Consider the following 45762-nt stretch of genomic DNA (forward strand, 5'->3'; position numbering starts at 1 on the left):
GTCCGAGGGCATCGACAGGACGAACCCGCCGGTCGCCGCGAGCAGTGCAGCGATGAGGAGAAGCAGGCGAGGTGATGCGCTGGTCATAGCAGTCGGGCCCCTCCCGCATAGCCGGACATGGCGTCGACGGCGTCCAGGCGTACGACTGCGCCGGGGCGAGGAGCGTTGACCATCACACCGCCGCCCACGTAGATCCCGACGTGGTAGATCGTCGAGTCCCGGCCCGGCGCGTAGGCGTAGAACACGAGGTCACCGGGCCGGAGGGCGCCCTTGCCGAGTCCTACGGGAATGCGGGAACCGACACCGGCCTGGGCGGCCGCGGTGCGCGGTAGCCGGATCCTGGCCCTCGCGTACGCGTAGGTGGTCAACCCGGAGCAGTCGAAGCCTTTGATGGCGGCACCGCTCTTCCCGCTGGGGGAGCAGCAGATCCCGTACGACGCTCCGCCTGCGTTGCCGCCGCCCCACGAGTAGGGAGCACCGCGCTGGGAGAGCGCCGCGTCGATGACGTCCTTGGTTTTCCCGGTGACGTGGCCCAGGTCCGGGGTTTTGGCGGCGGCCGTGTACTGGTCGATCCAGCCCAGCACGTTCGCCACATAGGCGTCCGAGTGGTTGTACTGCCAGATCGCGGCTTTCAGCTGGGAGCGCTGAGCCAGGTCGCGGCCGTTCCCGCACAGGTAGACAGCGGCGCCGAGCGCGGCGTCATCCGCGTTGTGCGGATCGGCTCTCCCATCCCCGTTCGCGTCCTTCCCGATCACCTCCCAGGTGGAGGGCAGGAACTGGAACGGGCCGACCGCCCGTTCGCCCGTCGCGGTGCCGTCCCAGCGGCCGTCGTCGGTGTCGGGGAGGGCCGTGGTGTTGCCGCCCGCCCCGGAGCCGTTGAGGAGCACTCCGTAGATCTTCGGTCGGATGTTGCCGCCCGCGGTGATGCTGCGGCCCACGGCGTGGTTGGATTCGACCTTCGCGATCCCGGCGAGGATCGGCCAGCGCATGCCGCGGCACGTCGGCACGTGCTTGCTGACCTGCTGGACCGCTCTCTTGTAGGCGGTGAACAGGCGCGGCGGGATGTCGGCGGAGGTACCGCCCTCAGCGATCCCGCCGTCGCCGGCAGCGCTCTGCAGTGCCAGGACCGCGCCGATCGCGCTCGAGACGGGTGCGGCGCAGCACACGGCGGCGAACATCAGCAGTGCAACCACGCATCCCCACTGGCGAAGCCGGCGCACGGGCGGCCTCACTCGTCCCCGTCCCTAGGCTGGCGACGGGCCTGCTCCTGCTCCCGCTTCAGGCGAATCCGTTCGGCCTCGGGCGCGGTGCGCCGCATCAGCTCCTGCATCCGCATCCGTGCCTCCTCGCGCGTGGCGCTGCGCGCGCTGCCGACCCCAGGAAGAGCTGAGCCTTGTGGCCGGCTGCTCGCTGGCGGCTGCGCTGACGGCACCGGAGCAGATGCCACAGCGGCTGCAGCCGTATCGCGTACTCGCGGGGAGTCGGGTCCGCTGGTAGCGGCGCTCGTCACTGTGCGGCTCGCCGGGGTGCTCGTCGTAGCCGGTGATGCTGTGGTCGGCAGGCGGCGGCTGATGAACGGACCGCTTCCGCCGCTGTCGTCGGTGCGCTCCCGCAGGATGTGGGAGACGTGCCGTCCTGTGTCGCCCCAGGCTCGGCCGTCCTCGCGGACGGTGTTGCCCCATACCCGTACCTGCTGGCGTGCGTCGTGCGCGTACTGTGCCCTTCCCGCCCTGGCTCGACGGACATGGGCCGGCAGCCCCACCGTCGCCCCGTACGCGACCCGCCCGCCCCGGTTTAGGATGCGGTAGCCGCGAAAGCGCACCAGCCGGTTGTGGGCGCGAGTCGCCAGCAGGCTGCGGTCGCGGCCCTGGTCGTGCAGCACCTTGCCGGAGTTGCGGTTGATGACCTGCCCTCCGTCATTGCGGTACCGGTCCGCAGGGCCCGAGGGCCGGCGAGGCCCGACGCCACCGGGACGACCGCCCGACAGGTCCGGCCCACCCTCGCCCGGGTCACCGCCTGCGGCGGGCTTGCGCCACTTGGCGAGCTGCTCGCGGTCCGGGCGGCGGCCGATCAGCAGCCAGTGCGCGCTCCTGGCGCCCACCCGCACCCCCATACCGCCCACGGCTGCCGCCGCGGTGAGAGGCGCGAGACCGCGTCCGGCCTCGGCCGTGGCCTCGCCAAGGATGCGGCCCGGGTCCACCGGCATGCCGGTGCCGTCGAGCAGCGAGGACAGCGCGCCCATGAGCCGGTGACGGGTACCGAGCATCCCGAACCGTCCGCCTCCGCCACCGGTCACAGAACGCAGGCCACCGCCGTAGCTGCTGCCTCCTGGCTGCGCGTGCATGGCGAGCGCGGCACCCAGCTCCGAGGTGTCGCCGGGCATGTGGGTGCCACCGACCTTGGCGTAGCGCATCCGCATCGCCATCCGCCGCCCGAAGGACGTGATGCCGGCCAGCAGCCTGCGGTGGCCGGCCGCGCCGGCGATGGCCAGCACGTCGATCAGCAGAATCCGCTCCACCAACAGGTCGGGCCCGTCGGTGATGGTGGCGTCCACAGCGATCCCGAAGAACGGCACGAACGCGCACACTCCGACCATGGCGAGGACACTGATGCCCCACAGGGACAGCCACTTCCACACCGACTGGCGCGCCGGGCCCGGCAGCATGCCGGCGACGAACGTCACGCCTCCGACGGCCGCGGCCGCCGCGCACGCGGCCTGTGTTGCCAGCATCACGATCGCGGAGGAGAGCAGCATGCCGCAGATGAACAGCGCGGCGACCAGGAGCAGGGCTGCGCCACAGACCCGCCACCAGGTGGGCTTTTGTGCGTAGCCGGCGCAGGACTTTCCCACCGGGCCGGCCTTCTTCAGGTCGGCGAGGAACGCGGCGAACTCCTGGTCCTCCTCACTGACCACGGGCGAGGCGGTGTCCAGGAGCTGCCCGCCCGGGGTGAACTCGGGAAGTGAATCGCTCGCGGACTGCCCTGCGTGCTCGCGCTGGCACCACTTCTTCGCCGGGCCCTTGAGGAGCCCGCACGGATCGTCCTTGCCGTCCTGGACCGCACCGGCCTTGTAGCCGCCAGTGATCCACTTCAGATGGACGGCGTAGGCCCTGCGATCGGATGCCTTCGCCGGATCGAGGATCCGCCCGTACTGCAGCAGCATGTACGGCTTGACGATCAGCGCGTTCGAGATCGAGTCCTGGATCGGACGGGCCACCTCTCCAGCCGACACCGGTCCTTCGCCCTCATGCTTCAAGCACGTGATCTCCGCGTTGCCGGCCATGCCGTCGCACGGGCCGCGGCCGGCAAGCTTGCCGCCCCAGTCGTAGGAATTGACGGATCGCTGCGCGACCTGCGCAGCCACCTGCTGGCCCTGCCCGAGCGGCCCGTCCTGCGCGAGCAGGTAGTCAGGGCGCACAAACGTCGAGGCCGCGAACGCCGCGATCAGCAGCGTCAGAAGGATCTCGCCCAGCCCCCGGCCGACCTTTCCCCGCACGATCATGAAACCGGCGAACACGAACGCCCACGCCAGCACCAGCCCCTTCAAGCCGAGCGTGTCGACGACCACCGCGTTGTAGGTGTCCGCGACCTTCTGCGCGGGACGGGTCAAGATCTTCAGCAGCGGAAACCGGAAAGCCAACTCGACGGCCCACCCGGCCAGCCCGACCAGCAGCCGAATCAGCGTGAACAGCCCCGACAGGGCGAAGGCCAGCGCCTGTGACTTGAACGCCACGATGGACCCGCCCGAAGCGTTCAGCTCATACCCGTTGATCGGCACCCCCTCGGAGGAGGCGATGTTCAACGGGGCCAGCAGGTCACCGCTCTCACCACCGCTACTGCTCGCCGCGTACACGACCTGGCTGTTCACCACGACGAACACGATGCTGAGCAGCACGACGAATCCCGCGGAGCGCAGGGCGCCGCGGTCGGGACGCAGCATGTCAGCGCCGTCCCTGACCGGAGGCCGCCGCAGCGTCCGTCGACGGTGCCACGCCCGGGCGCCCCGGCGTGGTGGTGATGGACGCGGTGATGCGGTCGATGCGGGGGATGACGGCCTTGACCCGGCCCGTGTTCTGCCGAGGACAGGTCAGCAGGAACTCGCCCTCCCGGCCGCGCTGCCCGACGGGGGAGAGTCCGGTGGTCACCAGCCGCAGCAGCTCCGTGTCGTCCGGGTCCAGGCCCACGAACTCCAGTCCCCGGCGGGCGCGTTCACGGTCCGCAGTGCGGGCCAGTGCCCGGTAGGCCATGAGGCCACGGTCGGGTCCGAGCTCCTTGGCATCGTGGGATCCGGCGAGCAGGCCCGCGCCGTGCTTGCGGCCGTCGTGGAGGATCTCGTGGACCAGCGCGGTGCCCTCGGCGGACGAGGTCAGCCAGTACAGCTCGTCCAGGACCACGGCGGTGAACCGGCCAGGGTCCTCGAACGCGGTCTGACGGGCGATCGCCGCGATCAGATACAGCACCGCGCGACCGATCAAAGCCTCCAGTGGCTGCTGATGCAGCACTTCGGGCTTGTCGAAAGCGGCCTTGGGCGGCAGCGTCAGCCCCGCCGTCGTGATGACGATCATGTCGGAGGCACTGGAGGCATCCAGTCGCACCGGCGGCAAGCTCGGATCGAACACCATCCTGGCCAGGGAGTTGGTCGCCACCACGCGGATGAGGCCGGCCAGGGTGGCAGCCGCATCCTGCCGTCTTCCCGCCTCACGCGCGGCCATGGTCTCGAGCACCTCCAGGACACGGTGCATAGAGGGCGCGTCGCTTACGGCGGCCTGCTCCACGGCGTGGTGCAGGACCTCCCCACTGGTGCTCATCGGCCCGATACCGAGCTGCAGGGTGAGATAGGACAGGGCGTAGTGGCGGCCCTCAGGGCCCGCGAACATCCGCAGCGGGTCGATGGAGACTTCAGCCTGGGCGGCGTCGATGATCTGGACGCGTCCGTTGGCCGCACTGCGGGCGAAAGCCGCCCATTCACGGACGGGCGTGCGGTCGATGCAGATCGCGCAGCCACCCCGCGCCCACACCGACTCCGCGATCAGCTTCTGCAGGACACTCTTGCCCGCGCCGAGATCACCGACGACACCCATGGACGCGGACGCGTCCTGCTTCGGCGCATCCGCCACATTGATCATGACGGGACGGGTCGTGCCGCAGTCCAAATCGATGCCCAGGAACATGCCGTTCGGGTCACCGACCTCCGCCGTGGTGAAGGCACCCCCCAACGCCCAGTCCTCGCTGACCTGGTGCTGAGTGAACTCCCGCACCACACGCGGCCGCACCGTACCGGGCAGACCCAGCGCGAACAGTGCCTCCTGCAGGCCGGCCGGCCGCACCGCGCGGTAGTCCGCGCCGCCGAGCAGCGCCGCCAGCGCACGGGCCCGAGCATCACAGACGGCCGCCGTCGGCCCCCACACGGTCAGCACGGTCACGGACTGCACCTCGACCTCGACCGACGTCCGCGACAGCCGGGCATCCAGTTCACCCAGATCACGGGCGGCATCGGCCAAAGAAGAAGGCATGCCGGTGGGCCGTGCATCGTACTGGGCGGCTTGATCGATGAGTTCGTTCTTCTTACGCCGCACCTGATCCCGCGCCTTCTCCGCCCCCACCAGCGTGAGGTCGACGGTGTAGTCGACGGGAAAGTCGAGCATCTCCAGCTGCGCGAACAGATCCGCTGAATCCTGGCCGATGACGGGAGGGCATTCCGCCAGCGCCAACTGCGCCTGGTAGCCGCAGCCCACCTCGGACTCGACCTGAAGCCAGCGCCGCCGCAGCGGCGAGCCGGTGTTCAGCCGCCACCACGCGCCCCGACCCGACCGCGAGATCCGCCCCACGCCCGTCAGGTCCTCGACGTCGTCGACCGCCGGATCGACGCCGCCTTCCTGCAGCCGCACCTGCCCGAGGTCCGCGTAGCTGGGGGAGCGCAGGACACCGCCACGGACCTGACCGCCGAACAGCGAACTCGTCTCAGCCTGCGTGAGCAGCGGCTCCGGCAGCCCACGGTGAACCGCGTGCTGAAGCATCCACACGATCTCTGCGGGACGAGCCCGCCGGAACGCGATACCGCCGGCGAGCGCGGCCTCCACCCGGGACGCCTGCTCGCGGTAAGCGATCACCTCGCGCCTCGCCACCGCAACGGGCCGCACCCCCAGCATGAGGGACAACTCCGCCCACAGCGCACCCATGGACGCCGACACCGACAGGCCGGCCGACCCGGTCGGGAGCGGCACGGCCAGCCACAAGGTCCGGTGATGCATCTCCTGCTCGCCGAGCAGGTCCAGAGCAGCTTCAACGTTCTCCACCCACGGATGCGGACCGTCGCCCTGCACGGCCCCGGCAGGTGCAATGCCCTCGATCATGCGCAGGGCAACCTCACCCGCATCGACCTGCGCACACAACCCGAACAGGCGCGGCGCCCCGGACAGGGAACGCACCAGGTGGGTAATCTTCCCGAGCTGCTCGTCACGGACCGCCCCGGACACATAGCTGCCCTGGACACTCTCCTCACGGCACCCCTGCCCGTCGGGGCCCGGGTGCAGCCGGTACACAGCCCAGACACTGCCCTGGGCCGACCAGACCAGGTGGCCGGCGATGTGACGGATCGGCACTCTCACCGTGCACCCCCGGCCTGCTCGGCGAGCGCGAACCTTCGGCCGACGCACCGCCCAGATCGCCAGCACCCACACGACGACCGGCACCGGACCCATCCACGACCACACCGCGATCGACTTGAACAAAACGAAGCCCCCGCCGACCGCGACCGTGATCTGCGCGGGCGTGTACGGCCCCAGAGGGATCTTCCAGTCGGCGACCTTGCCCAGCACCCACGGGTGACGGCGCGCAGCCGTGTAGAACCGGCCCGACCGACCCGCGGCCGCGCCGGCGCTCACAGCCCAACCTCCGCACCGGCGACGACCTCACCCGTCGCCGGAAACGGCGCGCGGCCCGGCGAGGCCGGCGCGCCCCGGGACGGATGGCTCACCTCGTCCTCGAACATCTTCGCCAAGTCCTCGCGGGAGTTGTACAGACCCAGAGCGACCACCAAGGCCAGCAGAGCCGCGATACCGGCCTTGATGCTGAACCGCTGAACCATGACGACCACCACAATGCAGACCAACCCGACCTGCATGCCCCTATCCGCCCACTCCTTGAACATGGAGATCCAGCTGTCACCCAGGTCGTTGAGCTGCCCGGCCAGCATCAGATCGTGCACCGGCGTCATGACCGGCCTCCATCCTGGTCGGTCCCCGGCCCCAGCCCGGTGACCTCCCACCGGCCCGACCGGGCGGTGAGCGCAAGCTCGTAGGCCAGCGGCCACCGGCCGTCCTCGTCACGGGCCTCGACCTGGGCAAGAACATGCACAGCCGAACCATCGGCACCCACCTCCCCGACGGCTGCGACCCCCTCGACCGCCCGCACCCGCTGCACAGCCGCCCTCAAATACGGGGCCGGCGTCACCGGCGACAGCGCCACACCAGGCGCGAGGTAGCGGCCCACCTCCCCCGCACCGGCCAGATACGCCGACAGGAACTCGCCCACCGAAGACGACAGATCACCATCAGGGACGCTCACCCGGTACGACGACACCGGCACATCAGCGCGCCCCGGTACGGCCACCACACCAGGAGCACCGGTCACCGTGAACGAACCACCCGTGCGGTCAGCGACCACCGGCACGGCATAGGTACGCAGCCGGCCATCGGCGTACTGCGCAGCCACCGTCACCGACCACGCACCACCCTTGCCGTGCGCACTGCGCACCGCCGTCACCGAATCCGGCCGCGACTGCGCACCCTCGGCCAGGTCGGGCAACGCCACATCCGGCGCCATCGACTGCGCAAGCCGCGCCTGCGCACTCGTCGAGTCGTCCGCACTGCTACGCAACCAGGCGCCGAGGAACAACTGCGCATACCCGGCAGGGTCGGCACTCTGCACAGGAGTGCGCACCAGAGCCGGCTTCGACGCCGCTGCCTGCACCGTGGTCGGAGCAGAAGCGATCGCCAGACCCAAGGCGATCGGGCCGGCCGCGATAGCGGTCCAGGCCACCAGACGTGTAAGCCGTACGCGACGCCGCATCCTCTCCAGCGCCGCGCCCGCCGCCACAGGAGCAGCTGCGCTCTCGGATACCAGCTTGTCAGGTGGCATGCTCAAACTCCCAGGTCAGAACGACTGTTGATGACCCAGAGCAAACCCACAGACCCCAACCCGACCACCAACCACCCGACCCCCACCACAGTCACGAAGAGGCCACAAACCCCGCGGTCGGCCCGACCACAAGCCCCACCACGGATGTCGCCGCGCCAGGGGAGGCCCGCAGCGACGCACGACACGCACGACACGCACGAAAGAGCCACCATGCCGCCCGCCGCAGACCTGGGCGTCACAGCCGTTGCGCAACTCAGGAGACGAGCCCATGCGCACAGGCGTCCACTCGATGCGCAGCAGCTGCGCGCTGCCGTAATTGCGCACCACCGGCGCGATGCGCAATCGGATTGCGCAATATGGCGTGATGGCATCCTGCGCACCCGTGGTCGGCCCCACGAGCCCGACCATGGAGCCGACCGCGGACCCGACCGCGGACCCGAGCGCGGAACCGACCCGGGTCTGATGTCAGACCGTGACCAGTGGCGGGGTCCGGCGGACGCCGAGCTGGTCGGGGCCGACGAGTGAGTTGGCGACATGCGCAACAGGCATCAGGACCAACGCCCGCTCCCACACACCCCAAACCGGTGGGACACGAAGGCCGCCCCACGCCTTGCGAGCCGGGCACTCGCTCACCACCGCATGCTCCGCCGACTGTCAACCCGTGCTCGTGAGGGAACGCACGCGCTGGGGCTGGATCTCCTGGGCCGTCCCCAGGGACGGCCCCCTCCCCGTAACCTCTCACCGAATCGGCGTCATCGCCCCCGGCACGCCCCGCGCCCAACGCGCAATCCTTCATTGGCTGACAGGACGGCCGGGCCGGCGCATTACCGTGGGCCGGGCGCTGCCCAAATCCGTCCGCTTCTCACCGTCTGCGCCGTCATCGGCAGCCTGCTCGTCGGCCCGCTCTCCATCCGTGCCGGCCCCGCCGTCGCCCTTCCCGCCATGCCTCTTGTCCGCCTACTTATCGAGCGCCTGGAAGGCCTCTTGGACTGACGAACGCCCGCACGTCGGCGGCAGCCAGGGCGAGGCCGCCTGACGGTACACACAACTCCTCACCACCCTGCAAGACCAGCTCATCCATCACGACAGCGCTACGGGCTGCTGCGCGCAAGCGAGGCAGGACACGACCTGCTGCGGGACGTCGCAGCCCTGATCTAGACCCAGGACACCCGCTCCGTCTCGTCCGCGCTGATAGCCCGAGGGATCTTGATGCCCGGACTCGTGGACCAAGCCGAGAGGTCCACCCCCGGCCCCTGGTAGCCGGGTGATTGAACGTGCCGAGAGCGAGTTCGCTGGGGCGCGTCAGGAGCTTCATTCGGTTGCGGCCTGCCCGGTGTCGTCTAGCGGCGGCCTCCTGACCTCCGCTTTGAAGGGCGACCCGATCATCCGCACGACCCTGACGACTCCCACCGCGACCGCAGGGCCGGCCGCGTAGGCGCGGGGATGATCCCTCGTCCCTGAGTAACAGCCACACCGACTTCCACAGGGCGGACAGAATTGACGACCCCTCATCGACGACATGTCTTGCACCATCTCTTGCGGCTACTCCTGCGTCTCTTCTTGCGCCATCTCTTGCGCGAGGGCGGAAGCCCAGCTGGCAGCCGTGCAGCTCGCCCCAGTCTTCTGCTCGTGGTGGGGATGCTGGCATCCCCGGTGGAGCCACTGTTCCCAAGCCGGTTGGCGGGGGCCGGGCGGGGCGGGCACGGTCGAGCAGTGACCACGGGGACGGCCGGCGCCGTCTGTAGAGCACCGGGCAGCTCTGCCGCTGTGCCGGTGCCCATGGCGGTTCGGGGGCAGCGCTCGCTGCGTACCCGCTCCTGCAGCCGATCGAATGAGGCCAGGAACGTCAGGCAGAAGGAGATCCGCAGGAGCGTGTATGCGGTCGCTTACTCGTAACGGCTGCTGGTGCGGGCAGCCTGGGGCGGACGCCACGTCCGCCCTCCTGGCCGGACGGCCGTCCGCCCCTTGGGTCGCGCTGCACGTCTTCAACCCGCACGGCGACTTCTACGACGAGGCTGTCCGGCAGCGGGGACAGGATCACCGCGCACCGAGGCGCGGCAGCGGATCGAGGACACGATCCGCGAACACCTCCGAACCGTTCATTCGGATCACCCGACTACGTTGCCGAAAGCACTCATCTCAGTACCTCCACGCTCACTGGCAGACTGCCCTTGAGAGCTAGTAACACGATCACGCTGAGACGCGGTCTAACCTTGTTGGGGTGTCGTCCCTCACTGTTACCGCTTCTGCGCACTCATCGGCGTCTGCCACCCTCGTCTACGCGGCACTCCTGGATGCGGAATCCTGGCCGTCGTGGTCCGCCTACGCCGACGTTGAGTGGGATGTGCCTGCGGGAGTCGACCGGCCGGCACGCGTGGATGACCTGCGTACTATCCGCTCCCGCACTGGACGTGTGTGCGGCAGCGAGCGCGTCGTCGAGATGGTTCCCGACCAGCGGTTCAGCTACGAACAGGCCGCAGGGCTGTGCACATCTCATCGAGGGTCTGTGGATCTGGTCCGAGCTCCCGAAGGCGGCACTGACATCACCTGGTCAGCGACCTACCGGCACTCCCTTCCTCTCTTGGACACGCTCAGGAGGCGGCGCCTGCAAGTTTGGGTGCACGATCTCGCGTCGTACGCCAACTCAATCGTGAGCCGTAACTCCTGAGACAGGGGCGAAACCCTGAGTGTGGTGTCCCATGCGCCCGCCCTACGGGGCGACCGCTTCGTCTCGAAGCAACTTGGGCAGGCTGCTGGCCTAGGGTTGGTATGCCTATCACCAGCGCTGATGGTTCGTACGCGCCCGCGCGGGTACGGCCGGTGTGCGCCAGCGATTTTACGCAGTTGGACACGCGCCTGGTGCGACCGCGTCACTCCTCCCCAGGTGGGATGAGGCGACCGTGAGTAGACCTGCAGGGAAGACGGAAGCCGACAGCTCGGTTCGCGGATCAGGGTCTGAACAGCCAGTGTTCGATCTCGTCAATGCCGATGCGGCGCCCGAGCCGCCTGCTCTCCTCGCGGGCCCAGCGATCCAGGAGCGCGCAGTACCGGGCGTAGGTGCTGGTGGGCCATCCGTCCTTACCGAGCGAGTCCCACTTACAGGTGTCCCTGAGTGTGGCGGCCACCTGGGAGTCGAGGATCACGCACGGGTGATCGAGAGCTCCGCTGCCGGCGAAATAAAGGACCTTGGTCGAGAACGCCGGGCCCAGATACGCGATGGCGTTGCGGTCTCCTGGGCGCAGAGCTTCGTACGCCTGCGCCGGATCCACGCGGGCCGTCTGTAGAGCCTGGCGCAGAGCCGCCACGGCTGCGGACAGGTTATCCGCCACAGCTTGGATGCGCTTGCGGTTGAGGCGGAGTTTCATGCCGCTGCCCCAGGCGAGCACTCGCCACAGGAATCGCAACAGCTCCTCGTCGGAGCCCGCATCAAGGTTGGCTGCATCCGTGAACAAGTCGCCGCGACTGAGCTGCGTGACATCCGGTCCGGTCATGGGCGCACCGGGCAGGCGAGCGGCGGCTATCTCGGTGTTCCACCAGTCGGTGGCTATGGGGATGGTGTGACCGTTGATCCGCTCCGACCGCCGCTTGGCAAGAGCCTCACGGCACGCGCGCGGCAACTGCAGGCGAGACAAGTCGGTGGGCTCCATGACCCCATCCTGCCCCGCGGGAAGGAGGGGGCATGGCAACTCCGGTGCTCACGCTTGCCGATGCTGACGAACGAAGGCGCTCGGCCCACGCTGGGGCACAGTGCTCGACGGGTTCGGCAACCAACACAGCTCCGGAGCACAATCAGAGTTCGGCCTGTGAATCGGCTCTGATCAGTGGGTTCCTTGATCTCAGGGGGCGTCCGGTACCTTCCTGTATCGCAGATAGTGCGAAGTCGGAAGTTGCCTCTGGCTTCTGCGCTCATCGAGTGGTCGGCTCCACTGACGGGCTGCAACATGCCAGGGCAGGGTGTTGCATCCCGTCTGTAACCGGGCAACCGGGACGGCATCAGAGTGCCGCCACCGAAGCGTGATTGATCCGATCAAGCCTTGCCCCAGGCCCGCGCCCTTCCCGAGGTTCACAGGGACAGAAATGATCAGTCTGACCGATCCGTCTAGGGATCTGTAACGGTTGGGGTTACGAAGGCGGCAGCTGTGTGACCATTGCCGACGACGTCGACGATGCGGCGGCCGCACCGAGTGGCTCCAGACGGTCGTCCACGCGGGCGCTAGCCTGACGAGCAGCCTCGTCGGCGCGGGGCTACCGAGCCGAGACCGGCGCGAAGGTCGGCACGTACGCCGGGGGCAGTCGGGACCGTGAGCGCCATCGTCGTGGGCAGTGTCGTCGGTGAGGGGATCGAGGTCTGTTGCAGATGAGGATTTGGCCTGAATGAGGAGAGGGTTAAAGGGATTGTTCAAGAAGAAGCAACCTGACACCGTGAATGCGTCCACACCGGGTGCTCCGGTGTGGGCCGAGCCGGAGATCTCCGATGACGAACGGGCTGTCCTGCTTGTCGGCATCATTGACAACCCCGATGCGCGCGAGGACGAAAAGTACGACGCGGCGAGCGATCTGGAGTTCCTCTCCAATCCGTTCGTCGAATCGAGTCTGGCCCGGATCATTCGCGCTGAAGACTTCAGGAGCGTGCTGGCACAACTGTGTGCGGAGTCCCTCGGCGGGATCTGGGCCAGGGCCGGCCGGGTGGACCCCGCCTTCATGGCGGAGCTGCGGGGCCCGGCGAAGGACGAGGTCTTCGGCATCCTCGGCGCCCGCGCCCCGCACCTGCTGCCCCCTAGCGCCCCCTAGACCAGAAGGTCTTCGATGGCTGAGGTTACGGCGGTCGGAAGTCGAGGCCGGTCTTGGCGATGAGGCCGTCGATGAGGCTGGGGCGGTAGCCGAATTCTTCCAGTTCGGCTGCGGCGTCGAGCAACTCGTCCTGCTGCGCCGAGTCTTCGGAGCGCAGTTCGTGGCTGAAGATGCCGTACGGGCCCGCGGTGTGCTGCGGTGCCGTGTGGGATGGGGTGTTCATGGTCTGCTCCTTGCTTGGGGGCCCCTGCTCGTGCCGCGCTCCTGTCCGTTGGGGGTGCGACGCGCTGGGCGGTCCGTCGGTGGGTGGGCGTGCGCGGGGACGGGGTGCTGGTGCGCCGCCGGGAGACGACGGCGAGGGCAGATCCAACGCCTCACGCACGGTGTCGCGGCAGAACATCGTGGAGGAGACCCAGGCGGAGCCCAGGCCCTCGCCGGCGAGGGCGACGAGGAAGTTCTGCACCGCGGCACCCATGGCGACCACGAACATCTCTCGTTCTGCCGCTGCACGGCGCGCGTCGGGATAGGTGCGCGAGCCGTTCATGACCAGGCAGGGCACCGCCAGGTACGGAGCGTGCCGCAGTACGTCGCCGCGCCGGATACGCCGGGCGATGCGAGCCTCGTCCCAGCCGTCGAGGTCGACCAGGTCCCGGTGCCAGGCGGCGAGCGTCGCGTCCAGCAGCCGTGTCCGTGTCCGTGGCGACTTCACTATGACAAACCACCAGGGCGTGGTCTGGTGGGGAGCGGGAGCGGTGACCGCCGCGGCGACGGCTCTGCGGACGGCCCTGGTGTCCACGAGCTCCTCCGCGAACTCGCGCACGGTGCGCCGCAGGGTCACCGCCTCACGGACCGCCTCCGAGGTGCCCAGTCGGAACATGTCCTCGTCGGCCGGTCGTACGAGGGAGCGGGCGCCCTCGCCGTCGCCGTCGGTGACCAGCCGGTCCAGTCCGCGGATGACGGCGACGGGGGTTCCACCGGTCTTGCCCTTGTCCAGGTCCGCGGCCGCGGCCAGCTCGTCGGCCGTCGCGGTCACCGTCAGCTCGAGCGTGTTGCCGTATCCGTCCACACGGCCCCGGTGATCCTCCAGCACCCGGAGCCCGGCAGCGCCGATGGCGACATCGGTCAGTCCGGTGCGCCAGGGCCGTCCGAAAGTGTCGTTGATGACGACCGCGAGCCGCAGGCCGGTCGCCCGCTGGAGCCGCTCACGCAGGGAACGCGCGGAGGCGTCGGGGTTCTCGGGAAGCAGCAGAACGGTGCCGGGCGGGGTGTTGGACGAGTCCATGCCGGCGGCGGCCATGATGAGGTCCTGCCGGTTTTCCACGATGCGGGTCGCGCCCCGGCGGGCCACGACCCGGACCGTCTCCGCGTCGATGGCCGCTTCCTGGTCGGCGGCGTGAATCATGCGGCCCTCGGCTTTGCTGATCACCTTCGAGGCCACCAGCAGTACGTCGCCGTCGGCAAGGCCCACGCCGGTGGCCAGCAGCAGGTCGGCGAGGTCGTCGCCCGTCGTCACTTCGGACAGCCCCTCGACCGCGAAAACCTGGTAGTCGCTCAGTGCGGATGCGGTGATACTCCGTCATGGGTAGAGATGCCGAGGTCATTGTGCTTACCCGTTGGTGTGCCGGAACCGCCTTGATGTCTTGACGCACAGACACGGGCCGCCCGCCACAGGGGAGTAGCGGGTGGCCGCTGCGTCCCGGCCTGTCACGGCCGGGCGACATCCTCCGCGGCGTCGAGCACCAGGTGCCAGGGGTACTCCTTCGGCTTGCCCTGGCCGGGCAGGTTCGGTACGAAGCCACCCTCGCCGTACAGGACGCGCACGCCCATGCCGCGGAGCTCGGCGATGCTCCGCTCGAACACCGAGTGCTGCACGTAGGCGGCGTTCACGCACGGCATCGCCACGATTGGGATTCCTTTCCCGATGCCCTCGGCGACGACGCCCACCACGAAGTCCCGGGTCAGGCCGAGCGCCCACGCGTTCACCGTGTTGAAGGTCGCCGGGGCGACGGCGATCACGTCCGCCTTCGGCCACACGTCCGGCTCACCAGGCATCTTGTACTCGCTGCGCACCGGGCGACCGGTCAGCTGCCCAAGGTCGGCGAGGTGCGGCTCCAGCCACCGGGCGGCCGTCGGTGTGAGACCGAGGCATACGTCCCAACCACGCTCCTGCGCGTGGGTGATGACGTCGGTTACGTCGAAGACGGGTGGTGCTGCGGAGCAGAAGAGGTACAGAACTCGGTGAGTTGCAGTCATGGTGCCTATCCGACCACATGCAACCGTTCCCGATCCGTGTGGAGTCGGGGGCGGAAGCGGTGCCCGCGCGCAGACGCGCGGGTACTGTTCCAAGTGCCTGCTTAGAACGGAGACCAGTATGCCCACGCTGGACGACAACCACACGGGCGCGCGCATCAAGGAACAGCGGAAACTGCGCAGACTCACTCAGAAGCAGCTCGCCGATCGGTTGCCCTATTCGTACAGCTTGCTCAACCAGGTCGAATGCGGTGCCAGACCTGCGAACGCGGACTTCGTGGCGGCCGTGTCGCGAGTCTTGGACTGCGACGTGACCGCGCTGACCGGCCAGCCGTATGTGACCGAATTACAGCGCGACAGGCTCGCCGAACTGGTGCGCCCGATCCGAGAGTCCCTCGACCTGTACGACCTGGGACCGAACCCCGATCTCACGGTGCGGCCGGCGCCCGACCTGGTCGCGGCCGCGGACCAGTTGTGCGAGGAGGTCCGCGCCACGCATCTGCGCAAGGCCGCCCAGATGCTGCCGGGGCTCATCGCCGAGCTGACGCACACCGCCTGGTCGAAGCCGTCCACGCAGCATTGGCGCGCCCTCGCCTCCTTGTACCGGACGGCACACGACATCAGCGTCAAGCTCGGCTACTACGATCTGAGCGCGGTCGCCCTCGACCGGATGGACTGGGCGGCGCAGCGTGCGTCCGACCCCTGCCTCGCGGCCGTGAGGCAGTACATGCGCGCGTTGGTGTACTTCCGCGAGGGCGAGTACCGGATCGGCCAGCGGCTGATCGCCTCCGGGCATAACGTCCTCGGCCAGGCCGACGAGACCCGCGAGGCCTTGGCGGTCGCCGGGCAGCTCCACCTGGGCGGCTCCGTCATCGCCGCCCGGGCCAAGGATGCGCGCGGCGCCGCCCGCCACATCGGCGAGGCCCGCCGGATTGCGAAGCGTATCGGTGACGCCTCCGACGTCCACTGGCTGTCCTTCGGGCCGACGAATGTCGCCCTGCACAAGATGAGCGCGGCTGTCGAGATGAACCAGTATGACGCCGCCCTCACTCAGGCGAAGAAGATCACGCTGCCGACGCAGTTGGCCACCTCCCGCCGTGCGCACTTCCTGATCGACCGCGCGCGCACCGAGATGGAGACGGGGCATGCCGGGGGCGCGCTGAAGTCGCTGTTGGAGGCCCGGAGCGTGGCGCCGGAGCAGACGCGATATCACCCGGCCGCCCGCGAGACGATTACAGGCCTGGTGCATCTGTCGCGCCGGACACCGGACACCCTGAACCACATGGCCGCCTGGGTCGGCCTGTGAGCCACGCTCACAAATCTGTGAGCGTTCTTCATCTGTCGAACCGTCACGCTGTTACTACGCCGGGTCAATGACGACGCGGGGGACAGCGTGCGGGGATCACCGAGCTTCAGCGAGCGGCCCCCGAGCAGAGCGTTCCTCGTCACGACCGGCCACCAGATGACGCACCCCGGCGACCGTGCGACCGGTCCCGGGGGCGTGGCCAACGCTCAAACCTGCGAGGGAGCGTCGACATGAGGAACCGTACCGCCCGAGAGCACGAGGTAAAACGCGGACCGGGGACGATGACGTTGCGCGTCTACAAGATCGCCAGGGACGGCAGTATCACCGACGACAGCGGAACCCGCTCCGTGGACTGTTGCGACACGCTGCCGTTCGGCTCGGTCCCCTACCCGCCCTGCCAGTGCCCGCTGCACAAGCACCTCGGCGTGGCGGCACCGCGGTGACCGCGGTCCGCGCGACCGTCAGTCGAAGCCCCATCGACACCGCGATGCTGCGGGCGTACACGCCGGAGATCCTCGGTCCCGAGCCAGTGCTGCCCCGGTACGAGCGTCTTCAGTTCCTCGCGTTCCTCTACCGCGGTGTGCTTCTGCAGCTGATTCCTGTTGTCGAGAAGTTCGCGATCGACCTGGGCGACGACATCGGCGCCCGCTGTGCCCTGGCCGGGATCGGTGAGGCCCGGCGCCGACTTGACGAGATCGAGGCGCCGGGCCTGGCCGGGGAGGTCAGCCGCACGCAACGCCTGGGCCGGTCGGTGCTCGCCCTGTGCGACCACTACGACAACCTCACCGGCGTGCGCATGTGCGTGCAGTGCGACCGTCCGATCGGTCCCGACGGCGAGCCCGTCCCATACGACTCCGACAGCGCGGGCGGCCAGGAGAAGAGCATGGTGCATGCCGCTTGCCTGCCGCCGCGTCCCCGCGACTGACGTCGCCACCCAGCCCCGGTGTCAGCGGTCCTACGACGGCCGTCGAGGGTTAGGGCCGCACGGCGTACCCCGGCGCTCCGGAAGATCCGGCCAGGCAGGGCATCCCGTCGCGTCGCGATCTTCGGAAGAGCCTGGCGGGACAGGTCTCCCTACGTTTGTCCGGGCTGCCGCCGATGGTCTGCTCGCTCACAGCCTGCGCCAGACGGGAACCACAACCCACTTCACCACTCGGAGGCCAACATGCCTTCTCCACATCCCGTTTCACCGAACACCGTTCTCGCGAACGCTCTCAGCGCCGCAGAGGACGTCCTCGCACCACGGATCCGCTCCGCTCAGCCCTCGCGCATCGCATTCGTCGTCGGCACCCAGATCAACGGAGTCCCCCACCTCGGGACGTCACTCGTTCAGTGCCTCACGTTCGCCGCGGCCGCCCGCGTTCGCGACAGGTTCAGGATTCCGGTCGAGGTCACCTTCGGCGCTCTCGACAACGCCCCCCACGAGGTCGTTATCGACTCGGCGTCGGGCCACCGATACCAGCGCTCGTATGCCCACGCTCTGGGCCAGGACGCCCTGTTCACGCAGGTCGAGACCCTCTACCGCCCGCTGTTCGACTGCCTCTCCGACCGCCTGGCCATCCCCTACTCCGTCGAGATGTACTCCCAGCAGCAGCAGAGCGAGGACTTCCGGCGCACCTGGTTACGAGCGCACGGCCGCATCGACGCTGCCCGCTGGTGGCTCGACCCCGCGCACGGCGTGCCGCACGTCCGGATCCCCTGCCCAGAGGAGGCCTGCGGCTGGGCGGAGAAGTACGCCCAGCGCACTGAGGTTCTCTTGGGCCGGGACCACGCCGTGGTGCAAGCGGTCTGCCTTCAGCACGGCTCGTACGAGGTCCGGATCGACGCCGAGGGGGGTGGTTACCTCGACCTCGCGACGCTGTACCGCAACCTCGTGAAGGAGCTTGCGGCGAGCGCCGACCGAAGTCGGCTCTCCGTCATGGTCAAGGGCGGTGACTGGGTGTTCGGCTCGACGCTCGTCGACAACGCCCTGACCGCGATCGGCCTGGCCGGCAGCCAGCTCCCCACGCGGCTGTTCTGCCCGCAGGTCGTCACGGACACTGGCGCCAAGCTGAGCAAGAGCCTCATCCGCGAAGGGCGGGCGTCGTTGCCGGAAGGCTCCGCCCCGTGGATGCTCGACACCAGGATGTGGCCGGGCACGCTGCCGGAGTACGTCGACAGGCTCCTCGACATGGCCGAGGTGCTCCTCGCAGACCCGCGCCACTTCTTCCGCTCGTACTCGGCCGGTGAGCTGGGGCGACTGATGACCGCATCCACGAGGAGTGTTCCCGCACCATGAGTAAGACGACTACCCGTATGCACGCGCTGAATCTCTACCGCCGGTACTTCGATCTCGTCGTGACCGGCCGCAAGACGATCGAGGTCCGGGTGCGGTATCCGCACCTCGCGGACATGGCCGCAGGGGACCGGATCCGCTTCCGGATTAAGGGGACCGAGGAGACGTGCGACGTGCGGGTTCTGCGGGTCGCTGCCTACGACAGCTTCGAGGAGCTCCTCGATGGCGAGGGGCCGGCCAACGTAAACCCGATGAGCTCGCGCGAGCAGCAGCTCGCGAACATCCGGGCGATCTACCCGCCGGAGAAGGAACAGCTCGGCGCCCTCGCGATCGAAGTGGCACTGATCGGCGGCGGGGCATCGGACGGCTGAAGGTCTCGGGAACCACACCCTCTGTCGCCTTCTTCTCCATCGGGCAGCGGCGGCCCTCCGCGACAACAGCACGGAACTCTGGAACGACATGCAAGCGGGGCAGCGCGGCCGGTCTTGCTGCCGAGTCCTTCCGCTAGCTCTTCTCGACCACGAAGAGCAAGGTCAGAATGTGCTCAGGAGGCTGGCGGCGCGTGCGGGCCGACACAGTCCGCGCAGTGCACAGGTACGCCCCAGCTCATGGGGATGTCGTGCGGGGTGCCGTCGAGTCGCGGGCGTGCTCGGCACGACGCCAGGTCAGGATGCAGATGCCAAGGCAGGACGGACGGGTGTTGACAGGCGGGCCTCCCCAGGGTGCGTACGGGGTGGCAAGAACGGCGATCGGCCCCGCCGGGGGAGGCGAGGCCGATCTGTTTTGCGACCCTATCGAGCTCAGCGGGCGGGCTTCGATCTTCCCTCACAAGCCACAAGAGAAGTTAGAGAACCGGGGGGGGGGGGACCCCCGTAGGCCTCAGCCTCGCTGCTCGTACTCACAGCAGCCTCGCAGCTGGGCCCGCCTCCGCCGGCGCCGCCCCGAGAGCGCTGTGGCGCACCCACTTGCCGCGCCTTACCGGTCAGCCGCCACACTGTCGGCGAGGACGGCGCCGGTAGGCACAGCCCAAGCGAGCCGGATCCCGGCATCCCGCACCTTCGACGGCAGTAGCGTTACCGTCACCTCGTCCGCGAGCGCGAGGCAGGCCTGATTGAGCCACGCGTCGTACGCGGCCGAGTCTGTTCAGCGAGTCGGTAGGCCAACGCTTGCGTTCGTGCGTGTTCGGGCATGCGCCTAGTATGGCCGCATTCGTCACCCCCGCCCGTGGCGTCGCCTGACGCTTCGGTGCAGATGTCAGCAGCCGGGTCCCACTGCGACTTGCACCTTCTTCGGGCGCATGGCGGGCCTCGCATCGACGTCGTAGCCAGGGTTGTCGCTCACCCAGGCTGCAGCGGTGCAGTAGCCGGGCTGCGTAGGGGACGTGTGCTGGAGATCATCGAAGGTCGTCTCGCAGGTGACGACGTTGTAGTTCCCCAATGTCTGCGCACTGTCGGGGATGTCCGGCACTTTGTACCAGACGAGGACGTCCCGCGAGGGCCCGCAGCGAGACGACGACGGTGTCGGAGTCGACGCCCTGGTGGCGGACTTGGCCGTTCTCGCTGCTGATCGCGGGGCTGCGTTGTCCGCAGGCTTCTGGGTCTTGTCGGCACCGCTCCCGCATGCGGTGAGGGTGGCGAGCAGCAGGGCGACTGCGGCAGTGAGGTTGCGTTTCATGCGGGCGATGGTGGGCGCCGCGGCCTGCTGGGGTCTGGGGTGTGGCGGATTCGTAACGGTGCGTTCGACCTTGTCGCAGCTGTTCGACCCTTGTACGCGCGCTGCCGATGGCGCGGGGCGCTGGCTCGGTGGTCCGTGTGCGCCGGAAGCCCCGCTGGCGGCGAGGCTTCGGTTTTCGATGGACGGGAAGATAGGGACCGCTCTTCGGGTTTGCGGAGCCCGCCGGCGCTGCGACCCAGAGGCCGGGGCCGGACATCTCATGCCTTACGCACCGCCCCTGAGTGGTAGCCCTCGATGCTGCTGTGCCCCTGGCGGGGACACTCAGCATGGCACGATGTCACGGCGCCCGGCCCGCTGCGCGCGGCATGCGCCTACGGAGTCGGGACGCTTGTGCACGTCGGGTCCGCAGGACGCAGTCGTCCAGCGGCTTCCAATCCGCCTCGTTCCGCTGCGCCAACCCGTCCCTGAACATCTGCAGATGACTCGCATCCGGCACATGTGCACACTCGGTCGGCGTGCCTACGCCAGGCTTTTCACCGGACGCGGGATCAATGTCGTTGACGTGTTCGTACATCGCTTTGGCCCACCCGTCGACACAGACCGGTCGGCTCCGCGTCCCGGCCCTCTGCTTCACGCTCATGCGGAGCCGGTCGGGCAACTCGCTGGTCAGCCCCTGCTGCCGTCAGAGGTGAAGAACCGGCGCACTGCTTTCCACGTCCAGTAATCCGCAGGCAGCGCAGGACACTTCACGCCTGATCCCAGTTCCGTCGCCTCTCCTTGAGTCGCAGCTGCCGGATCATGAGTACGGCCAAGGCGATCGCCAGGGACAGGTCTACGCCCGGAGCGAACCGTCCGGCCGCCTCCATCCTCAACTTCAGGCGAACGGCTCGCCGTTCGTCGGTCAGCCCGCCCCTTGCGCATGCCTTATACAGTCGGCATACCACAGGAATCATGGATCGTCAGCCCATACCGACATCAGGCTTTGGAGCTCGGCAATCATGCTCAGGACCTGGTTAGTTCTGGACAAGAGATCCCAATGCCGCGCCGCTCGGGCCGCGAGCCAACACGCTTTCCAGCCATCCAACTGATGAGGTGCCCCGGCTTGCAGGCCGCGGGTCACCTACGACGTCAGAGTTTGGGAACGCCGAGGTCAGCGAAGAGTTTTCTGGTTGCCGCGTGGGTGGAGTAGAGCACCGTGCCGCGGATCGAGCGAGTCATCAGGACGCCGTAGTGGTTACGGATCCGTTGCGCTAATTCGACGTCGGAGCTGATCCGGATGGCTTTGCTCTTCACGTGTTCTCGGTCCAGGACCCAGGCGTTGCCTGACCATGTGAGATCGGGGCCCATGATGACGCCGCCCCAGTCGTACTCCAGGCCCTGGGCAGTGTGCACGCAGCCGATCTGATTGAAGCCGCCGTCGTCCGTTGCCCAGTAGTGGCGCTTCGGTACGCCGGGCATGTCGTGCGAGTCCTCAGCGTTCCACGGACGGGCCCACCCGACCTCCGGGGCGACGTCTGGGAACGTGCCCGACGTGTCGGTCCACTCCCAGCACATGCCAGCCGTCATCCGGGCGCTCGCGCCCGCGTCCAACTTCGCCTGCAGGACCTTCTCCATCCGTGCGGCGCTGTCGGTCCAGTGGAGTTCGAACGGCTCGGCTTCTGTTCCGTCGTCTGCCTTCCACGGCAGCGGATCGCCGAGCAGCAGCCGTTTCACCCAGGTGTCGAAGGTGGAACTCCCGACCGCGCGTAGCGCACGATCGAAGTCGATCGTGACGACCTCCGCGGGTAGCTTCTGGATCTCCTCGATGAGCAGATCCTCGGACCAGACCTCGTCAGCGAACAGACGCTGGTCGCCGTCGATGAAGAAGACCGGAACCTTTGCCCGGGACACGATGACCTCGACGGAGGACTCGCCGTCGCGCATGTAGAACGAGCCCTTCATCGGGCGCTCAGTTAGCCGGTGCGCCTCGTCGCAAAGGATGAGGTCCACTCCGTCGGGCCCGATCTTGTCCGCGACCTTGTTGAGCGTCATAAACGCTTTTCCGTAGCCACGCGGCGCACCCCGACGGAAGTTCTCGCGTGACGCCACGCCGCCCGATACGAAACGTGCCGCATAGCCGTCCCTAATAACGTCTCCCAGCAAAGTGAGCGCGACGAGGGACTTACCCGTGCCTGCGCGTCCGCGGATCACGTAGACCTGCTTGAGGCTTGCCGACGGATCGCGGACCGAGTTCATGACGTTTTTCACTGCTTTGAGTTGGTTCTCCACCAAACTGAAGTGTGTGTAGCCGCTGACGATGTTGCCGATCTCGGAGGTCAGGAGCGCGGTCGACCGGCGCCGCCCCAGCAGCGCCTCGGCAGCGTCCGCACCATCGGCTGATGTGAAGCTGGAGTTGAGGAATTTCCGCAACTGCGCAGGCTGGCGGGCTGTGAACGTGCGGATGCCAGGGCAGGGCATGATCTGGCTAATCCACTGAGACTGCGGATCCTTGAGATTATGCAGATAGGCTGCCCCAGTGAGGTGGACGTACCGGTCGTCGAACATGCTGTGGTGTTGCTTGAGGGACTCCAGGTTGTCCCGCACCTGCACCGCCGGATGCTTCTTGTGCGCTGCGTAGAACGGCGCGTAGACGCGCTCGATCGCGCACTGCTTGCACAGGGCCAGGGCGCTAGGCTTCCTACATTCTGCACAGAGGCCCTTGGTGGCATTCGCCCGGTTGGGCCGCTCGACTGTGCTCCACTGCTTTAGTTCAACAGCTGCAAAGCTCAGCCCTCCCTCGGGGTGGTGGCCGGCGAGGACCACATCGATGGGGTTCATCTTCGGATCGACGCGATACTCGATGAAAACCCACACCTGGCCGAGACCGAGATCCTTGAGCGCTGTGGCAACTTCGTAGACGCTCTCGCGCCACGAATCGATGTCCCCGGCTGAGGGGGCCTGTCCTGTGGGGTGCGCCGCCGTGTAGCACTCGGCGATCTTGTCCTTGACGCGTTCCCGGTCCCGCACCATCTCTTCGGCGGGCCAGTAGGCTTCCAACTCTGACCACGCGCCCCCGCCAGCCACAACGCCCACGCTCCCGAAGCCGATCCACCATTTCGGAGACACCAACGGCCCTAACAGTAAAGCCATTGGTGCGAATGAGACGGCTGAGTATCCCAGTAGCCCCCAGTGACGACAAGCGATCTTCGGCCAGCAGGGGAGCTGCTACGGTCAGCATCACCGGCGGCCGGATAGGCGACCGAGCAGCAGCTCACCGACTCGCTTCCGCGCGCCGTGCCCCGCGCCGCTAGGTTCCCCAGAAGTGCCGTTGCCGCGTACGGAGCGGATCCACCGTCCTGCAAGGCGCCGCCCAAGATGGCCACCGCCGCGCCCTGGGTGTGGGGCACCACCGAGTCCGTCGTCGTGATCGCCCTGATGGTCGCCAGCTAGGCCCTGTCTCCCCGATCACGAGCGGAGCCAGATGAGGATGGCCGCGGCGGTGACGGTTCCGAGGAAGACGTACGCTCTTTTGTCGTAGCGCGTTGCGACGGCTCTGAACTGCTTGAGCTTGTTCACGGCCCGTTCCACCGTGTTCCGCGCGGCATAGCGTTCGGTGTCGAAGCCCGGTGGCCGCCCGCCACGTGAGCCTCGCCGCTCACGGGCAGCGATGGTGTCGCGCTTCTCCGGGATGGCATGGCTGATTCCCCTGCGTCGCAGATAGGCGCGGATCTTGCTGTTGCTGTAGGCGCGGTCCGCGCTGACGCTGTCCGGCAACCGCCGTGGTCGGCCCGAACCCACGCGCGGGACCCGGATCTTGTCCATGACGGGGATGAACTGGGTGCAGTCGGCCCGCTGCCCCGGGGTGACGAGCAAGGCCAGCGGACGGCACAACCCGTCCGAGGCCAGGTGCACCTTCGTGGTCAGCCCACCGCGCGAGCGGCCCAGGGCCTCGCCAGGTGCGCCACCGCCTCCCGGAGGCTGCGGAGCATGTGCGCGCGCACGTGAACTGATCTTCGCGCAGCCCCCTTTGCCCCAGCCGGCAGGACCGCTGGCGGCTTCCTCGGTGCACCGGCCGCATGCTGATGGGCGCGGATCGAAGTGGAGTCGACGTTGATGTCCCAGTCGATGTCGCTCACCGCATCGGCGACGGCCTGGAGGTGGTGAAGCAGGCGTTCCCAGGTGCCATCGGCCGACCAACGCAAGTGGCGCTTGTGGACGGTCTTCCACGGGCCAAAACGTTCCGGGAGCTCTCGCCACTGCACCCCGGTGCCAAGCCGGTGGATGATCCCGTTGATCACCTGGCGGTGGTCCCGCCACCGGCCGCATCGGTTGTTGCTCACCGGCAGCAGTGACTCCAGCACGGCCCACTCAGCGTCGGACAGATCACCCCGGCTCATCATGAGCGGAACAACGAGCGACCTGATGCCAGCGGCACGGTCAGACCGACGCGTGACCGGTTGTTTCCGAACGTCCACCGTGCTGGAGCCACTCCGGCGCCAGGATCGACATCACCGTCGCGTCCACCCGCTCGCCCTCCCAGAGCAGCGCGTCACGCAGTACGCCCTCGGCGACGAACCCCACCTTCTCGTAAGCGCGGCGGGCTCGCGGATTGAACGCGTAGACCTCCAGCGTGATGCGGTGCAGCCCCAGCTTCTCGAAGCCGTATCCGACGATCAGACGGGTCGCCTCCGTCCCCAGGCCAGATCCGTAGGTGCCGGGCACCAGGCAGATGCGGAAGCTGCAACTTTCGTTGCCTGGGTCCCACTCGTTGAGGACCGCCTCGCCGATGACGTTCCCCGTCGCCAGCTCGACCACGGCAAGGTCCAGCCGGTCATCTTGCTCCCGACGACTGTCGTACCAGGTACGTATTCGCCCCTCATCGGGCACACCGTCGTCATGACTGCCGGTCAGCCGTGATGCCTCTGTGTCCAGGAACATCGGCATCAGCGCAGGCACGTCATCCGCCGTGACTGGCCGGAGCAGCACCTGTTCCCCTCGTAGCGACGGCTTGCTGAGGAAATCCGGGCGTGAAACATCTCGAACGTGATCAACCATGGCCGCATTGTGTCCGGCCGAACCGCCCAACGTCCTCCTGATTCGCCACAGGACCCCGTGATCGGGGAGACAGGGCCTAGTGGTTCTCCGGCATCCCCATCCGCCGCCGCGCCGCGAACGCCGCCCTTCCGGCGGCGGCCGAGGCGGAGCCGGTCCAGTGTGAGGCCGCGCGACGCGGCGGATTTCCCGCCGTTCCGGGGACCCCGGCCCCGTGACACGAGCTCAGCCGCGGGGGCTGGTGATCCGATCGGGCTGGATCACGTAGATCACCCGGACCTGGTCGCGACCGCCGAACCATGGGTAGGGCCCGCCGAGGTACTTCTGCGCGAGTGCCTCAATGTGCTCGACCGCTCCCTCGGCGGTCACGCGCACCACACGGCCGCGGATCTGGACGTAGGAGGACGGTTCCGAGGGGTCGGAGATCGCTATGGCCACCCGCGGGTCGCGTGCGATGTTCCGGGTCTTCTGATGCGACTCCACGCTGTTGATCAGGACGTGTTCACCGTCGGTGTCGACCCATGTCTGGGTGAGCTGGGGGGAGCCGTCGGGCATCGTCGTGGCGATGTGGCAGATGCTGGGGCGTCGCAGCATCGCCAGCACGTTCTCGCCGAGGGATACGGGCACGGGGTCTCCAGGAGTAGGGCCGGTGAATGCCGGATCCACGGTAGCCACGCGTGCGGACCGGCCCTCACCCAGCCCCGGAACCGCGCACCGGCCGGGCTCAGAGTTCGCGGTACCTTGCGGTAGGCGTGACCACGTGACGATTGTCAGTCATGCCTGCTGGGGCCTCGAAGCTGCGCCACTGGAGCGGGAGCGTGCGGGAGACCGGGCCCGACTCGTTGTTGTGCGATTCCCTCCAGGGATCCCAGCGGCAGGCGCGGGCGGAGACGAATGCGAAGTGGCTTTCAACCTTTAGGACACGACAGCGCTCTGAAGAGGGGTGACAGGACAAGGCTCCCTGAGGGGAGCCGGACAAGGAGAGCAGATGCCGGACCACGGCCGAGGCTCCGAGGCGCCACAGGGATCCCAGGCGCCCCCGAGCTTCGAGGCGTTCGCCCAGGCGAGTCAGAGACGGCTGTACCGGACCGCCTACCTGCTCTGCGGGGACCCTGAGACGGCGCGGGACCTGACGCAGACCACGCTCGCCAAGCTGTTCCAGCACTGGCACCGGGCGAGCCTCGCAGACCACATCGAGGCCTACGCGAGAACGGTGCTGACCCGTACATACCTGGCCGAGCGGCGGCGCCGCCTGCGGGATCTGGTGGCGCACTCCCGCCCGAACCCCCGGCCCGCACTGGGAGACACCGATCTGCGGCTGACGCTGATATCCGCGCTCTCCGAACTTCCGCCCCGGGCACGGGCCATGGTCGTACTGCGGTACTGGGAGGACCAGAGCGTCGAGTCCGTCGCCGAGCTCCTGAAGTGCAGCGAGTCCACGGTCAAGAGCCAGTGCTCACGCTCCCTCGCCAGACTGCGCGCCCGCCTGGGCGAGGCCCACACCTACGCCAGCGGGAGCTGAGGAACCGCCATGACAGCCAACATGCCCGAAGAAAACGACCACAGCGCCCTGTTGGTCAGGGACGCGATGGAACGGACGGTGGCGGACCTGCCGCCGTCGCACGACCTGGTACCTGCCGCGGTCGCCCAGGGGCAGCGCCGCAGGCTGAGGGCCCGGCTCGTTATTGCCACCGGGAGCGCCTGCGTGGCCGGGGCAGTGGTGGCCGCCTGCCTGACGGTCGCCGGGGGAGGCGACTCCCACACGTCGGTGCGGCCCGCCGCGAGTGCCACGCCCTCGCCACACCACTCACACGGCCTGGCCCCCGAGCCGGGGCCTTACCGCACCCCCCTGCCGGCCGAGTCGATGGACCCCGGGGACCTTGCTATAGCTCAGCTGTCCGCGGCCGACCGGAAGCGGCGTGAGGAGTTCCAGCAACGGGCGGCCGTTCTCCTGGACCGCCTGCTGCCAGACAGCATCGGTTTCGTCCACCCGGTACGCAACTACGCGCAGCTGTACAACGGTGAGAGCGCAGGAGGCCGAGTGTTCGAGCTCATCTTCACCGTGCGGTCGTCCAAAAACCGGCCCGGTCCGCGGCCCTGCTTCAAGGACATTGCGCGCAAGGGCGGGACTTGTGAGTACGTCACCCTGCCGGGCGGGAGCGGTGTCAGGGCAACATCGCTCCGCTTGCGCGTCGAACCGTCAGACACCATGTCCACTCAGATCGCCTTCACCTACGCGCACAGTGAGGCGGTACTCACCGTCTACCCGGATGTGGACGCCGGGGCCTCCTCTCCAGTCACCGGAGAAGAACTGGAGGCCGCCGTTGGCGACCCCCGTTTCCTCGACCTAGTGCGGGACGCCGCCGCGCTGCCGCTGGACTTGCAGGAGGCCATCGGCGCGGACGACTGAGAGCGAAGACGGCGGTGCTGGTGGCCACCCCACCACCAGCACCGTCAAGCGCTCCGCCTAATACTCCAGTTGTAGATGGCGATCTTGCTGGTCGGGTGCCAGGTCTCGGGGCGAACTGATTCCCGACTCGATTGGTCCGGTCCGATGCGCTTGCCGTCTCAGCCGGACTGGTCACTCGAGGGGCCGATGGTGCTGTCCGTGCCGTAGAAGCGGCCCTGGTCGCACAGGGCGTCGATCTCGGCGTTGTCTTCCTGGCTCAGTTGTGCATCCAGCGCGACGCTGATGATGCGTCGGGCGCGGGCCAATCGCCGAGCGACATCCCAGTCGGCGATGAATTTACCGACGGTGTAATCGTCGGCGGTCCCGGATCCCTGGTGGGATCCGAGTCGGTCGAGGGAAACGACGAACTCGTTCAGGTCCTGGAGTACCGCGACGACCTCGCTGAGGGGCATGCGGATCTCTCGTGAGGACATGTCCATCAGCCGATTCAACTCCAGAACTGCTACTCGGGACCAGATCCTGATTTTGCTGGTCGGGGCTGGTCCGGGAACGGGGGCGGCCACCGGTGATCATCGGTGTGTGAAGACAGAAGATCAGACGGTAGCCGCAGGTCACAGCATAGATCCTGCCCGCTGGCAGAAAGCGTTCGAGGTCCTGATGGGCCGTATCGCGGGCCGGTTCGTCCGGGTGGAACCCCGGCGCCGGGCACGGGCGTTCGTGCTCGGCCTGTTGTCGAACCCGCCGCGCAAGGAGTGCCGGACACTCGCCGAGCAGGCCGGCGACGCGAACCCGTACGGACTGCAACACCGATCACCGTCCGCGACCAGTCCAGCTTCTTCGGGGCCCGCAACTGTTCCGCAGCACCAGGTGCAGTTCCTCCCACACGCCTTAAGACTTCCGTGGCATCACCTCCAGACACGACTGACCGCCACCTCCTACGAGGCGGCGGTCAGTTTCGTGTCATTCCTGCTCAGGGCAAGATCAGTTTGAATGCGGACCCTAGTGCGAGGTCACCTTGAAGGTGCCATGGCGCTTCACCTTCAGATAGACATAGCCCGATTCAAAGCGTCCTTGGGTGACTCCCGCCGCCGCGGCGAAGGATCCGTGGCGCCAGACCACCTCACCGTTGACCCTAACGGTGCCGGTCCGGCCGGAGACCGGGACGGCGATGGTGCCGCTGGTCCCCCTGGGGGCGTTGACGGTCAGGCTGAACTGGCTCTTGCCCTTATTTGCGGTCCAGTTGACGCTGAGGTCTCCGTGCGGGGTGGGAACACTTCCTCGGGTCCAGGTGAGGTCTCCGGGGTGGGGCTGCACCGTCCAGGTGCTGTAGCCCGCCGTGTCCGGACGAACGCCCAGGACGTAGCTGGACAGTGCGGACGTCGGGGCCGTGGACCAACCGTGGGACAGGCTCGCTCCCGACCCGAGGCCGGGTGTGCCATCGTGGCCGGAGATGTTCTCCCACATAGTCCCGGTCTGATTCGGGCCGGGAGCGATCATGTGACCCCACACGTTGTGCAGGAGCTCTTGTGCGTTGGCGGTATCCCCGGTCGCCAGACGCGCCTGGAGTTCGAACCCGCTGATGAAGGGGCTGACCAGGTTCTTGTTGCCGGCGTCGGAGGAGAAGGGAAGCGGTCCGTAAGGGGTGCTCCACAGCGACGACTTGAGCTTGGACAGGATCTCCGCCTGCTTGGCGGCCGGGGCAACTCCGTACAGGACTGCCAGTGCGTTGGCGTCCTGAGCGACTCCGGACTGGGTGTCGCTGATCTTGTAGAGGCCGCTCGTCGGGTCGTAGAGACGCTCGTTGATTCGCTTCCGCAGCGCTTCGGCGTCGGCCCGATAGGCAGCGGCTTGTGAGGCGTCTCCGGCCGCTGTGGCCAGTGCCGCACCGTCCAGCAGTGCCTTGTAGTAGAGGATGTTGTAGGCCGAGACCTCGCCACCCTTGTCGCCGTCGTAGAAGTCCCAGTCCGCTCCGTCGACCCCGGCGCGGGTTGAGAACAGGCCGTTCCCGTCCACCCTGGTCGCGTTCCATGCGAGTTCACGCTTGACGACGGGCCATTCCTTGGTGACGAAATCCTTGTCGCCGGTGTGGAGATAGTAACTGGCCAGATCCGCAACGAAGTACATGGAATACGTGGCGGAGTAGCTGGCCGTCTCGCCCGGGGTGAGCGGGCCGAGGTGCGCCACGCTTGCCGGATGGAGGGCGCCGGGCACGAATCCGCTGGAAAGCTGCCGGCTGCCCAGCAGGTCCAGCGACTGTTTGATGTACTCCGGATTGTTCACGGAGTAGTAGTCGGTGAGGCCCTCCACCAGGATGTCGCCGCTCCAGATCGCACGGTCGCGCCGGGCGCCGTCGAGAACCGATGCCACCGCGTTGGATCCCGGCGGAGTGAAGTCGGCGAGGGACGCAGGCGCGGTAAGCGGATGGCTGTAGAGCGTCTTGCCTTGACTGCTGACGACAGTGAGGTCCTTGAAGGACGCCTCCTCGTCGCCGAACTCACGAAAGCCGATGGTCCCGGTCGGATAGGCCACTGCTTCGGCGGGCAGCGACGAGGTGTCGACATGATCGATCGGCTGGCCGTCCAGCAGGATCGAGATGCTGGTTGCGGACACCGTGGTGGCCACTGTGTGCCAGGTGCCCTCGGTCAGGGGCGACGGCAGTGCCACGGACCCGAGGCTCGTGTAGGCGCCGTTGTGGACGTTGAGTTTCTGCAGGGTGTTCGGGGCGCCGCCTGTGTCAGTGCTGTCGTCGAGGATGAACAGGTAGCCGTTCTGCGAGTTCTGCGCGCGTGCCATCCACCCGGCCTGGTTGTGGAGAATCCTGGTCCGGAAGGTCGTCGTGTAATCACTCCAGGACGAGCCGCGATTCAGGACGCCGGCACCGTCGTTCACCTTCGAACCGCCGGCACTCAAAGCACCGTCCTGGATCGCCCAGCTCCCGGGAAGCGAGTTGGCCGGGACGAGATTGGTCTGCAAGGTGTAAGCACCGGCGTACCAGATCTTGTTCAGCTCGTCCGAACTCGACAGGAAGTGACCCTGGTATCCGCTCGCCTGAGTACGGTCGGCGATGTACTTGATCCCGACCTTGCTGAGCGTGACACGGCCTGGGTCGGAGAGCGTTATCTGCTCGTACCGCTCGCCTCCTTGCGCGGCGGGGTTGGTGATCGTGCCCGGACCGGAGACCTGGTAGGTGTCGAACCGTGAACTGTCGCCGTCCGCCCAGGGCGCGGCCCCGTCACCGGACGGGCTCATGTACTCCAGGCCCTCGCTGTACGCGGCCTTCAGAGTCGGGGACCCGGACTTGGCGGAGACGGTGAAGTAGGGCTGGCCGCCCGTCTCTTGGCCGTAGTCGAGAAGGATGGTGGGCGCTTCTCCGCCGGCGGTGTAGGTCAGCGTCGTGCTGCCGGTGCCGCCGCACAACAGGTTCCGGGCGCCTTCGACCGAGCCTGTCGTGCTGACCACGGAGACGGGGCAGATGTCGGAGTGCTTCGGGGTCTGGACGTACTGCCGCCAGTCACTCGTGGCCCGGGGTGTCCTGGTCCGGGTGGCGTGTTCCGTGGCGGACACGGCCACGGGCTGGGCGAGCATGGCCACGATGAGGGCAAGGCCCAGAGTGAATGTCGCGCCGGCCCAACTGCGTCTGCGTGACGGACGTCGTCTGCCCGAAATGATCATAGGAACTCCGAGGGTGCGAGTGCTGCTTTGACGGCTCTCAGGTCAGCGGCGATCAACGAAGAACGCGCAGGCCAGGGTGGCGGGTGACGGTCCAGATCCTTTTGAAACGTTTCAGGTCTATTCCGCAAAAGGCAAGGTATGCAGTAGCCATGACCGCGTCAACCCATCGCGCATAACTTGGCATTCGTCATAAGCACTGCGCGCCTCGCGGCACGGCACGTTCGCGGGCGCCCCGACGCGTTGCCGGCCGACCGCGGCTACGACCACGACAAGTACGGGCGCCTGCTCTGGGCCCGCGGGATCCGACCGGTGATCACGAAGCGCGGCGAGTCCCACGGCACCGGCCTGGGTATCTTCCGCTCCGTCGTCGAGCGTACGATCGCCTGGCTTCACGGCTTCCGCCGCTTGTGCATCCGCTGGGAACGTTGCGACGACATCCACGAAGCCTTCCTCAGAAGTGCCGTCTGCCTGATCACCCATCGCCACGTCCAACGGCTCTGTCAGGAACAGTTGGCGTCCCCGGGGACCAGGGCCCGGGGGACTGCTGGGTCGTGAACGTCCTGCCCGGGCGACCTGGTCCCCGAGGTCCGACGGGACCGGACTCAAGGACCAAGGCGGCAGGCCGCGTACCGCCGTACACGGCCTGCCGCGCTGTGCAGCTGCAGCACCCTATCTGCGGCAACGGTCCAGTGCGAAATCGGCGGGTGGGCCGCTCCGCGAGGACCGGCCCACCCTTCATGTCCAGCGTGCGCGGACAGCGTGACGACGGTGCGGTTCCAGGCGCTGTCGGCGCCTTGTGGTGGCTTCCGCGCTACTTCCGCTTGAGGGTGAAGTTGCTGGTGACCGTCGCTCCCTTCTGGATCTTCACCGTCGTCACGGTCGGCTGGTAGCCGTCCTTGGCGACGATGACGGTCAGCGGATTGTTGCGGGCGTCGAGCCACAGGGCGTACGTGCCGTCGGCCGCGGTGGTGAGGGTGTACGTCGAGGCCCAGCTGTCGATCTGGACGGTCGCCCCGGCCAGCGGCGCGGTGCCGCCGGACGACGTGGCCCCCAGGACGGTTCCGGTGATCTTGCCCCAGGTCTTGGGCGGGTTGACGTGCAGGCTGACCGGTACCCGCGGCACGGAGTACGGAGTGTCGGTGCCCACGGTGAGGGCGGCGGTCAGGTCACCGGGCTGGGTCACCTCGGGGACCGAGGCGTCCAGGGAGACGGTGACGGTCGCCTTCGCGCCGGGCTCCAGGGTGAGTTGCTGGGTGCTTTCGCCCAGCCAGGTGATGTCGCCCGATCCGGTCTGGTCGTAGCCGGGCAGCAGCTCGGCCTTCGACGTCGGGGTGCTGGGCGCGGTGCCGCCGCCGACCTTGTAGAAGCCGGGGGCGCCGCCGCCCCGGTACGTGGGCACGGTGGGATTGGGAAGCGCGCTCCAGGTGCCAGCCTTCGGGTCGAAGGCCTGGCTGCGGTTGGTGAGCGCGTTGTTGCCGACACCGCCGGCCAGCAGCAGCTGTCCGTTGGCCGCGGTGGAGGCCGAACCCCACTGCGCGGCGGGCATGTCGGCGAGCTGGGACCAGCTGTCGGTGCCCGGGTCGTAGACGTAGGTGTGGGTCACGTCGCTGTTGCCGGTGCCCAGACCGCCTGCGCAGTAGAGCAGGTCGTCGATGGCGCCGCAGGCCTGCCACGAGATCGGTTCGGGGTAGGCGGCGATCGCGGACCAGGTGTCGGTCTTGGGGTCGTAGACGCTGGCGTCGGAGGTGCCGCAGGAGTCGGCGCCGCATCCGCCGATCATGTAGAGCTTGCCGTCGAGGACGGTGCTCCCGGATCCGGCGTACGGCTTGGGCGCGGACGCGCCGGTGGTCCAGCTGTCCGAACTCGGGTCGTAGATCTCCAGCTTCGCGTCGGGGTTGCCGGACGAGGCCCAGCCGCCGACGGCATAGAACTTGCCGTCGATGAAGCCGTGCGCGGGGTCCTCGCGGGTGTCGGACGCGCTCGCCAGCTTCGTCCAGCTGCCGGCGACCGGGTCGAGGACGTACAGGTCCTTGCTGTCGGCCGATCCCGTGTACCCGAAGGCCGAGTAGATCTTGCCGTCATGGGCGCTGACAGCGTTGTCCATGATGGCGCCCGGGAAGTCCGGGACGGTTTGCCAGGGGCCTTCGGCCGGGACGGCGGCGGGCTTGGCCGTGCCGCTCTTGGCGTGGGCCTTGCTGGACAGCGGGGTGAAGTCACCCTTGACGGTGCGTAGCGCGGCGCCCTTGCCCTGCTGGGTGAAGGTGCCGGACTGCTCGCCGAGCTTGACCGTCGCGGGCGCGCCGCCGGTGTTCTTCACCGTCAGGTTCTGCGTTTTGGATCCGCCCCAGGCGACGGTGGCGGAGACGGAGGCGGGGGTGATGGTGATGTTCCCGGCCTTGAGGGTGAAGTCGGCCGAGACCGTGCTGTCGGCGCCGACCTTCACCGCCTTGGAGAGGGAGGTGTACTTGGACTTGGCCGCGGTGAAGGTGTGGCTGCCGAAGGTGGTCGAGAGGAGTGAGTAGAAGCCGTCGGGGAGGTTGGGGTCGTCGGGGGTGGCGACCGTCGTGGTCTGCTCGGCGGGCTTGTCCTTGCTGGTGACGGTGGCGCCGACCACGCCGGTGGCGGTGTTCGCGTCGGTCACGGTGCCGACGACGAGGGCGCCCGGTGTGGGTGTGACCTCGCGGTCGCCGATGAGAACGTTGTCGACGGACCACCACCAGCCGAAGTGCGAGGTGAAGTGGAAGCGCAACCGCACCGAGGACTTGCCCGCGAAGTCGGTGAGCGGGACGGTGATCCGCTGGCCGGGGAAGATCGATGAACCCGCGGACCAGACCTTGGTCCAGGTCTTGCCGCCGTTCTCGGTCGCCTCGACCTCGGCGGTCTGGTTGTTGAACTGCTGGTACTGGGTGTTGAAGGCCAGTTCGGGGTTGTCCTTGCCGCTGAAGTCGTAGACCGGGGTCACCAGCGAGGTGTCCTGGGAGGCGGCGCCGCCGAAGTGGTCGCTGTCGACGACGGCGAACGCGCCGTCACCACCGGTGCCGTTGCCGCGGCTGCCGGGGTCGTCGAACTGCCAACCTCCGTCTGTCCCGTCCGCGTTGACCACGCTCCAGCCCGTCGGCGGGGCATCGGTGGCGTCGAAGGGCTCGGTGCTGCCGCTGTCGTGGACCTGATATCCGGGTGTGCTGGTGGCCCATGAGTCGACGGGGACCGAGAAGCCGACGGTCTGGTCGGAGCCGCCGACGTCGATCTTCTTGGTGACGGCGCGGTAGCCGGTGGAGGCCGTGGCGACGTGCAGGGTGTAGGCGTGCCCCTCCGGCAGGTCGAGGCTGTAGGAGCCGGTGGCCGGGTCGGTCCACACGGAGCCGGGCACGCCGTCCGCGGTGATCTTGGCGTAGAGCGGCCATCCGTGGCCGGAGCCGTCGACGACCCTGCCTGCGACGGTCCGGCTGGGTACCGGGGTGAGGGAGAAACTCTTGGTGAGCGTGGCGCCGTCGTCGACCACGACCTTGTCGGCCGAGTCGTCGGCGTATCCGAACGCCTGGACCGTGACATCGTAGGTGCCGGTCGGCACCGTCAGGGAGTACGCACCGGAGGCGTCGGTGTGGGCGACGTTGGTGCCCGCGCTGACGGTGGCCCCGCTGACGGGTTTGCCGGTGGCGCTGTCCGTGACGCTTCCGGAGATCACGCCGTGCGGGCCGCTGCGGAACGCGGACAGACCGGCGGGTGTGCCGAGGCCGGTGGGACCGTCGTAGCCGTCGGTGCCGTTGCACAGGTAGGACGGGGAGCAATTGCCGTTGCTACCGGTGGTGATGTCGTTGATCCCGGCGTGCGTCGCGTAGGGGTAGGAGTTCGGGTAGGTGCCGGCCACGGGGGTTCCGGCGTCGGCGTACACCGACGCGATGATGGGCGCCGAGACGCTGGTGCCGCCGTACACGGCCCAGCCGCCATTGCCGTAGGTCTGGTAGACCGCCACGTCCTCCGCGACGGCGGAGACGTCGGCGAGCGCCCGGTTGTCACAGCCGGTGTCGTGCTGGAACGCCGGCTTGGGTTCGTACAGTGAGCAGCCGGAGCCGGCGAGGTTCCAGGCGGACTCGGTCCAGCCGCGCGGTGTGGAAGGGGCCCGGGTCAGCGTGGTGCCGCCCACGGAGGTCACGTACTGGGAGGCCGCCGGGTAGCCGACGCCGTAGGCGTAGTCGCCGGTGGACGCGGTGATCGCGACACCCGGGTGGTTGTAGTGGGCGTCCAGCGTGGTGGTTTCGGAGGGGTCCTCGCCGTTGCCGCCGCGGTAGTCGCTGCCGTAGGAGTTGGAGACGAACTTCGCGCCGAGCGCGACGGCTTCGTCGACCGCCGAGGACAGACTCTCGAAGCTGTTGTCGTCCGCCTCGACCAGCAGGATGTGGGCGTTGGGCGCGACCGCGGAGACCATGTCGAGGTCGAGGGAGATCTCGCCGGCCCAGCCAGGGTCGGGATCGGGATAGTCGGTCCCGCCCCGCTGGCTGACTTTGTGGAAGCAGCCGTTGTCCGTGGTGCAGGCCGGCAGTCCGTACTGCTCTCGGTAGACGGCGAGGTCCGCCTCGGCGGTGGGGTCGTCGAAGGCGTCGACGATGGCGACGGTCTGCCCGCCACCGCCGTCGGCGGCCAGGTTGTAGGCGCTCTGCAGATCGGCGGCACCGTAGCCGTTGGGCGTGTCGGCAGACCGCATCAGGCCCTTGACCGACTTCACGTCGGAGCGGCGCAGGGCGAAGCAGGAGAAGTGGCTGCGCTTGGGCGCGGCGCACGTCGGCTCGAAGAGCGGGCGTGCGCCGTCCGAGGTGGCAGAGGCAGAGGCGGAGGCGGGCGCGGCGTCCGAGGCGGACGCCGGTGCCTGCAGGCCGAGCAGCGCCATCGCGGTGGCGCCGAGGACGGCCAGGCCGGTGGATATCGTTCGTCTGAGGGGGGATCTGGTTCGCGTTGTCGTGCCTGTGGTGCGCAACGTGTGACTCCCATGCGTGGTTGCTGGGGTCGACCCGTACACGGCTCTCGGGCGACGGTGAATGTCTCGGTATTCACCGGGGGCTAATTAGCGGGACCGGTAATTCGTGTGTCAATCACTTGCTTTCAGTGACAGTGGTGACTGAACGTCAATATTGAGGTGCCGTCCCGGTGTCTCCCGGCAGTGATTCAGGCGCGTTTCACGGGGAATGCGCGATTCCTTCTGTCCGCTGAGCGGACACAAAACGCCTGCTGTGGGCCCACGTTCACCGGAATGTGTCGAAGGCGTGAATACGACACGGCGTCAAACCGCCAGCTGTCCGCGTTGACCAGCCGATGCGAATGGATGGACTTTTGTGCTGGTCAACACGCGTCTTCCACTGCACGCCCGTGTGTCGAACGAAGCCGGGCCCACGGGCCCCCGCCCCGTCACCTCCAGGAGCCGTCCTTGCTGCACAGATCGCCCGCCGGACCCGGGCGGCGCAGACCGTCTCGCCCCCGGTCCGTCGCGGCCACGGTGGCCGCCGCCGTCCTCGCCGTCCTGGTGGCACTGCTGCCCGGACAGGCCCACGCCGCGTCCTCCGCGTCCGAACCGTCCGCCACCTCGGCGACCGCCGTCTCCGCCGAGCCCGCCTGCGGCACACCCCGGCCCGGCTCCTTCACGTGTTTCGCCCTGCGCCGCACCGACGTCCCCGCCACGCTCGGCCTGCGCCGCGCCGCGGCCGGCCAGGCCGACCCCGACGGCTACTCCCCGGCCGACCTGCGCGCGGCCTACGGACTGCCGGCCGACGGCGGGGCCGGGGCCACGATCGCCATCGTCGACGCCTACGACAACCCCGGCGCCGAGGCCGATCTCGCCGTCTACCGCAGGCAGTACGGGCTGCCCGCCTGCACCTCGGACAACGGCTGCTTCCGCAAGGTGGACGAACACGGCGCCGCCGCCTACCCGGCCGCAGACGACGGCTGGGCGGGCGAGATCTCGCTCGACCTCGACATGGTCTCCGCGATCGCACCCGACGCACACCTCCTGCTCGTCGAGGCCGACAGCGCGTCCTCCGACGACCTGGGCACGGCCGAGAACACCGCCGTGTCCCTGGGCGCGCGCTACGTCTCCAACTCCTGGGGCGGCTACAGCGACGACAGCGGCCAACTCGCCTACGACGAGGCGTACTTCAACCACCCAGGAGTCGCGGTCGTCTTCAGCTCCGGCGACGGCGGCTACGGCGCCAGTTACCCGGCGTCCTCGCCGTACGTCACCGCGGTGGGCGGCACCTCACTGGTCCGCGACGGCAGCGCACGCGGCTGGGACGAATCGGTGTGGAACACCACCACCGTCGACGGCGGCGGGCAACAGCACTGGGGCGCGCCAGGATCCGGCTGCTCGGAGGTCGAGCCCAAACCCGCCTTCCAGTCCGCCGTGGACTGTTCGGGCCGCTCAGTCGCGGATGTCAGCGCCGTCGCGGACCCGGCGACCGGCGTGGCGGTCTACAACTCCTTCTCCGACGGCGGCTGGAACGTCTACGGCGGCACCAGCGCCTCCGCGCCGATCATCGCGGGCGTGTACGCGCTGGCCGGCACCCCCGTCTCCGGAACCTACCCGGCCGCCTACCCCTACCAGGCGCCCGGCGCCCTCCACGACGTGACCCAGGGCGACGACGGCAGCTGCGCCGACCGATCGGTGTGCGGCCACGGTCCGACACCCGACTGCACCCCCGCCTTCACCTGCTCCGCGCAGCCCGGCTACGACGGACCGAGCGGGCTGGGCACACCGGACGGCACCACCGCCTTCCGCCCCGGTCCGCACGGCACCGTCTCCGGCTCGGTCACCGACGCGGGCACCGGCCGGCCGGTGCCCGGCGCCACGGTCGCGCTCGGCGACCACCGGGCGACCAGCGACGCGCAGGGCGCCTACCGGCTGGACATACCGGCGGGGTCGTACGCACTGACGATCAGTGCCTTCGGCTACAAGGACAACGCCCTCGGCACGGTCCGCGTGGACGACGGTGCCACACTGACCAAGAACGTGGCGCTGACCGCGCTGCCCTCACAGACCCTGTCCGGCACCGTCCGCGACGGCGGCCAGCACGGCTGGGGCGTCTACGCCCGGCTCACGGTCGACGGTGTGCCCGGCACGTTCTTCACCGACCCGGCGACCGGCCGGTACGCGGTCCGCGTGCCCGACAACCACACCTACACGCTGCACGCCACGGCGCTCTACCCCGGCTACCGGGCCGCCGACACCACTGCCCCGGTGAGGTCCGCCCCGCGGACCGCCGACCTGACACTGCCGCTCGACACCACGGGCACACTGGCTCCCGGCTACGAAATGACCTACCACGGTGGCGAGTCGCAGTCCTTCCCGACCGCGGCCAGGCCTGACGGGTGGACGATCCGCGACAACACCGCGGCCGGCGGCTGGCAGTTCGACGACCCGCTCAACCGGGGCAACCAGACCGGCGGAACCGGCCGATTCGCCGAAGTGGACGACTTCGCCCTGGGCTGGGCACCCGCCGACACCGAACTCATCAGCCCCAGCTACGACTTCAGCGCCGAGCGAGCCCCCGAGCTGCAGTTCGACACAGCGTTGCCCTCGCTCTACCGGGTCGGCGATCTGACCGCGGACGTGGACGCGAGCACCGACGGCGGCGCGACCTGGACCACCCTGTGGCACCACACCGACATCGTCGCCGGTCCGGCTCACGAGGCGGTGCCGCTGACCTCGTACGCGGGCAAGAAGTCGGTACGCGTCAGATTCCACTTCACGGGCTCCCTGACCGGCATATGGCAGATCGACGACGTGAGAGTCGGAACCCCGGCTCTGGTCACCCGTCCCGGCGGGCTGCTGGTCGGACGGATCGACGACGCCAACTCCGGTCACGGCGTCCTCGGCGCGACCGTCGCCGCCGCAGCGGTGGCCGCCGACCGCGGCCGTATGGTGGCCGCGCCGGGCGACCTGGCACGCGGCGACGGCCTGTACTGGCTGTTCTCGTCGCGCACGGGCCCGCAGAAATTCACCGCGGGCCTGCCCGGCTTCGGATACCCGCCCGTCACCGACACGGTCAGGGTGCGGGCCGACACCGTCACCACGGCCGACTTCACCCTGCACCCGGCTCAACTGCGCTACGACATCCGGTCGGTGACGGCCAACGTGCCGTGGGGGGCCAGGAAGAACGTCACGGTCACCGTTCACAACACCGGCGGTACGCCCGCCACCGTCTCGCTCGGCGAGCAGAACCTCGGCGGCACCCCGGCGCCATCGAGCGGTGCCCCCGCCCGGCACGCCACAGCGGCACTCACCCCGAACACCCTGCCGCGCACCGCCGCCGCACCGGCGTCCGGAACCCGCACCCCGGCCGGGCAGGAATGGTCCGCGCTGACCGACCTGCCGACCGGGACCTTCGGGGGAATCGCCGCGGTCGACGACGGCACGCTGTACGCCGGCCTCGGTGAGGCACCGGGAGGTCAGTGGAGCGCTGCCTTCTCCGCCTACGATCCGGGCACCGCGACCTGGCGCGCACTCACGGCGCCGGCCACCAGGCGACTCGGGCCGGCCTACGGCTTCATCCGCGGCAAGCTGTACGTCACCGGCGGCCGCGACGCCTCGGGAGCGCCCATCGCGGGCGGCGAGGTCTACGACCCGGTCACCGACACCTGGTCGCAGATCGCGGACGTGCCCAAGGCGTACGGTGCCGCCGGCTCGGTCGTCCTCGGTGACCGGCTGTACGTGATCGGCGGCTGCGACCGGATCAACTGCGGCAGCGCCGACGTCCAGATCTACGACCCGGCGACCGACACCTGGGCGGCAGGCAAGCCCTACCCGGAACCGATCTCGTACCCGGTGTGCGGCGACGCGGACGGCGTGGCCTACTGCGCGGGCGGTGCCTACGAGCCCGACGGCCACTCCCCACGGGCCACCGACCACGCCTACGCGCTGGACCGGGCGAGCGGGACCTGGCACCGGGTGGCCGACGCCCCGGCCGATGTCTGGGGCGCCACCGGGACAGCGGCCGACGGCCAACTGCTGGTCGCCGGTGGCTTCGAGGTGAGCGCCGGCGCGCTGACCAACGAGGCACACGCCTACGACCCGGCCACCGACACCTGGTCCGCGCTGCCCAACCTGGCCGAACCCGTGCTCGGTGCCCAGTCGGCGCCCGGCTGGTTCGCGCTCGGCGGCATGGACGCCTACAGCGTGCCGCAGCAGGCCGTGCGCGAACTGCCCGGCTGGGACCAGGCACATGGCGACGTACCGTGGCTCGCGGAATCGGCCAGGAAGCTCACGGTCGAAGCGCACGGGTCGGCCCGGATACGGCTGACCCTCGACGCCGGGGCGATGACCGCCGCCGACGCCGGCGCACACCGGGCGGCGCTCGTCGTCGACACGGACACCCCGTACGGCGCGGTGTCACTGCCGGTGACCATGACGGTGGTACCTCCGGCCGGCTGGGGCCGGCTGACCGGGACCGTCTCCCGTACGACGCCCGCGGGGGAGGTGGCACCCCTCGAGGGTGCCACGATCGACATCGACGGCCCGAGCGGCGCTCAGACCGCGACTACGGCCCAGGACGGCACGTACTCCGCGTGGTCGCCGGTGAAGGGCGGCCCCGTGCGAGTGGTCGTACGGGCGGACGGCTACCGGCCCGCGACCCGGTCGATCCGGCTGGTGAAGGGAGGAGTGGTCACCTCGGACTTCCGTCTGCGGGCGAGGTGAGACGGGGCCGGCCGGAACCCCAGCCGCCCGCCCGCCCCGGCCCCCGCGGGGCGCCCCCGCCCCCCCCCGGCCCCCGCCCCCGGGGGCCGGCGCGCGGTACCGCACACATCTCACAGTCCGCGATCCCCGCGGGGATCGCCTTCTTGATGGATGCCGCCAGGTCGACGAGCGCGGCCGAACCGTCCCGCTCGGCCCACTTCCTCGGCACGCTGACTTCGACGTACGCCCGGCGTAGGCTGCTGGTGAAGCGGTACGCCCCGTCGCTCCGCTTCTCCATCAGCCAGCCGACGCCGTTCACCTCGCCGCTGAGTGCCTCCTCGTCGTTCATCTTCGAGGGTCGTTCGACACCGCAGCGCAGTATGATCGCCGGGCTTCCCCAGCCCGCGGTCAGCGCGGACCGGGGCTCGGGATCGTTCCGGTCGAGGCCGTCCACCTTCTTCGGCAGCACCTTGTCCAGGTTCTGGCACAGCGCGGAAACCTTCGCGTCCGGACCGGGAACCACGGCCGAGGCGCCGTCGTCTGCTGAGGAGCAGCCCGTGACGGAGATCAGCAGGGCGAGAACGGGCAGCCCGAGAAGAGTGGTGTGCCGGTGACGGGAAGAGTTCACCGGCCAAGGGTAGACGGGGGCTAGAGGTGCACCACCGGGCAGGTCAGGGTGCGGGTGATGCCATCCACTTGCTGGACTTTCGCGACCACCATGCGGCCGAGATCGTCCACGGTGTCGGCCTGGGCCCGCACGATCACGTCGTACGGTCCTGTCACGTCCTCGGCCTGGATCACCCCCGGGATCTTGCTGATCGTCTCGGCGACGGTCGACGCTTTGCCGACCTCCGTCTGGATCAGGATGTACGCCTGTACCACGGAACCTCCAGGGCGGCCACGAGGATCATGTGGGGAAAAGGAACGCCACGGTATCGCGTCGCCGCTCGTCGCGGGGAGACCCGCGGTGACTGGGGCTTGCGCGCCGGGGTGCGCGGACCGCACAAGTTGACGGTCAACTCGACCGTACCGAGGACAGAGACGGCTCGCTACCGGGCACCGGTAGCGGCAGAGGGAGCAGTACGACGATGAAGGGCACCGTGGGCGAGTTGGGGGAGTTCGGGCTCATCAAGGAGCTCACTTCGCGTCTCACCACCACCCCGGCGGTCCGGGTCGGCCCCGGCGACGACGCCGCGGTGGTGGCCGCGCCCGACCGCAGGGTCGTGGCGAGCACCGACATCCTCCTGGAGGGCCGGCACTTCCGCCGCGACTGGTCGACGGCGTACGACGTCGGACGCAAGGCGGCCGCGCAGAACCTCGCGGACATCGCCGCGATGGGCGCCGTACCGACCGCGCTGCTGCTCGGTCTCGTCGTACCGGCCGAGCTGCCGGCCACCTGGCCGTCCGAGCTGATGGACGGGCTGCGCGACGAGTGCCAGGTCGCGGGCGCCGCCGTGGTCGGCGGCGACGTCGTACGGGGTGACACCATCACCGTCGCGATCACCGCGCTCGGTGATCTGCGCAACCACGAGCCGGTGACCCGGGGCGGCGCACGGCCCGGCGACGTGATCGCCGTGACGGGCTGGCTCGGCTGGTCGGCGGCCGGGCACGCGGTGCTCTCCCGCGGTTTCCGTTCGCCGCGGGCCTTCGTCGAGGCGCACCGGCGCCCCGAGCCCCCGTACCACGCGGGTCCCGCGGCCGCCGGGCTCGGCGCGACGGCGATGTGCGACGTGAGTGACGGGCTGATCGCCGACCTGGGTCACATCGCCGAGGCGAGCAAGGTCAGGATCGACATCCGCTCGGGTGCCATCGACATCCCGTCGCAGATGAACGACATCGGCCAGGCCGTCGGCGTCGACCCGATCCAGTGGGTGCTCACCGGCGGCGAGGACCACGCGATCGTCGCGGCCTTCCCGCCGGACGTGAAGCTGCCCGCGCGCTGGAAGGTGATCGGGGAGGTGCTCAACCCCTCCGCGCTGCCGCAGGTCACGGTGGACGGCGCACCGTGGACCAGCAAGGGCGGCTGGGACCACTTCGGTGACATCGAGTCGTGAGACGGCCGGGGCCGGTGCGGTGCGCGTCGAGGGCGTGCGCCGCGCTCTCCCGCGCGTGGGTGTGCGAACAGCACAGAACCCGCCCACCGTGAGGTGGACGGGTTCAGTGCAAGCGAACCAGCAGTGGCCGCGCGCTGGCGGTTGTCAGCGCGTCACCTTGCCGGCCTTGATGCACGAGGTGCAAGCGTTCACGCGCTTCGGCGTCCCGCTCACCACGGTACGTACACGCTGGATGTTGGGGTTCCAGCGGCGGGACGTACGGCGGTGCGAGTGCGAGATGTTGTTGCCGAAGCCCGGCCCCTTGCCGCAGACGTCGCAGTTGGCAGCCACGGGTCACTCCAAAGACTTCAGATGCACTTACGGTGGATCCCGGCATGCCGGGATCAAGATCTAGGATCTGAGTGGCGGTGCCAGGGGGAAGACCCGATCGGAATCGGGCAACTGGAGCAGCATACAACGACTGCGTCCGGAGAACGAAACTACCATGGCCGCCCCGGGGCGGGCCCCGGCCCTCCCCGGACCCGCTACCGTCAGTAACCCGCTCTGGGTCTACGCTGCGTCCCACGTCCAGCAGCTCAAGGAGGCGCAGGTGCCGCAGGTGCCGCAGACATTGGATGCTCTCGCGGTGCGCACCTGGTGCGGCCTCGCGCTGGAGGCGCTGGGACGGGCCCGCGAGGAGATCGACGCCATCAATGTCTATCCGGTGGCCGACGGGGACACCGGGACCAACCTGTATCTGACCGTGGAGTCGGCGACGGCGGCGGTGGAGGCGGTCTTCGCGGGTCACGAGACGGTGGCCGCCGCGGGCGACGGCCCGGCGAGCGCGGGGGAGGGGCGGCCCACTCTCGCCGACGCGGTGCGGGCGATGGCGCACGGGGCGCTGATCGGGGCCCGCGGCAACTCAGGGACGATCCTCGCGCAGCTGCTCCGCGGCATGGCACTGGTGCTGGCCGCCGACGGTGAGAGCGCTCACACCGATGCCGAGGGGCTCCGTCTCGCCCTGAGGCAGGCCGCCGACTCCGCGCGCGACGCCGTCGCGCACCCGGTCGAGGGCACCGTCCTCACGGTCGCCGCGGCCGCCGCCGAAGCGGCCGGCGGCGCCGAGGGGGACTGCGGCACGGTCGCGCGCGCGGCCTACGAGGGAGCGCGGGCCGCCCTGGTGGCGACCCCCCGGCAGCTCGCCGTGCTGGCCCGCGCCGGTGTGGTGGACGCGGGCGGGCGGGGGCTGGTGGCGGTACTCGCGGCACTGGTGGAGACGTTCACGGGGGAGTCCCCGCGTACCGGGTGGGCGCTGGGGGAGGCGCACACGCGCGTGGCCGTGGCGGCCGGGCCCGTGACCGAGGCCACCGCCGCGGTCGGCCCGCGTCCCGCTCCCGGCCGCGACGCCGGCGCCGGGCACGCCGACCCCGGTTGCGCGGACGACCGGCCGGACGACGGAGGGCCGGCCTTCGAGGTCATCTACCTCCTGGAGGCGGAGGACACGGCCGTGACGCGGTTGCGCGAGCGGCTCGACCGCCTCGGGGACTCCCTCGTGGTCGTCGGCGGCGACGGACTGTGGAACGTCCACGTCCATGTGGACGACGCGGGCGCCGCGGTGGAGGCGGGCGTCGAGGCCGGGCGGCCGCACCGCATCAGGATCACGCACTTCGGGCTCGGTGACGCGCACACCGCGGGTGCGGCGGGGCTGCCGCCCAGGGAACGGGCCCAGCGGGCCGTCGTGGCGGTGGTGCCCGGCGAGGGACTGGCGGGACTGTACGCCGAGGCCGGGGCGACCACCGTGCTCGCGCGGCCCGGTGAGCCGCCCGCCAGCGGGGAGCTAGTGGACGCCGTACGACGGGCCCACGCGCGCGAGGTGGTGCTGCTGCCCAACGACGCCGACCTGCGGCACACCGCGGCGGCCGCGGCCGAGCAGGCCCGCACGGAGGGGGTGCGGGTCGCGCTGATCCCGACCCGTTCGGCGGTCCAGGGCATCGCCGCGCTGGCCGTGCACGAGCCCGGGCGGCGCTTCGACGAGGACGTCGTCGCCATGACCTCGGCGGCGGGTGCCACCCGGTATGCGGAGGTCGCCGTCGCCGAGCGGCAGTCCTGGACCATGGCGGGCATCTGTCAGGCCGGGGACGTACTCGGCCTCATCGAGGGGGACGTGGCCGTGATCGGGGCGGACATCGCGGCCACGGCGGAGGCGGTCATCGACCGTATGCTCGCCGCCGGTGGTGAGATGGTGACGCTCGTCCTCGGTGACGAGGCGCCCGGGGCGATTGCCGCGCGTCTCGAATCCCGGGTCAGGGAGACGTATTTGGCGGTCGACACGGTGGTGTATCGAGGGGGGCGGCAGGGGGCGCTGCTGCTGATCGGCGTGGAGTAGCGCCCCGCCGCGTGCCACACCCCGGGTGCCTTCGCCCCCGCCGCCCCTACCCGTCCCATCCCGTACCTGGGGGCTCCGCCCCCAGACCCCCGTCCGGCCTTAAGGGCCTTGTCCTCAAACGCCGGACGGGCTGACAT

General features: G+C 69.1%; 29 protein-coding genes and 4 pseudogenes. 14 read left to right on the plus strand and 19 right to left on the minus strand.

Annotation, left to right across the window (positions count from 1 at the left end; translation table 11 throughout):
• Nucleotides 1-83: 83 nt before the first annotated feature.
• From ACFV2J_RS34665 to ACFV2J_RS34685, 5 genes are all read right to left on the minus strand, one after another.
• Nucleotides 84-1193 (minus strand): C40 family peptidase, encoded by a 1110-nt coding sequence (locus ACFV2J_RS34665; protein ID WP_385093073.1) that lies wholly within the window; start codon nt 1191-1193, stop codon nt 84-86.
• Between the two features lie 35 nt (nt 1194-1228).
• Nucleotides 1229-3940: a hypothetical protein gene (locus tag ACFV2J_RS34670; protein WP_385093071.1), complete on the minus strand. Its 2712-nt coding sequence runs from the start codon at nt 3938-3940 to the stop codon at nt 1229-1231.
• Nucleotide 3941: 1 nt separating this feature from the next.
• A complete protein-coding gene (locus ACFV2J_RS34675) occupies nt 3942-6608 on the minus strand; it encodes an ATP-binding protein (protein WP_385093068.1) in 2667 nt (888 codons plus the stop codon).
• A gap of 272 nt (nt 6609-6880) precedes the next feature.
• Nucleotides 6881-7216: a hypothetical protein gene (locus ACFV2J_RS34680; RefSeq protein ID WP_385442403.1), complete on the minus strand. Its 336-nt coding sequence runs from the start codon at nt 7214-7216 to the stop codon at nt 6881-6883.
• Nucleotides 7213-8139, minus strand: coding sequence for a conjugal transfer protein (locus ACFV2J_RS34685; RefSeq protein WP_385095060.1), 927 nt, complete (start codon nt 8137-8139; stop codon nt 7213-7215). Before ACFV2J_RS34685 ends, ACFV2J_RS34680 begins: the two co-directional genes overlap by 4 nt.
• Before the next feature lie 2221 nt (nt 8140-10360).
• Here ACFV2J_RS34685 and ACFV2J_RS34690 point away from each other — a divergent pair.
• The gene (locus ACFV2J_RS34690) at nt 10361-10807 is read left to right on the plus strand and encodes an SRPBCC family protein (RefSeq protein WP_385095056.1); all 447 of its coding nucleotides are present in this window, start codon (nt 10361-10363) and stop codon (nt 10805-10807) included.
• A 280-nt stretch (nt 10808-11087) separates the two neighbouring features.
• Here ACFV2J_RS34690 and ACFV2J_RS34695 read toward each other — a convergent pair whose 3' ends face one another.
• Nucleotides 11088-11786: a hypothetical protein gene (locus ACFV2J_RS34695; RefSeq protein WP_385095053.1), complete on the minus strand. Its 699-nt coding sequence runs from the start codon at nt 11784-11786 to the stop codon at nt 11088-11090.
• A gap of 748 nt (nt 11787-12534) precedes the next feature.
• On the opposite strand from ACFV2J_RS34695, the gene ACFV2J_RS34700 reads away from it, so the two are divergent.
• Nucleotides 12535-12930, plus strand: coding sequence for a hypothetical protein (locus ACFV2J_RS34700; protein ID WP_385442408.1), 396 nt, complete (start codon nt 12535-12537; stop codon nt 12928-12930).
• Between the two features lie 298 nt (nt 12931-13228).
• Here ACFV2J_RS34700 and ACFV2J_RS34705 read toward each other — a convergent pair.
• Nucleotides 13229-14500, minus strand: a pseudogene (locus tag ACFV2J_RS34705) (coenzyme F420-0:L-glutamate ligase); the annotation flags it as partial.
• A 134-nt stretch (nt 14501-14634) separates the two neighbouring features.
• The gene (locus ACFV2J_RS34710; RefSeq protein ID WP_385086342.1) at nt 14635-15183 is read right to left on the minus strand and encodes a flavoprotein; all 549 of its coding nucleotides are present in this window, start codon (nt 15181-15183) and stop codon (nt 14635-14637) included.
• 118 nt (nt 15184-15301) lie between these two features.
• Here ACFV2J_RS34710 and ACFV2J_RS34715 point away from each other — a divergent pair, with 118 nt between their 5' ends.
• The 5 genes from ACFV2J_RS34715 to ACFV2J_RS34735 all read left to right on the plus strand — a co-directional run bounded on the left by ACFV2J_RS34715 (nt 15302) and on the right by ACFV2J_RS34735 (nt 19132).
• On the plus strand, nt 15302-16486 hold the full coding sequence (locus ACFV2J_RS34715) for a helix-turn-helix domain-containing protein (RefSeq protein WP_385086345.1): 1185 nt from the start codon (nt 15302-15304) through the stop codon (nt 16484-16486).
• 230 nt (nt 16487-16716) lie between these two features.
• Complete coding sequence (locus tag ACFV2J_RS34720; RefSeq protein ID WP_385086348.1) at nt 16717-16929, plus strand: hypothetical protein; 213 nt, start codon at nt 16717-16719, stop codon at nt 16927-16929.
• On the plus strand, nt 16926-17411 hold the full coding sequence (locus ACFV2J_RS34725) for a DUF6415 family natural product biosynthesis protein (protein WP_385442413.1): 486 nt from the start codon (nt 16926-16928) through the stop codon (nt 17409-17411). Before ACFV2J_RS34720 ends, ACFV2J_RS34725 begins: the two co-directional genes overlap by 4 nt.
• 240 nt (nt 17412-17651) lie before the next feature.
• Entirely contained in the window at nt 17652-18764 is a 1113-nt protein-coding gene (locus ACFV2J_RS34730) for a hypothetical protein (protein ID WP_385086354.1), read from the plus strand.
• Nucleotides 18761-19132, plus strand: a complete 372-nt coding sequence (locus tag ACFV2J_RS34735; protein ID WP_385086357.1) for an ASCH domain-containing protein — start codon at nt 18761-18763, stop codon at nt 19130-19132. Before ACFV2J_RS34730 ends, ACFV2J_RS34735 begins: the two co-directional genes overlap by 4 nt.
• Before the next feature lie 883 nt (nt 19133-20015).
• Here the strand turns inward: ACFV2J_RS34735 and ACFV2J_RS34740 are convergent.
• The 5 genes from ACFV2J_RS34740 to ACFV2J_RS34760 form a co-directional block, all read right to left on the minus strand.
• A complete protein-coding gene (locus tag ACFV2J_RS34740) occupies nt 20016-20435 on the minus strand; it encodes a hypothetical protein (RefSeq protein WP_385086360.1) in 420 nt (139 codons plus the stop codon).
• A gap of 1128 nt (nt 20436-21563) precedes the next feature.
• Nucleotides 21564-23540, minus strand: a complete 1977-nt coding sequence (locus ACFV2J_RS34745) for a DNA/RNA helicase domain-containing protein (protein ID WP_385086379.1) — start codon at nt 23538-23540, stop codon at nt 21564-21566.
• 339 nt (nt 23541-23879) lie between these two features.
• Nucleotides 23880-24811, minus strand: a protein-coding gene (locus ACFV2J_RS34750) for an IS5 family transposase (RefSeq protein WP_385086382.1) whose coding sequence is annotated in 2 segments (ribosomal slippage) — nt 23880-24377 and nt 24380-24811 — 930 coding nt in all. Because the reading frame shifts where the segments join, the coding sequence is not laid out codon by codon here.
• Between the two features lie 40 nt (nt 24812-24851).
• Entirely contained in the window at nt 24852-25469 is a 618-nt protein-coding gene (locus ACFV2J_RS34755; protein WP_385086363.1) for a GNAT family N-acetyltransferase, read from the minus strand.
• 222 nt (nt 25470-25691) lie between these two features.
• On the minus strand, nt 25692-26093 hold the full coding sequence (locus ACFV2J_RS34760) for a PPOX class F420-dependent oxidoreductase (RefSeq protein ID WP_385086365.1): 402 nt from the start codon (nt 26091-26093) through the stop codon (nt 25692-25694).
• Nucleotides 26094-26454: 361 nt separating this feature from the next.
• Here ACFV2J_RS34760 and ACFV2J_RS34765 point away from each other — a divergent pair, with 361 nt between their 5' ends.
• Complete coding sequence (locus ACFV2J_RS34765; protein WP_385086368.1) at nt 26455-26988, plus strand: SigE family RNA polymerase sigma factor; 534 nt, start codon at nt 26455-26457, stop codon at nt 26986-26988.
• 9 nt (nt 26989-26997) lie between these two features.
• On the plus strand, nt 26998-27876 hold the full coding sequence (locus ACFV2J_RS34770) for a hypothetical protein (protein WP_385086370.1): 879 nt from the start codon (nt 26998-27000) through the stop codon (nt 27874-27876).
• Between the two features lie 158 nt (nt 27877-28034).
• On the opposite strand, the gene ACFV2J_RS34775 is transcribed toward ACFV2J_RS34770, so the two are convergent.
• Nucleotides 28035-28355: a hypothetical protein gene (locus tag ACFV2J_RS34775; protein ID WP_385086373.1), complete on the minus strand. Its 321-nt coding sequence runs from the start codon at nt 28353-28355 to the stop codon at nt 28035-28037.
• Between the two features lie 139 nt (nt 28356-28494).
• Here ACFV2J_RS34775 and ACFV2J_RS34780 point away from each other — a divergent pair.
• A pseudogene (locus ACFV2J_RS34780) lies at nt 28495-28683 on the plus strand (IS701 family transposase); the annotation flags it as partial.
• Nucleotides 28684-28875: 192 nt separating this feature from the next.
• Here ACFV2J_RS34780 and ACFV2J_RS34785 read toward each other — a convergent pair.
• Entirely contained in the window at nt 28876-31461 is a 2586-nt protein-coding gene (locus ACFV2J_RS34785) for an alpha-L-rhamnosidase C-terminal domain-containing protein (RefSeq protein ID WP_385442421.1), read from the minus strand.
• 300 nt (nt 31462-31761) lie between these two features.
• Between ACFV2J_RS34785 and ACFV2J_RS34790 the strand changes: the two are divergent.
• Nucleotides 31762-32103, plus strand: a pseudogene (locus ACFV2J_RS34790) (hypothetical protein); the annotation flags it as partial.
• Nucleotides 32104-32359: 256 nt separating this feature from the next.
• Here ACFV2J_RS34790 and ACFV2J_RS34795 read toward each other — a convergent pair.
• Nucleotides 32360-36520, minus strand: coding sequence for a carboxypeptidase regulatory-like domain-containing protein (locus ACFV2J_RS34795; protein WP_385442423.1), 4161 nt, complete (start codon nt 36518-36520; stop codon nt 32360-32362).
• Nucleotides 36521-36967: 447 nt separating this feature from the next.
• On the opposite strand from ACFV2J_RS34795, the gene ACFV2J_RS34800 reads away from it, so the two are divergent.
• Nucleotides 36968-41227 (plus strand): carboxypeptidase regulatory-like domain-containing protein, encoded by a 4260-nt coding sequence (locus ACFV2J_RS34800; protein ID WP_385442424.1) that lies wholly within the window; start codon nt 36968-36970, stop codon nt 41225-41227.
• Between the two features lie 115 nt (nt 41228-41342).
• On the opposite strand, the pseudogene ACFV2J_RS34805 reads toward ACFV2J_RS34800, so the two are convergent.
• Together ACFV2J_RS34805 and ACFV2J_RS34810 are read right to left on the minus strand one after the other, a co-directional pair.
• Nucleotides 41343-41834: pseudogene (locus tag ACFV2J_RS34805) on the minus strand (DUF3515 domain-containing protein); the annotation flags it as partial.
• 20 nt (nt 41835-41854) lie between these two features.
• Complete coding sequence (locus tag ACFV2J_RS34810; RefSeq protein WP_003997603.1) at nt 41855-42088, minus strand: Lrp/AsnC family transcriptional regulator; 234 nt, start codon at nt 42086-42088, stop codon at nt 41855-41857.
• 206 nt (nt 42089-42294) lie between these two features.
• Between ACFV2J_RS34810 and ACFV2J_RS34815 the strand changes: the two genes are divergently transcribed.
• Nucleotides 42295-43260, plus strand: a complete 966-nt coding sequence (locus ACFV2J_RS34815) for a thiamine-phosphate kinase (protein ID WP_148010650.1) — start codon at nt 42295-42297, stop codon at nt 43258-43260.
• Between the two features lie 144 nt (nt 43261-43404).
• On the opposite strand, the gene rpmB is transcribed toward ACFV2J_RS34815, so the two are convergent.
• Nucleotides 43405-43590: a 50S ribosomal protein L28 gene (gene rpmB / locus ACFV2J_RS34820; protein ID WP_168530407.1), complete on the minus strand. Its 186-nt coding sequence runs from the start codon at nt 43588-43590 to the stop codon at nt 43405-43407.
• Between the two features lie 259 nt (nt 43591-43849).
• On the opposite strand from rpmB, the gene ACFV2J_RS34825 reads away from it, so the two are divergent.
• Nucleotides 43850-45625, plus strand: coding sequence for a DAK2 domain-containing protein (locus ACFV2J_RS34825; protein WP_385096691.1), 1776 nt, complete (start codon nt 43850-43852; stop codon nt 45623-45625).
• The last annotated feature ends 137 nt before the right edge of the window (nt 45626-45762 follow it).

The organism is Streptomyces sp. NPDC059668 (genome assembly GCF_042734135.1).
Classification (GTDB): domain Bacteria; phylum Actinomycetota; class Actinomycetes; order Streptomycetales; family Streptomycetaceae; genus Streptomyces.

Excerpts from the sequence above, each read along its gene's own strand:
- ACFV2J_RS34670 (WP_385093071.1), bottom strand. The coding sequence starts at position 3,940 with ATGCTGCGTCCCGACCGCGGCGCCCTGCGCTCCGCGGGATTCGTCGTG.
- ACFV2J_RS34680 (WP_385442403.1), bottom strand. The coding sequence starts at position 7,216 with ATGACGCCGGTGCACGATCTGATGCTGGCCGGGCAGCTCAACGACCTG.
- ACFV2J_RS34685 (WP_385095060.1), bottom strand. The coding sequence starts at position 8,139 with ATGCCACCTGACAAGCTGGTATCCGAGAGCGCAGCTGCTCCTGTGGCG.
- ACFV2J_RS34695 (WP_385095053.1), bottom strand. The coding sequence starts at position 11,786 with ATGGAGCCCACCGACTTGTCTCGCCTGCAGTTGCCGCGCGCGTGCCGT.
- ACFV2J_RS34710 (WP_385086342.1), bottom strand. The coding sequence starts at position 15,183 with ATGACTGCAACTCACCGAGTTCTGTACCTCTTCTGCTCCGCAGCACCA.
- ACFV2J_RS34715 (WP_385086345.1), top strand. The coding sequence starts at position 15,302 with ATGCCCACGCTGGACGACAACCACACGGGCGCGCGCATCAAGGAACAG.
- ACFV2J_RS34720 (WP_385086348.1), top strand. The coding sequence starts at position 16,717 with ATGAGGAACCGTACCGCCCGAGAGCACGAGGTAAAACGCGGACCGGGG.
- ACFV2J_RS34730 (WP_385086354.1), top strand. The coding sequence starts at position 17,652 with ATGCCTTCTCCACATCCCGTTTCACCGAACACCGTTCTCGCGAACGCT.
- ACFV2J_RS34735 (WP_385086357.1), top strand. The coding sequence starts at position 18,761 with ATGAGTAAGACGACTACCCGTATGCACGCGCTGAATCTCTACCGCCGG.
- ACFV2J_RS34740 (WP_385086360.1), bottom strand. The coding sequence starts at position 20,435 with ATGAAACGCAACCTCACTGCCGCAGTCGCCCTGCTGCTCGCCACCCTC.
- ACFV2J_RS34755 (WP_385086363.1), bottom strand. The coding sequence starts at position 25,469 with ATGGTTGATCACGTTCGAGATGTTTCACGCCCGGATTTCCTCAGCAAG.
- ACFV2J_RS34765 (WP_385086368.1), top strand. The coding sequence starts at position 26,455 with ATGCCGGACCACGGCCGAGGCTCCGAGGCGCCACAGGGATCCCAGGCG.
- ACFV2J_RS34770 (WP_385086370.1), top strand. The coding sequence starts at position 26,998 with ATGACAGCCAACATGCCCGAAGAAAACGACCACAGCGCCCTGTTGGTC.
- ACFV2J_RS34775 (WP_385086373.1), bottom strand. The coding sequence starts at position 28,355 with ATGGACATGTCCTCACGAGAGATCCGCATGCCCCTCAGCGAGGTCGTC.
- ACFV2J_RS34785 (WP_385442421.1), bottom strand. The coding sequence starts at position 31,461 with ATGCTCGCCCAGCCCGTGGCCGTGTCCGCCACGGAACACGCCACCCGG.
- ACFV2J_RS34815 (WP_148010650.1), top strand. The coding sequence starts at position 42,295 with ATGAAGGGCACCGTGGGCGAGTTGGGGGAGTTCGGGCTCATCAAGGAG.